The 57671-nt window shown below is 44.9% G+C and carries 54 protein-coding genes and 1 tRNA gene (1 of these 55 running past the window's edge); 38 read left to right on the top strand and 17 right to left on the bottom strand.

What is annotated here, in order from left to right:
- The first annotated feature begins 140 nt into the window (after positions 1 to 140).
- The 6 genes from JHD44_RS04200 to JHD44_RS04225 all read left to right on the top strand — a co-directional run bounded on the left by JHD44_RS04200 (position 141) and on the right by JHD44_RS04225 (position 3996).
- Positions 141 to 434 carry a TM2 domain-containing protein gene (locus tag JHD44_RS04200; RefSeq protein WP_199461375.1) on the top strand — a complete coding sequence of 98 codons (294 nt, stop codon included), beginning with the start codon at positions 141 to 143 and terminating at the stop codon, positions 432 to 434.
- 13 nt (positions 435 to 447) lie between these two features.
- Positions 448 to 675, top strand: coding sequence for a TM2 domain-containing protein (locus JHD44_RS04205; protein ID WP_199461377.1), 228 nt, complete (start codon positions 448 to 450; stop codon positions 673 to 675).
- Between the two features lie 428 nt (positions 676 to 1103).
- Entirely contained in the window at positions 1104 to 1682 is a 579-nt protein-coding gene (locus tag JHD44_RS04210; protein WP_199461379.1) for an anthranilate synthase component II, read from the top strand.
- 10 nt (positions 1683 to 1692) lie between these two features.
- Entirely contained in the window at positions 1693 to 2742 is a 1050-nt protein-coding gene (trpD, locus tag JHD44_RS04215) for an anthranilate phosphoribosyltransferase (RefSeq protein WP_199461381.1), read from the top strand.
- A 14-nt stretch (positions 2743 to 2756) separates the two neighbouring features.
- The gene (gene trpC / locus JHD44_RS04220; RefSeq protein ID WP_199461383.1) at positions 2757 to 3569 is read left to right on the top strand and encodes an indole-3-glycerol phosphate synthase TrpC; all 813 of its coding nucleotides are present in this window, start codon (positions 2757 to 2759) and stop codon (positions 3567 to 3569) included.
- 19 nt (positions 3570 to 3588) lie between these two features.
- Entirely contained in the window at positions 3589 to 3996 is a 408-nt protein-coding gene (locus tag JHD44_RS04225; protein WP_199461385.1) for an OsmC family protein, read from the top strand.
- Positions 3997 to 4063: 67 nt separating this feature from the next.
- On the opposite strand, the gene JHD44_RS04230 is transcribed toward JHD44_RS04225, so the two are convergent.
- Complete coding sequence (locus JHD44_RS04230) at positions 4064 to 5113, bottom strand: GlxA family transcriptional regulator (protein WP_199461387.1); 1050 nt, start codon at positions 5111 to 5113, stop codon at positions 4064 to 4066.
- Positions 5114 to 5352: 239 nt separating this feature from the next.
- Here JHD44_RS04230 and JHD44_RS04235 point away from each other — a divergent pair, with 239 nt between their 5' ends.
- The 7 genes from JHD44_RS04235 to JHD44_RS04265 all read left to right on the top strand — a co-directional run bounded on the left by JHD44_RS04235 (position 5353) and on the right by JHD44_RS04265 (position 13373).
- Positions 5353 to 5583 (top strand): hypothetical protein, encoded by a 231-nt coding sequence (locus JHD44_RS04235; protein WP_199461389.1) that lies wholly within the window; start codon positions 5353 to 5355, stop codon positions 5581 to 5583.
- 57 nt (positions 5584 to 5640) lie between these two features.
- Positions 5641 to 6894, top strand: a complete 1254-nt coding sequence (locus JHD44_RS04240) for a sarcosine oxidase subunit beta family protein (RefSeq protein ID WP_199461391.1) — start codon at positions 5641 to 5643, stop codon at positions 6892 to 6894.
- 15 nt (positions 6895 to 6909) lie between these two features.
- On the top strand, positions 6910 to 7191 hold the full coding sequence (locus tag JHD44_RS04245; RefSeq protein WP_199461393.1) for a sarcosine oxidase subunit delta: 282 nt from the start codon (positions 6910 to 6912) through the stop codon (positions 7189 to 7191).
- Between the two features lie 12 nt (positions 7192 to 7203).
- Complete coding sequence (locus JHD44_RS04250) at positions 7204 to 10221, top strand: sarcosine oxidase subunit alpha (protein WP_199461395.1); 3018 nt, start codon at positions 7204 to 7206, stop codon at positions 10219 to 10221.
- Positions 10214 to 10867, top strand: a complete 654-nt coding sequence (locus JHD44_RS04255) for a sarcosine oxidase subunit gamma (RefSeq protein WP_199461397.1) — start codon at positions 10214 to 10216, stop codon at positions 10865 to 10867. Before JHD44_RS04250 ends, JHD44_RS04255 begins: the two co-directional genes overlap by 8 nt.
- A 63-nt stretch (positions 10868 to 10930) precedes the next feature.
- Positions 10931 to 11797, top strand: a complete 867-nt coding sequence (gene purU / locus JHD44_RS04260) for a formyltetrahydrofolate deformylase (protein WP_199461399.1) — start codon at positions 10931 to 10933, stop codon at positions 11795 to 11797.
- A gap of 196 nt (positions 11798 to 11993) precedes the next feature.
- Complete coding sequence (locus JHD44_RS04265) at positions 11994 to 13373, top strand: L-serine ammonia-lyase (RefSeq protein WP_199461401.1); 1380 nt, start codon at positions 11994 to 11996, stop codon at positions 13371 to 13373.
- 83 nt (positions 13374 to 13456) lie between these two features.
- On the opposite strand, the gene JHD44_RS04270 is transcribed toward JHD44_RS04265, so the two are convergent.
- The 4 genes from JHD44_RS04270 to JHD44_RS04285 all read right to left on the bottom strand — a co-directional run bounded on the left by JHD44_RS04270 (position 13457) and on the right by JHD44_RS04285 (position 16960).
- Positions 13457 to 13924, bottom strand: coding sequence for a MarR family winged helix-turn-helix transcriptional regulator (locus JHD44_RS04270; RefSeq protein ID WP_199461403.1), 468 nt, complete (start codon positions 13922 to 13924; stop codon positions 13457 to 13459).
- Positions 13925 to 14089: 165 nt separating this feature from the next.
- Positions 14090 to 15409, bottom strand: coding sequence for a TRAP transporter large permease (locus JHD44_RS04275; protein ID WP_199461405.1), 1320 nt, complete (start codon positions 15407 to 15409; stop codon positions 14090 to 14092).
- Positions 15402 to 15905: a TRAP transporter small permease gene (locus tag JHD44_RS04280; protein WP_199461407.1), complete on the bottom strand. Its 504-nt coding sequence runs from the start codon at positions 15903 to 15905 to the stop codon at positions 15402 to 15404. The genes JHD44_RS04275 and JHD44_RS04280 overlap by 8 nt, the downstream gene beginning before the upstream one ends.
- Before the next feature lie 20 nt (positions 15906 to 15925).
- Positions 15926 to 16960, bottom strand: a complete 1035-nt coding sequence (locus tag JHD44_RS04285; protein WP_199461409.1) for a TRAP transporter substrate-binding protein — start codon at positions 16958 to 16960, stop codon at positions 15926 to 15928.
- Positions 16961 to 17262: 302 nt separating this feature from the next.
- Between JHD44_RS04285 and JHD44_RS04290 the strand changes: the two genes are divergently transcribed.
- The 9 genes from JHD44_RS04290 to JHD44_RS04330 all read left to right on the top strand — a co-directional run bounded on the left by JHD44_RS04290 (position 17263) and on the right by JHD44_RS04330 (position 28902).
- Entirely contained in the window at positions 17263 to 18828 is a 1566-nt protein-coding gene (locus JHD44_RS04290) for an acyl CoA:acetate/3-ketoacid CoA transferase (protein WP_199461411.1), read from the top strand.
- Positions 18829 to 18848: 20 nt separating this feature from the next.
- Positions 18849 to 20057, top strand: coding sequence for a thiolase family protein (locus JHD44_RS04295; RefSeq protein ID WP_199461413.1), 1209 nt, complete (start codon positions 18849 to 18851; stop codon positions 20055 to 20057).
- Between the two features lie 169 nt (positions 20058 to 20226).
- Positions 20227 to 20988, top strand: a complete 762-nt coding sequence (locus tag JHD44_RS04300; RefSeq protein WP_199461415.1) for a crotonase/enoyl-CoA hydratase family protein — start codon at positions 20227 to 20229, stop codon at positions 20986 to 20988.
- A 20-nt stretch (positions 20989 to 21008) separates the two neighbouring features.
- Positions 21009 to 21776, top strand: a complete 768-nt coding sequence (locus JHD44_RS04305) for a 3-hydroxyacyl-CoA dehydrogenase (RefSeq protein WP_199461416.1) — start codon at positions 21009 to 21011, stop codon at positions 21774 to 21776.
- Positions 21777 to 21783: 7 nt separating this feature from the next.
- Positions 21784 to 23535 (top strand): acyl-CoA dehydrogenase, encoded by a 1752-nt coding sequence (locus JHD44_RS04310; RefSeq protein WP_199461418.1) that lies wholly within the window; start codon positions 21784 to 21786, stop codon positions 23533 to 23535.
- A gap of 65 nt (positions 23536 to 23600) precedes the next feature.
- On the top strand, positions 23601 to 25454 hold the full coding sequence (locus JHD44_RS04315; RefSeq protein ID WP_199461420.1) for a feruloyl-CoA synthase: 1854 nt from the start codon (positions 23601 to 23603) through the stop codon (positions 25452 to 25454).
- A gap of 88 nt (positions 25455 to 25542) precedes the next feature.
- On the top strand, positions 25543 to 26292 hold the full coding sequence (locus JHD44_RS04320) for an electron transfer flavoprotein subunit beta/FixA family protein (RefSeq protein WP_199461422.1): 750 nt from the start codon (positions 25543 to 25545) through the stop codon (positions 26290 to 26292).
- The gene (locus JHD44_RS04325) at positions 26292 to 27221 is read left to right on the top strand and encodes an FAD-binding protein (protein WP_199461424.1); all 930 of its coding nucleotides are present in this window, start codon (positions 26292 to 26294) and stop codon (positions 27219 to 27221) included. The genes JHD44_RS04320 and JHD44_RS04325 overlap by 1 nt, the downstream gene beginning before the upstream one ends.
- Positions 27222 to 27276: 55 nt before the next feature.
- Complete coding sequence (locus JHD44_RS04330) at positions 27277 to 28902, top strand: electron transfer flavoprotein-ubiquinone oxidoreductase (protein WP_233401723.1); 1626 nt, start codon at positions 27277 to 27279, stop codon at positions 28900 to 28902.
- A gap of 68 nt (positions 28903 to 28970) precedes the next feature.
- Here the strand turns inward: JHD44_RS04330 and JHD44_RS04335 are convergent, their stop codons facing one another.
- Positions 28971 to 30158, bottom strand: a complete 1188-nt coding sequence (locus tag JHD44_RS04335; RefSeq protein WP_199461426.1) for an AGE family epimerase/isomerase — start codon at positions 30156 to 30158, stop codon at positions 28971 to 28973.
- A gap of 231 nt (positions 30159 to 30389) precedes the next feature.
- Between JHD44_RS04335 and JHD44_RS04340 the strand changes: the two genes are divergently transcribed.
- Together JHD44_RS04340 and JHD44_RS04345 are read left to right on the top strand one after the other, a co-directional pair.
- Positions 30390 to 33686, top strand: coding sequence for an MHYT domain-containing protein (locus JHD44_RS04340; protein ID WP_199461428.1), 3297 nt, complete (start codon positions 30390 to 30392; stop codon positions 33684 to 33686).
- Between the two features lie 10 nt (positions 33687 to 33696).
- Positions 33697 to 34716, top strand: a complete 1020-nt coding sequence (locus tag JHD44_RS04345; RefSeq protein WP_199461430.1) for an HD domain-containing phosphohydrolase — start codon at positions 33697 to 33699, stop codon at positions 34714 to 34716.
- 5 nt (positions 34717 to 34721) lie between these two features.
- On the opposite strand, the gene JHD44_RS04350 is transcribed toward JHD44_RS04345, so the two are convergent.
- Entirely contained in the window at positions 34722 to 37001 is a 2280-nt protein-coding gene (locus tag JHD44_RS04350) for a diguanylate cyclase (protein WP_199461432.1), read from the bottom strand.
- A 199-nt stretch (positions 37002 to 37200) separates the two neighbouring features.
- Here JHD44_RS04350 and JHD44_RS04355 point away from each other — a divergent pair, with 199 nt between their 5' ends.
- Together JHD44_RS04355 and JHD44_RS04360 are read left to right on the top strand one after the other, a co-directional pair.
- On the top strand, positions 37201 to 37518 hold the full coding sequence (locus JHD44_RS04355) for a c-type cytochrome (RefSeq protein ID WP_199461434.1): 318 nt from the start codon (positions 37201 to 37203) through the stop codon (positions 37516 to 37518).
- Between the two features lie 121 nt (positions 37519 to 37639).
- On the top strand, positions 37640 to 38020 hold the full coding sequence (locus tag JHD44_RS04360; protein WP_199461436.1) for a hypothetical protein: 381 nt from the start codon (positions 37640 to 37642) through the stop codon (positions 38018 to 38020).
- Positions 38021 to 38057: 37 nt separating this feature from the next.
- Here JHD44_RS04360 and JHD44_RS04365 read toward each other — a convergent pair.
- Positions 38058 to 38134, bottom strand: a tRNA-Arg gene (locus tag JHD44_RS04365).
- A gap of 183 nt (positions 38135 to 38317) precedes the next feature.
- On the opposite strand from JHD44_RS04365, the gene JHD44_RS04370 reads away from it, so the two are divergent.
- From JHD44_RS04370 to aroQ, 6 genes are all read left to right on the top strand, one after another.
- Positions 38318 to 39208 carry a DUF4394 domain-containing protein gene (locus JHD44_RS04370; protein ID WP_199461438.1) on the top strand — a complete coding sequence of 297 codons (891 nt, stop codon included), beginning with the start codon at positions 38318 to 38320 and terminating at the stop codon, positions 39206 to 39208.
- Between the two features lie 22 nt (positions 39209 to 39230).
- Positions 39231 to 39842 (top strand): methylamine utilization protein, encoded by a 612-nt coding sequence (locus JHD44_RS04375; protein WP_199461440.1) that lies wholly within the window; start codon positions 39231 to 39233, stop codon positions 39840 to 39842.
- Complete coding sequence (locus JHD44_RS04380) at positions 39842 to 42214, top strand: EAL domain-containing protein (protein WP_199461442.1); 2373 nt, start codon at positions 39842 to 39844, stop codon at positions 42212 to 42214. The genes JHD44_RS04375 and JHD44_RS04380 overlap by 1 nt, the downstream gene beginning before the upstream one ends.
- 166 nt (positions 42215 to 42380) lie before the next feature.
- Complete coding sequence (locus tag JHD44_RS04385; protein WP_199461444.1) at positions 42381 to 43043, top strand: glutathione S-transferase; 663 nt, start codon at positions 42381 to 42383, stop codon at positions 43041 to 43043.
- Positions 43044 to 43135: 92 nt separating this feature from the next.
- Positions 43136 to 44356 (top strand): MFS transporter, encoded by a 1221-nt coding sequence (locus tag JHD44_RS04390; RefSeq protein ID WP_199461446.1) that lies wholly within the window; start codon positions 43136 to 43138, stop codon positions 44354 to 44356.
- Between the two features lie 137 nt (positions 44357 to 44493).
- A complete protein-coding gene (aroQ, locus tag JHD44_RS04395) occupies positions 44494 to 44943 on the top strand; it encodes a type II 3-dehydroquinate dehydratase (RefSeq protein WP_199461448.1) in 450 nt (149 codons plus the stop codon).
- 50 nt (positions 44944 to 44993) lie between these two features.
- On the opposite strand, the gene JHD44_RS18695 is transcribed toward aroQ, so the two are convergent.
- The 8 genes from JHD44_RS18695 to JHD44_RS04430 all read right to left on the bottom strand — a co-directional run bounded on the left by JHD44_RS18695 (position 44994) and on the right by JHD44_RS04430 (position 53063).
- Positions 44994 to 45542 (bottom strand): methyl-accepting chemotaxis protein, encoded by a 549-nt coding sequence (locus tag JHD44_RS18695; protein ID WP_325097044.1) that lies wholly within the window; start codon positions 45540 to 45542, stop codon positions 44994 to 44996.
- A gap of 156 nt (positions 45543 to 45698) precedes the next feature.
- On the bottom strand, positions 45699 to 46307 hold the full coding sequence (locus tag JHD44_RS18700) for a PAS domain-containing protein (protein WP_233401724.1): 609 nt from the start codon (positions 46305 to 46307) through the stop codon (positions 45699 to 45701).
- 127 nt (positions 46308 to 46434) lie between these two features.
- Positions 46435 to 47367, bottom strand: a complete 933-nt coding sequence (locus JHD44_RS04405; protein ID WP_233401726.1) for an AEC family transporter — start codon at positions 47365 to 47367, stop codon at positions 46435 to 46437.
- Between the two features lie 19 nt (positions 47368 to 47386).
- On the bottom strand, positions 47387 to 48328 hold the full coding sequence (pcaQ, locus tag JHD44_RS04410; protein WP_199461452.1) for a pca operon transcription factor PcaQ: 942 nt from the start codon (positions 48326 to 48328) through the stop codon (positions 47387 to 47389).
- A gap of 203 nt (positions 48329 to 48531) precedes the next feature.
- Positions 48532 to 49818, bottom strand: coding sequence for a Xaa-Pro dipeptidase (gene pepQ / locus JHD44_RS04415; RefSeq protein WP_199461454.1), 1287 nt, complete (start codon positions 49816 to 49818; stop codon positions 48532 to 48534).
- A 48-nt stretch (positions 49819 to 49866) separates the two neighbouring features.
- Positions 49867 to 51792: a putative bifunctional diguanylate cyclase/phosphodiesterase gene (locus JHD44_RS04420; RefSeq protein WP_199461456.1), complete on the bottom strand. Its 1926-nt coding sequence runs from the start codon at positions 51790 to 51792 to the stop codon at positions 49867 to 49869.
- Positions 51793 to 51800: 8 nt separating this feature from the next.
- The gene (locus JHD44_RS04425; RefSeq protein WP_199461458.1) at positions 51801 to 52019 is read right to left on the bottom strand and encodes a YgaP family membrane protein; all 219 of its coding nucleotides are present in this window, start codon (positions 52017 to 52019) and stop codon (positions 51801 to 51803) included.
- A gap of 36 nt (positions 52020 to 52055) precedes the next feature.
- Positions 52056 to 53063, bottom strand: coding sequence for a hypothetical protein (locus JHD44_RS04430; RefSeq protein ID WP_199461460.1), 1008 nt, complete (start codon positions 53061 to 53063; stop codon positions 52056 to 52058).
- A gap of 147 nt (positions 53064 to 53210) precedes the next feature.
- Here JHD44_RS04430 and JHD44_RS04435 point away from each other — a divergent pair, with 147 nt between their 5' ends.
- Positions 53211 to 53873, top strand: coding sequence for a cytochrome b/b6 domain-containing protein (locus JHD44_RS04435; protein ID WP_199461462.1), 663 nt, complete (start codon positions 53211 to 53213; stop codon positions 53871 to 53873).
- Positions 53874 to 53899: 26 nt separating this feature from the next.
- Here JHD44_RS04435 and JHD44_RS19200 read toward each other — a convergent pair whose 3' ends face one another.
- Positions 53900 to 54340 (bottom strand): YebG family protein, encoded by a 441-nt coding sequence (locus JHD44_RS19200; protein WP_199461464.1) that lies wholly within the window; start codon positions 54338 to 54340, stop codon positions 53900 to 53902.
- A 124-nt stretch (positions 54341 to 54464) separates the two neighbouring features.
- Here JHD44_RS19200 and JHD44_RS04445 point away from each other — a divergent pair, with 124 nt between their 5' ends.
- The 5 genes from JHD44_RS04445 to JHD44_RS04465 all read left to right on the top strand — a co-directional run.
- On the top strand, positions 54465 to 55319 hold the full coding sequence (locus JHD44_RS04445; RefSeq protein ID WP_199461466.1) for a mechanosensitive ion channel family protein: 855 nt from the start codon (positions 54465 to 54467) through the stop codon (positions 55317 to 55319).
- Positions 55320 to 55331: 12 nt separating this feature from the next.
- Positions 55332 to 55916 (top strand): DUF1439 domain-containing protein, encoded by a 585-nt coding sequence (locus JHD44_RS04450; protein WP_199461468.1) that lies wholly within the window; start codon positions 55332 to 55334, stop codon positions 55914 to 55916.
- A gap of 58 nt (positions 55917 to 55974) precedes the next feature.
- A complete protein-coding gene (locus JHD44_RS04455; RefSeq protein WP_199461470.1) occupies positions 55975 to 56454 on the top strand; it encodes an FKBP-type peptidyl-prolyl cis-trans isomerase in 480 nt (159 codons plus the stop codon).
- 271 nt (positions 56455 to 56725) lie between these two features.
- The gene (locus JHD44_RS04460; RefSeq protein WP_133563156.1) at positions 56726 to 57094 is read left to right on the top strand and encodes a hypothetical protein; all 369 of its coding nucleotides are present in this window, start codon (positions 56726 to 56728) and stop codon (positions 57092 to 57094) included.
- On the top strand, positions 57091 to 57671 hold the 5' end (the start) of the coding sequence (locus JHD44_RS04465; protein ID WP_199461472.1) for a class II fumarate hydratase. Its footprint extends 796 nt past the window's final position; only the first 581 of its 1377 coding nucleotides appear in the window; it begins with the start codon at positions 57091 to 57093; its stop codon lies off the right edge, out of view. The genes JHD44_RS04460 and JHD44_RS04465 overlap by 4 nt, the downstream gene beginning before the upstream one ends.

Below are 57671 nucleotides of genomic sequence, written 5' to 3' on the forward strand. Positions count from 1 at the left end.
TCTTATTAGAAATGGAATGGTTTTAACTTTAAAAATATAGCCTGATAAGGTATTAAATTTTGACTTTTATATTTAGGGTTATATAATCCAACCAAAATTACTTCGTCAAGCTTTCGCTAATGGAATAGAAAGGGAACAGTATGGAAGGGCTTGTTTCGTCAAAAAGCTACGCTATCGCCGTATCATTGTCTGGGGTTTTTGGTGTTATAGGTATTCATCAATTTTACCTTGGGCGTTACGTTGAAGGTGTTATCGACCTCTCTCTTTTTTGCTTCACCTTATATTTCTATTTCACAGACCAGCTTCTTCTTGCGTTGCTGTTTTTTGCTGTCGATGCAATACATACTTTAATTGTAACTATTATGCTTATGACTGGCTCCATCAAGGATGGAAGTGGCAAATATGTCTACTATCCAGGACAAGAGCTGAACTAGAAAGGACTAGAATATGAATGATTTTTCCATAGAGAGAAGTAAAAAAGGCTTCGTACCAACACTATTACTTTGCTTCTTTTTGGGAAGCCTTGGTGCTCACCGTTTTTATGCGGGAAAAATTGTAACAGGTATTTTAATGTTGTTTACCCTTGGTGGGTTAGGTATTTGGACAATTGTTGATTTTGTGATGATTGCTACGGGGAACTTTAAAGATACTTTCGGACGTCAAATTAAGTCGTAAAACAATATTGGTGAGGTTAGTTAAATGAATTTACGTTGACTTATCCTCATTTTTTTAAAATAACCTACAAATTTTGGTATCCAATTGGATATCATTTTAATACGAAGTTGTTGTGCGATGGGTTACTGTATTATTGAGCCTAGATGTGCGCACAACAGCTTTCATCTGTAAAAAATTAAACCTACTAAATTGATTTTTCTCTTTCCACTAATTTAGCTATTAAAAATAGCTTTCCATCAAAGTAAGACTCTACTAGTAAGAGTGTGTCCCAGTCACTTCAATTTTCCATCAAAATAGCGCTCATTCTGACAATGATGTAGTATTGTCCGAGCTCAAATTCCCTCCATATAAGGTGTGCGTCATTTAGCACCGGAAACCATTGAGCCGATTTTTTCAAAAGCTTTACTTATCAGTGGTTTAAGTGATTTATGGTTCTGATGATAGACAACTACGATTCTTTCACCTACAACTTGGTGCAGTATATTCGTGAGTTGGGTTATGAGGTGGATGTTCGTCGTAACGATGCCTTAACGATTGCAGATATTGAGGCGCTTGCGCCGAGTCATATTGTCATTTCTCCAGGGCCATGTACGCCAAATGAAGCGGGCATTTCCTTGCAAGCAATTGAGCACTTTGCTGGCAGCATTCCTGTGTTGGGTATCTGCTTGGGGCATCAGAGTATTGCCCAAGTATTTGGTGGCGATGTGATTCGGGCCAAAACAGTAATGCACGGCAAAACCTCAAAGGTGTACCATAAGGGGATTGGTGTGTTCCGTGATTTGCCGAATCCCTATAATGCGACCCGTTACCATTCCTTGGTGGTGAAGCAAGAAACCTTACCTGACTGTTTAGAGGTAACGGCGTGGACGCAAAACGATCAAGGTGAGCTGGATGAGATCATGGGCTTACGACATACAAGCATGAACATTGAAGGGGTGCAGTTTCACCCCGAGTCTATTTTGACAGAGCATGGTCATGCTCTGTTAGACAACTTTTTCAAACATTAGGAGTTGGCTGGTGGAAATTAAACAAGCGATTGCCAAGGTGGTTAACAAGCAAGACCTCACTGGTGATGAAATGCGTGATGTGATGAATGACATCATGACGGGTCAAGCAACCCCAGCACAGATCGGTGGTTTTTTAATTGGCTTGCGCATGAAAGGTGAGACCGTAGAAGAGATCACTGCGGCGGCTCAAGTTATGCGTGAATTGTCGACCAAAGTTGATTTAGGCGATGAAGCTTTGGTTGATACCTGTGGTACAGGTGGTGATGGCGGTAATTTGTTTAACGTTTCCACTGCATCTGCTTTTGCAGTCGCAGCGGCGGGTGGTCGTGTGGCAAAACACGGTGGTCGTTCGGTTTCCTCTAAATCAGGCAGTGCTGATGTATTGGAGAAAGCAGGCGTTTACTTGGGCTTAGACAGCGAACAAGTTAAACGTTGTGTTCAGGAGTTAGGCTTAGGATTTATGTTTGCACCGAATCATCATTCAGCGATGAAGTATGCGGTTGGGCCTCGCAAAGAAATGGCAACACGAACCTTGTTTAACCTATTAGGACCACTGACAAATCCTGCCGGAGCAAAACGCCAAGTAATGGGCGTTTTTGGTAAAGAGTGGGTACGTCCTATCGCGGAAGTCTTAAAAGCGTTAGGTAGCGAACACGTGATGGTTGTCCATTCAGCAGATGGTTTAGATGAAATTAGCATTGCTGGACCAACCTATGTGGCAGAGCTTAAAGATGGTGACATTACGGAGTACGAAATAGCACCAGAGCAATTTGGTATTGAGCGTCAATCATTGTCATTAGTGCAAACGGTCGATGCGGATAGCAGTCTAGAAATGTTGAAGACGGCTTTAGAGGGTAAGGGTAAGGAAAACGCACCGCGTGACATTGTGTCATTAAATGCGGGGGCGGCAATCTACGTATCTGGCGTAGCGGATTCCTTAGCTGAAGGTGTGGCGATCGCTGAAGATGTGATCTGCGGTGGTTTGGCGAAGATCAAACTACAAGAGCTAGCGAGCTTTACTCGTTGCTATATGCCTGAAGCATCAGAAACAGCGAACTAAAATAGAGAGCCATTATGCAAGTCGAGACTCCAACAATTTTAAAAAAGATCGTGGCGCGTAAGTACGAGGAAATCAGTGAGCGTCAAGCGCGCACGCCGTTTGCTAATCTTGAGATCGCAGCAGCAGCGGCCAATGCTCATAATCCGACGCGTGGTTTTGCTGCCGCAATACGCAGTAAAATTGCTGTAGGTAAGGCAGGGGTGATTGCGGAAATTAAAAAAGCTTCCCCAAGCAAGGGAATCTTGCGAGATCCGTTCTCTCCAAAAGACATTGCTGTGTCCTATGAAAAAGGTGGCGCAGCGTGTTTGTCTGTGTTGACCGATCAGGATTATTTTCAAGGTCACGAAGATTACTTGGTAGAAGCACGTAATGCCTGCTCGCTACCAGTAATTCGTAAGGATTTTATTGTTGACCCTTACCAAGTGATGGAAGCTCGCTCGATTGGCGCTGACTGTATTTTGTTGATTGCTGCTTGTCTATCTGGCAAAGAGCTACGTGAGCTAGACAAGATGGCCCGAGACTTGTCGATGGATGTATTGGTAGAAGTGCATAATCGTGCTGAGCTTGAGTTGGCGCTAGAGTATACGGAAACGGAGTTGTTGGGGATCAATAATCGTGACTTGCATACGTTTGAACTGAGTTTGCAGCATACGTTCGAACTGATGAATGATGTGCCAAAAGATCGCTTAATTGTCACTGAGAGTGGTATTCATACTCGCGATGATGTGGCAGCTATGCGTGAAAATGATATCCATGCTTTCTTAGTGGGTGAAGCCTTTATGAAAGCGAGCAATCCGGGCGAGAAACTGGCGGAATTGTTTAAATAAGATTTGAGAGAAGAACGCTATGAAAACAAGTGTAGCTTGGCAAGAAGACGTACATTTTACTGCTGAAACGGGTTCTGGCTTTAAAGTAGAGATCGATGGCAATCAAACGGCAGGCCCACGCCCGATGGAACTTATCCTAGCTGGGTTAGGCGGATGTACTTCTTATGATGTGGTGAATATCCTGAAAAAAGCGCGCCAAGATGTTGTGTCTTGTGTGGCGCAGATAGATGCAGATCGTGCTGAGACTGTACCGTCTGTATTTACTGAGATTCGTGTGCACTTTGTTGTCACTGGTCGTAAGATCAAAGAAAGTCATGTGGCGCGTGCGGTAAAACTGTCTGCGGAAGAGTACTGTTCCGCGTCTTTGATGCTTGAGCGTGGTGGCGTGAATATTGTCCACAGTTATGAAGTGATTGAAGTAGAGTAAGTCATCACTTACTTTTGATATATTAAATGGCCTCATATTCGAGGCCATTTTTATTGGTAGATAATCGTTATGCCTGGCTGGTTTTCTTACGAAAGTTACTGGGTGCTACGCCAAAGTAGTCTTTGAAACAGTTACTAAAATGGCTGGAGCTAACAAAGCCGCTGGCAATGGCGACTTCAATAATTGGCTTGTTGGTCTGCTGTAGCAAACGACGTGCGTAAGTGATGCGCAGCTCAAGGTAATAACGCGATGGGCTGGTTTCTAAATGGTTCTGAAACAAGCGCTCAAGCTGACGACGTGAAACGCTAGCGTAATGTAACAGCTCTTCAAGGGTTAAAGGCTCTTCGATATTACTGCGCATCAGTTCTAGCACTTTCTTGAGTGCGTCTGGGTATTGAGCCTCATCGGTCGGTTGTGGGATCGGTGTAATAGGACTCTCTGCAAGCTGATCACAGGTCAAGATCTCTTTCACCGCTCGTGCAATACGATTTCCCTGCATGTCTTCGACCAAAGAAAGCATCATTCCTAGAGCGCTTACTGGTCCTGAACAGCTTAAAATCGACCCATCAATGATGGACGTTTCTTTGGCAATGGTGGTGTCTTGGAAATGTTCTTTCACGTATGGATGATTATCAGGGTGAACGGCGATTCGTCGTCCTTGCGTTAAACCTGCGTGAGCTAGGGCAATGGAACCATTCCACAATCCGCCCAAGTACGCGTCATTTTTTTGATGGCTTTTAAGGTACTCTGTTAACGCAGGTTGCTCTGCCAATTGGCAGCGGTAACCGCCACAAACGATTAGCACATCAAATAATGGGCTTGGTGTGTTAAGTCTTTCTTCAATACTGCTTCCTGTCGCAATCTCAATCCCCAAATCACTAGTAACAGACGAACCTGTTAGGCTTAAGGTCGCGTAGTCAAACAGCTTCTCCGTTTGTACTAAATTCGCCGTCACCAAGGCATCGACAGCACCTGTGAACGCCACCATAGAGAAATGCTCAAGCAGTACAAAGCCAATCATGATCGGTGCTTTATCCTGATCAGGCGTAATCACGTGAGCATGATTGTGGTCAGCATGAGAAGGGCTAAAGTGCTTTTTTTGAACAGATTGCGTCATGGTTAGCGAGGGTTCCTATGAGAATAGTATTGCAGCAATTGTGCAAGTGTATGTGAAAGCAGAAGCTAAGGTAAGGCTCAAATGCATATAGCGATAAAAAATAGCTGGCTCAAGGACGCTCAAATTCACCACATTTATGTCGTTTTACGACGTTTATTTTAGGTGTCGTAAATGACCATCTATTTGACGCAATCAAAAAAGTTACAGTTCAGGGGGTTTCATAGTATAGGTGATGTAGGTTGATTTTTCTGGTTTGGCAGGAGTGCTTCAATGTCTCCTTATTCACTACTGGTCTTCCGCTGGTTCTTTCTGTTGTAAGTCACTCAAGCATTGTGTCAATGCACGTGAGTTACGTTGAAGTGATGACTGCCTTCCGCTTTCCAGAATCAACTGAACATAAGTTTCATACGATCAACGCAGTGACAGAGCAAGTAAACGCGCTTTGCGCCGACTACCCAGTCTATCGCTAGTATTACCACTTTGTAATGCAGTCCCAAGTAGGTCTGCCATGATAAGGAGCTGACACAATGCAGCAGTATTCCGGATTTGGCTTGTTAAAGCACAGTCTAAGCCATCATGAAAATTGGCAACGGGTTTGGCGCAACCCGACACCGAAGAAAAAGTACGATGTCATCATCGTCGGCGGCGGTGGTCACGGTCTTGCCACAGCTTATTATCTTGCAAAAGAGCACAACATCACGAATGTTGCGGTGATCGAGAAAGGCTACTTAGGTGGCGGTAATACAGCACGTAATACGACGATCGTTCGTTCTAACTACCTTTGGGATGAAGCCGCTCACCTATACGAGCATGCGATGAAGTTGTGGGAAGGCCTATCTCAAGATTTGAACTACAACGTCATGTTTTCACAACGTGGCTGTTTGAACTTAGGTCACACTCTGCAAGACATGCGCGACATCGAACGTCGAGTTAATGCGAACCGTCTAAATGGTATCGACGGTGAAGTATTGGATGCGAAGCAAGTCAATGAGATCGTGCCGATCCTTGATTGCTCTTCAAATGCTCGTTACCCAGTGATGGGCGCCTCTTGGCAACCTCGCGCGGGTGTCGCTCGTCACGATGCTGTAGCTTGGGGCTTTGCTCGTGGTGCTGATATGCGCGGAGTAGATTTAATCCAGCAAACAGAAGTGGTCGATTTCATTATTGAAGATGGCACAGTTGTAGGGGTTAAAACAGACCGTTACGGTGATATCAAAGCCGATCGCGTAGGTTGTGTCACAGCAGGTCACTCAGGTGTGATGGCCGCTAAAGCGGGTTTCGAATTACCGCTGGAATCTCACCCACTACAAGCGTTGGTATCTGAGCCAATCAAACCAATCCTAGACACAGTTGTCATGTCTAACCACGTACATGGTTACGCATCTCAGTCTGACAAAGGGGACTTGGTAATCGGTGCGGGTATTGATGGTTACACAGGTTACGGTCAACGCGGATCTTACTCGACGATCGAACACACAATCCAAGCGATTGTTGAAATGTTCCCGATCTTTAGCCGTGTGCGCATGAACCGTCAATGGGGCGGTATCGTGGATACGTGTCCTGATGCTTGTCCGATTATTTCGGAAACCCCAGTGAAAAATCTTTTCTTCAACTGTGGTTGGGGTACCGGTGGTTTTAAAGCCACACCAGGGTCAGGCAACGTCTTTGCAGCGTCTCTTGCGAAAGGCGAAATGCACGAATTGGCGAAGCCATTCTCTATGTTCCGATTCCACAACGGCGCGCTTATCGATGAGCACGGCGCTGCTGGCGTAGCACACTAACGGGAGAGTTATTACATGTTTCTTATTTATTGCCCGCATTGTGGTGAGCACCGTGAAGAAGAAGAGTTTCACAATCATGGTCAGGCGCACATCGCCCGTCCACTAGACCCTGATTCTTGTACTGATGAAGAATGGGGTAACTACATGTTCTTCCGTAAGAACCCGAAAGGCCTGCATCATGAACTGTGGGTTCATGCGGCTGGCTGCCGTAAGTTTTTCAACGTTACTCGTCACACAGCAACGTATGAAATTAAAGAAGTCTACAAAATCGGCGAGCAGCCAAAAGTGGTTGAGTAAAGGGAGCGGATCATGTCTCAAAAAAATCGTCTACAAAGCGGTGGCCGAATTGACCGTTCTAAGCCACTTACTTTTACCTATAACGGTAAGCAGTTCGAAGGTTTCGCTGGTGACACACTAGCGTCTGCATTGCTAGCAAACGGTGTAGATATTATCGGTCGTAGTTTCAAATACAGCCGTCCACGCGGTATCGTTGCAGCCGGCGCAGAAGAGCCTAACGCAATTATGCAACTGGGCGCGACGGAAGCCACTCAAGTACCGAACGTACGTGCGACTCAACAAGAATTGTTCTCAGGTCTAGTATCTGGTTCAACCAACGGTTGGCCGAACGTTGAAATGGATTTGATGGGTCTTGTCGGTAAGATCGGTGGCAAGATGATGCCTCCAGGTTTCTACTACAAAACCTTCATGTACCCACAATCTATGTGGGAAACCTATGAAAAAGTGATTCGTCAGGCGGCGGGTCTCGGTCGTTCTCCTAAAGAATACGATCCAGACATCTACGATAAGATGAACCAGCACTGTGATGTGATGGTTGTCGGTGCAGGTCCTGCCGGTCTAATGGCTGCCTTGGCGGCGGCACGTGGTGGCGCTCGCGTTATCATCGCTGATGAGCAAAACGAGTTCGGAGGCAGTCTACTAAGCAGCAAAGAAACGGTTGACGGTAAAGCGGGCTCAGCATGGGTGGCGAGTGTCACGAAAGAGCTAGAAGCAAACGAAAACGTTTTGGTTCTTCCACGTTCTACTGTGAACGGTTACCACGACCACAACTTCCTAACAATCCACCAGCGTATGACGGAACACCTAGCGGACCGTGCGCCGAATGGTCAAGTACGCGCTCGTTACCACCGTGTGCGTGCGAAATGGGTGGTTCTAGCAACCGGTGCTCATGAACGTCCATTGGTGTTTGCAAACAACGACGTACCAGGTGTCATGGTTGCAAATGCGGTATCTACTTACATTAACCGTTACGGCGTTGTGCCAGGTAATGAGTTGGTGCTGATGACAACCAATGACAATGCTTACCATACGGCATTGGACTGGCATGATGCGGGTCGCAAGGTGCAAGCCATTGTGGATACTCGTAAGAACCCAACTGGTCCTCTAGTGGATGCAGCGCGTGAACGTGGTATTACTGTGATGGCAGGCTCTGCTGTGATTGATGTTCAAGGCAGCAAACGTGTATCAGGTGTATCGGTTGCCTCCATCAGTGAAGACGGTTCAAAAGTGACTAGCTCTGCTAAGAAGCTAAGCGCAGACACTGTTGCTTCTTCAGGTGGTTGGAGCCCAGTTGTGCACCTATCTTGTCACACGGGTTCTCGCCCAGTTTGGGATGACTCTGCGATAGGTTTTGTGCCAGGCAAAACCGTGCAGCAGCAATTGACTGCTGGTGCCATCAACGGACATTACACAACAGCTGACGCCTTGTCTGAAGGTCTGCAAGCTGGTCAAGACGCGTTAGAAAAGCTTGGCCTAGCAAAAGCTGAAGTGGCATTGCCTGAGTCTGCACAAGTGTCTGAATCAAAAGCCATGGCGCTTTACCATATTCCACACACTAAACCGACATCACAAGCGCCTAAGCAGTTTGTTGATTACCAAAACGATGTGACTGCAGCGGGCATCGAGCTTGCGTGTCGCGAAGGCTTTGAGTCGATCGAGCACGTGAAACGTTACACGGCGATGGGCTTTGGTACTGACCAAGGTAAGTTGGGTAACATCAACGGTATGGCAATCGCAGCCAGTGCATTGAAGCAAACTATTCCAGATACCGGAACAACTATCTTCCGCCCTAACTACACGCCGATCACATTCGGTGCGATCGTTGGTCGTGACTGCAAAGAGTTGTTCGATCCTGAGCGTTACAGCGCGATGCATAAGTGGCACTTAGAGCATGGCGCTAAGTTCGAGGATGTGGGTCAATGGAAACGTCCTTGGTACTTCCCGAAAGCGGGTGAGTCAATGCAAGAAGCCTTGAACCGTGAGTGTCTAGCGACACGCGAATCGGTTGGTATTTTGGACGCTTCTACACTGGGTAAAATCGACATCCAAGGTAAAGACGCACGTGAATTCCTAGGTCGTGTTTACTCAAATGCATGGGCGAAATTGCCAGTCGGTAAATGTCGTTACGGCTTAATGCTGAAAGAAGACGGCATGGTATTCGACGATGGTGTGACATCTTGTCTTGGTGAAAACCACTTCTTGATGACGACGACTACCGGCGGTGCAGCAGGCGTTCTAACTTGGTTAGAGCTTTACCATCAAACAGAGTGGCCGGAGCTAGAGGTGTACTTCACTTCTGTTACGGATCATTGGGCGACAATGACGATTTCTGGTCCGAACAGCCGTAAGCTTCTAGAAGAGCTAACGGATGCGGATGTTTCTAAAGAAAGCTTTGGCTTTATGGATTGGAAACCGATGACAGTAGCAGGCGTTCCTGCTCGCGTGTTCCGAATCTCGTTCACAGGTGAGTTGTCTTTCGAGATCAACGTCCAAGCGAACTACGGTCTACATGTTTGGGAAAAACTGTTTGAACATGGCGCGAAATACGATTTAACACCTTACGGTACTGAAACCATGCACATCCTTCGTGCGGAGAAAGGTTTCATCATCGCAGGTCAAGATACTGACGGCTCTGTTCACCCTTACGATTTAGGTATGGGGTGGGCGGTTTCCATGAACAAACCATTCAGCTTCATCGGTAAGCGTGGCATGAAGCGTGAAGACTGTGTCCGTGCTGATCGTAAGCAATTGGTTGGTCTGAAAACAGTGGATCCGAACATCGTCTTGCCAGAAGGTGCACAGGGTGTATTCGATCCGACCGCTCCAATTCCAATGCCGATGGTGGGTCACGTAACGTCTAGCTACTGGTCTGCTAACTTAGGCCGCTCGATTGCGATGGGCTTTGTAAAAGGCGGTTTAGAAAAAATGGGCGAAAAAGTGTACTACCCATTAGTTGATGGCCGTGTGGTCGAAGCCGAAATTTGTAGCCCAATTTTCCTAGATCCAAAAGGGGAGCGTCAAAATGTCTGATGTAAAAAATGAAACAGCAACGGTATCAGTCATGAACCAGCTACCTGATGCATCCATTGTGGGTCAATCACCGTTGTTTCACGCTGATTTAGCAACCGTCGCTAAGAAAGGCCCAAACACTGGTGGTGTTAGCTTCAAAGAAGAAGCGCTGCTTGGACACATTACACTGCGTATGAATGCTGACAACGCAGAGCAAATGTCTGTGGTTGAGAAAGTGTTGGGTGTGGCTTTGCCAACCCAACCGCTGACGTCCGTTAGCCAAGGTGATGTGGTAGTACGTTGGATTTCTCCAGACGAATGGTTGATCACAGTGCCAGGTCTGCAGGCTTTTGACATCGAAACCGCGTTCCAGCAGAACATGTCTGGCCACTACCAGGTGGTTAACGTGAGTGGTGGTCAGACACTGGTGACTTTGTCTGGTAAGCATGCAAAAGATGTCATCAAAAAATCTTCGCCGATCGATCTTCACCCAAGTGAATTTCCAGTAGGTAAGGTTGTCACGTCTGTTTTTGCGAAAAGTTCTGCTGTGATTCGCCGTTCAGGTGAGGAGACGTTTGAGTTAGTGATTCGTCGTAGCTTCTCTGACTACCTATGGTTATGGATTCAAGATGCTAGCCGTGAATACGGTTTAGTGGTTGAAGCGTAATTCCTTCCCTTCCATGCCAGCCGATTCGACATGCGGGTCGGCTGCTTCTAAAGAGAACATCCTATGAAAGCAACAACAAAACCATGGATCTTTACTGCAAACTGCCCAAGTGTGATTGGTACCGTTGATGTGGTCACTCGTTTCATGGCGGAAGCTGGGAACTATGTGGAAGAGATTCACTCGTTCGATGATCGCGAAGCGAATCGCTTTTTCATTCGAGTAGAGTTTTTCCCGCAATCAGCGGATTTTGCTCCAGAAGAGTTTACCGCGGAGTTTTCTGCACGTGCTAAGCAGTTCGAAATGGAATGGGAGTTGACGGCACCGAATCATCGTCCACGCGTAGCGATTATGGTGTCTAAATACGACCACTGTCTGAATGACTTATTGTACCGTTACCGTACAGGGCAACTAAACATCGAAGTCCCCGTGATCATTTCCAATCACCCAGATCTAGAGTCGTTGGCGCAGTGGCACAACATTCCTTACTACCATTTACCCATTACGGCCGATACCAAGCCTGAACAAGAGGCTAAGGTGCGTGAGCTAATCGAAGAATATGATGCTGAGCTAGTGGTGTTAGCTCGTTATATGCAGGTACTTTCATCGGAGATGTGTCAGTACCTAGACGGTCGCGCGATCAATATTCACCACTCATTGTTGCCTGGTTTCAAAGGCGCTCGCCCTTATCACCAAGCATGGGAGAAAGGCGTGAAGATGGTGGGTGCTACGGCTCACTATGTAAACGATGACCTTGATGAAGGTCCAATCATCGCCCAAGGGATCCAAACAGTGGATCATGCGCATTATCCAGAAGATTTGGTCGCAAAAGGGCAAGATATCGAACGTATAACATTGTTTAATGCGATCAAATGCCACGTTGAAAAACGTGTCTTCTTGAATGGCAAGCGAACGGTTGTTTTTGGGCGATAGATACAAACTTGGATAGCGCTTTGGCGCTATCCAACTTCTAATTTCCACTCTGCAAACCCTTCCCGTGCTCGCTCATACCAGTTTTGCGACTTGCGAAACTGAATAAGGCGTACAAATACTTGTAATTACATCAAAAAATCTGTATTTGTTTCTTATTGTTAATCTTGTTTCCAATTGGAAACTTTCTGGAGGCGTTATGTCTATCAGCGTATTTGATCTTTTTAAAATTGGCATTGGTCCTTCTAGCTCGCATACCGTGGGCCCTATGGCCGCTGCTGCCGATTTTGCCCAAACGTTGTTAGAGCGAAAACTCACGGAAGGCACCGCTCGCGTATTGGTAGAGCTATATGGCTCATTAAGCGCGACTGGAAAAGGGCATGGCACAGACCATGCCGTCATCATGGGATTGATGGGCGAGCGACCACACAGCATTAACCCTGACTGTGTGACAGCGCGCATAGAAGCATTAATGAGTAGCCAGCGTTTAGTGTTGGCATCTGAACACAATATTGAGTTCATTTGGGAGCGTGACATGCTCCTTTTAGAAGAATCATTACCATATCATCCCAATGCCATGCGTCTAACGGCGTTTGACAGTGCTGGGACTAACCTCTATCAAAATACCTATTACTCAATTGGTGGTGGTTTTGTCATTGATGAGTCAGAAGCTACCGCCGATGCGACCTTGGTGCCACAGGTCGATGTGCCTTATGACTTCAATACAGCCGTTGAATTGTTGCAAATGTGTCGGGACAACAAGCTTCGAATCAGTGAACTGATGATGGAGAACGAAAAGGTTTTTCGTTCTGAGCAAGAAGTGCGTGACGGCCTGATGGATATTTGGGGGGCGATGAAAGACTGCATTGCGAACGGCCTGCATAAAGAAGGCATATTGCCTGGCGGCTTGAATGTCCGCCGCCGTGCCATGAGCTTGCATAAATCCCTGATCCGTGCCACTCGTCCTAATATTATCAGCTCTACCTTAAGTGCTATGGATTGGGTCAACTTGTACGCTCTAGCCGTGAACGAAGAGAATGCCGGTGGTGGTCGAATGGTCACAGCGCCAACTAACGGAGCGGCGGGTATCATCCCTGCGGTACTCATGTACTACATGGAGTTTGTACCAAATCCAACGGAAGAGAATGTGGTTGACTTCTTACTGGCTGCGGCAGCCATTGGTGTACTTTGTAAGAAAAATGCCTCCATCTCAGGGGCAGAAGTAGGTTGCCAAGGGGAAGTAGGCTCTGCTTGCTCTATGGCAGCGGCAGGGCTTTGCGAAGTCATGGGCGGTACACCGCAACAAGTTGAGAATGCTGCTGAAATCGGCCTTGAGCATAACCTTGGATTAACCTGTGACCCAGTCGGCGGCTTAGTTCAAGTACCGTGTATCGAGCGTAATGCGATTGCTGCGATGAAAGCAATCAATGCGACGCAGATGGCGTTGCGTGGCGATGGCGAACACTTTATTTCCCTAGATAAAGTGATTCGTACCATGCGTGATACGGGCAAGGATATGCAAGATAAATACAAAGAAACCTCACGAGGAGGTTTGGCGGTGAACGCCATCGAGTGCTAATCCTCTGACAGGGATTAAAAAGCCTTGTAGCACGGTGTGCTACAAGGCTTTTCTGATTGGGTGCCAGTATAAATTGGTCTGCGTTACAAAGACTTATTTGCCAAACGCTCAAGGGCGTCCAACAACCACTCCTTTTCAGAGTCGTCTTTTAGACACTTGGCCATTTCATTTTCGTAGCAGCTCACGCGTTCAACAGCGTTAGCAAAGAAGCGATTGCCTTCTTCGGTCATAAACAGCGCATAAGATCGACGATCGTTTACTGCAGGTCGGCGCTCTAGTAGGTTTTTATTTTCCAGCTTATCTACCGCGGCAACCATAGCAGATCGGTCATTGCCTAATGCTTGAGCAACAGCTGTTTGGGTCAAACCGGGATTACGATCCACAATCGCGAGTACTGCAAACAGTCCAGGGCTGATGCCTAGATCCTCACAAACCTCACCAAATTTAGCGAAAAAGTTCATTTGGGCACGACGTAAACGGTAACCTAGAAATTCGCCTAGTACACCAAAATCGATTTCTTGTTCAGACTTTTTGGAGCGGTCGTCTTGCATGTGTTGATTTCCTAGCATGAAAAATTTAAGCGCGACATTGTATAACAATCTCTCAGGTTGGTGAAACTTATAACAATTGTTGATCTTATCAATTTTTGAAAAATCGGGGTCTCATAGACCCCTTAATAAACGCGTTACATAAAGACTCTTAGACTTTCGTTATGGTTAGCCGATGGCGTGGACTAGCCATAATGTGATACTTGGGAACATAACTAACAAAGCAACACGTACGAAGTCCGATAGTAAAAATGGCACGACCCCTTTGAAACACTCTTTTAGCGGCAGCGACTGGTCAAAGGACTTAATAATGAAAATGTTCATGCCCACTGGTGGTGTAATCAGACCGACTTCCACTACCACTAGAGCAATGATTCCGAACCAAATCCCCAAGTCCGCTGTCGGAATGCCAAAATCCATCGCCATAATGATCGGAAAATAAATCGGAATGGTCAGCAGGATCATGGCCAAACTGTCCAAGAAACATCCCATAATGAGATAAGTAATCAGCATGATCACCAAAATGGTATAGGCTGAAAGACCAGAGTTGGTCAGTACTTCGACACCGATTTCTGGCAGCTTGGAAAGGGCGATAAACACGCTGAATAAGTCGGCCCCTAAGACAATGAAGAAAATCATTGCAGAGGATACGGCAGTACGAATCAAGCTGGCCAGTAACCCTTCCATTCTCATTTTGCCATGAGTAATGGCTAAGATGGCTGTTAGCACAACACCGACAGAGGCGGCTTCAGTAGGCGTGAAGATACCGAAGTAAATTCCCCCTAATACGATTAAGAAGATCAAAGTGATGTGCCATACATCACGAGTGGATTGAAGCTTTTGTAGCCAAGTTGTTGCCTCACCACGGGGGCCAGAGTTCGGGTAAAGGCGAACATAAATGGCAATGGTGATCATGTAGCCAGCTGCAGCCAGAAAGCCTGGAATAAACGCTGCAATAAACATTTTTGAAATGTTTTGCTCTGTGAGTACGGCAAAAATGATGAGAACCATCGAAGGCGGGATCAAGATCCCTAAGGTTCCCCCAGCGGCCAGCGCCCCAGCAGCCAGACTGCCAGAGTAATTAAGGCGGCGCATCTCAGGTAACGCCACTTTGCCCATGGTGGAAGCCGTCGCAAGAGAAGACCCACAAATAGCGCCAAACGCGGCACAGCCAGCGACAGCAGCCATAGCAATACCGCCCTTTTGGCGACCCACCCAAGTATTACAGGTGCGGAACAACTCGGTGGTAATACCGGATCGAGTAGCGAGTTCCCCCATTAATAAGAAGAGTGGTACAACGGATAAATCATAAGTCGAGAACTTGGCGACGGGAGCTGTGCCGAGGTATTCCAGCAAAGCTGGCAACCCACCAATGACGACATAACCGATGGAGCCACACACCATCATAGCAAGAGCGATGGGAATTCGAATGCTCATCAGGATTAATAGAATCCCCATCATTAGAAACGCGAGTTGTACATTACTCATTCTGTTCTCCTACAGGGCTGCACATAAGTCGCTGGAGACCACATAAGGTGCAGACACTAAAACAGATCACTCCGACTACATAGACCCACCACATTGGGAGTTCTAGGATCATGGTTTGCTCATAGTAGTCTTTGGATTCAAGGCCGCTTAATACCATGCGGTAGGCAAAAGCTGCGCTTACGAACGTAAAAATGAGATGACCTAATTGATCTAATAGATGCAGTGTTTTCGGGCGGCAGTGTGCCGTGAACAAATCTACGATGATATGGCCCTTACGCAAATAACATTCAGGTAAGAAAAGGAACACGGCCATAGCGAGCCCCACTTCAGTTAGCTCGTAGTCACCTTCTACTGATTGGCCAAAAAAAGTCCTGCCGATGATGCTGGCGACCGTAATGATCGCCAAGCACAGCATGATAAGACCCCCGAGTAGGGCAAAGCTCATCGAGACACGCTTTAACCCAACTTCAACAACATTCACAATGGATAGCTTCATGCTAAATCACCGACCAATGGTTACATTGACTCGTATTTCTTAATCAAGCTTTCCGCTTTTTTAAGTAAACGTTCCGCTTCATAATCGTCGTCGTTCATGTCTTCAAGCCATTCTTCACGAACGGGAGCTAGTTTCGCTTTCCAAGAGTCATATTCCGCTCCTTCGATGTAATCGAAGCTATTGCCTTGTTTCACGGCGTAGGAGCGAGCGTGCTGTTCATAGTTGTCAAACAGGGTTCCAATATGGCCGGCTAGAGCGACACCAGAATTATCGTCGATGACTTTTTGTAGATCCGCAGGCAGGTCGGCATACACGTCTTTATTCATAGCAAAAATAAAGAACTGAGTATAAAGACCACGATCGCCTTTAATTTCAGTATGGTGTTTAACCAGTTCATAGATCTTAGTGGGTAAGACTACTTCGTATGGAAGTACGGCGACATCAAGCACGCCTTTTGAAATAGCACTGGCCATTTCTGTTACAGGCATAAAGATGGTGTTGGCTCCGAATTCTTTGAAGCCTTCGGACATGATTTTATTTGGCGCACGTACTTTTAAGCCATCTAGGTCAGCGCCAGTTTTGATCGCCTTTTCGCGTGAGTGGAAAGACCCTGGTGCGTGGGTATGCATAGCGAGTAGATGAACATCTTTCATTTCATCTTGCATCTCAGTTTCAGCGTACTCTTGCAGTGCCATTGAAGTTGCTTTCGCATTGCTAGGCATGAAAGGTAGCTCAAATACGGTGGCTTTTGGAAATCTACCTGGTGTGTAACCGCCTACAGTCCAAGTGATGTCTGAAATGCCTTTACGAACTTGATCAAACAATTGAGGTGGCTTACCGCCGAGTTGCATAGCTGGGTACAGCTCGATATCAATACGCCCATTTGATTCCGCTTCCACTTTTTCGGCCCAAGGCTCTAAAAACTTGGAATGCGCCATCGACATAGGCGGCAGCATATGGTGCAGTTTCAGAGTGAACTCAGCTTCTGCCATGGCATTGACAGATAACACTGCACCCGCAACCAACGCTAGCCCTTTGCGTCCAAGATATTTCATTTTCCACCTCACATTGTTTTTTTTATACGTGTTTTTATGGTTTTTTAAGTCGATTCGATCGCTGCGTCGAAGTCGATTTATACATTGTTTGCATAAACTGTTTAGTATTTCAACAATGTTTTAATCAAATTTTTCTTACGCCCATCGGAAAAAAAGATAATGCGTCCTCTATTTTTAGAATACATAACAATATAAATCAAAACTATTTGTAAAAATAATTGTTGTGTAGTACAACAAAAATAAATTCAAACAAACATTTCAACATCGGTCCACCGTAACAACGCTAAAATAGAAGGTGAATTATGAGTAAGGTGATCTCTCTAGAGCAGGCTGCTGGCCTAATTAAAGATGGTGACTCAGTTGCTTGGTCAACCATTGGTATGTCTTATTTTGCAGAGGCGGTAGCGAGTCATTTGGAGCAACGTTTTCTTAAAACGGGTCAACCAAAGGACCTTACTTTGATTCATGATTGTGGTTGTGGTGATGGCAGAGATGCCGGCATGTCTCATCTTGCCCATGACGGTTTGGTAAAGCGTTTGATATCTGGTCATACCGGTCAGGCCCCGAAAATGGCAGGCATGATCGTTGAAGATAAAATTGAAGGCTACTTATTACCACAAGGTGTGCTCACCACCATGTGGCGTCAGATCGCGGGTAACAAGCCTGGTGTGATTACTAAGGTCGGTATGGGAACCTATGTGGATCCATTACTAAGTGGCGGCAAGGTTACCTCTAAAGCGACCGGTGACTTAGTGAAGCGCATCGAGATCGAAGGTGAAGAGTGGTTGCTGTACAAAAAATTCCCGCTCAATGTTGTCGTGATTCGTGCGACGACGGCTGACGAGCATGGCAATCTATCTGTTGAAGAAGAAGCTCAGTTGGCGGAAATTCTACCGATGGCGCAAGCGGCTCGTAACCAAGGCGGTATCGTCATCGCTCAGGTGAAATACCTTGTCGAAGCAAAAACCATCAAACCAAAAGATGTCAAAGTGCCAGGTGTGCTAGTTGACTACGTGACTGTAGCGCCAGCAGAGCAGCACATGCAAACCATTACCACTGAGTACAACCCAAGCCTTGCGGGTAATGCCCGTATTCCTCTAAACGTTATCCCTCCTGTGCCATTTGGCGAGCGTAAAATCATTGCTCGTCGTGCGGCGATGGAGCTGTATGACAATGCCATTGTAAACCTTGGGATTGGCATGCCAGATGGTGTGGCCTCGGTCGCAGCAGAAGAAAACGTAGCGAGCCGTTTTATGTTGACGACTGAATTGGGGACTTACGGTGGTATTCCTGCATCAGGTGGTGACTTTGGGGCGGCGTGGAATGCAGAAGCGATTATTGAGCATGAAGCGCAATTTGATTTCTACGACGGCGGTGGTTTGGACATTGCCTTCTTAGGTTTGGCGCAGGCGGATCAGAACGGCAACCTGAATGTCAGTAAGTTTGGCCCCAAAGTCGTTGGTCCCGGTGGTTTTATCAATATCTCGCAAACCGCTAAGAAAGTGGTGTTCTGTGGCACCTTGGTAAATGGCGCTAAGTTGTCTTTTGAAGGTGGCAAAGTGTCCGTCTTAGAAGAAGGCCGAACCCGTAAGTTTGTTGAGCAGGTGGATCATGTGACCTTTAGTGGTGAGTTTGCTCAAGCGAATAATAAGCCAGTGTTCTTTATTACCGAGCGATGCGTGCTGGAGTTACGTAAAGAAGGCATGGTGCTGACGGAGATTGCGCCTGGTCTTGATCTTGAGAAAGACGTGTTAAGCATGATGGATTTCACTCCCGTCATTGCTGAAGACTTAAAAACCATGCCAGAGCAGATCTTCCAGCAGTCTTGGGGAGGTTTAGGCGAATTCATGGCAGGTTCTGCAAAATAACAACAATAAGGGTGACCTAAATGACAATGCAAAATGTAGAGATTCCATACGGCGCGTACTGGAGTACACCGTTTACAAAGTGGCAGGGTTCCTTGCAGTACCTGCATTCAATGAAATTCGCGGCTCACGTTGCAAAGCAAGAACTGGCTAAACGCTCAATAGATCCAAAAGTGTTCGACTCCGGCGTACTGGGCATGACCATCAACCAGTATCAATCATTCAATGGTGCGCCTTGGCCACTATTTGATATTGGTGCCGTGCATACGCCAGGGCATGTGGTAAACCAAGTGTGTGCCACCAGTGCTCGTGGTCTATTTGCGGCAGCGTCTGAAGTGATGTGTGGTATGGCCAGTGTGTCGCTGTTGATGGCGGCTGATCGTTGTTCCAATGGCCCGCATATTTTCTATCCGAATCCGCAAGGTATTGGCGGTGCTGGTCAGTCAGAAGATCAAGTGTTTTACAACATGATGAATGATCCAATGGGTGGCCATTCTATGATGCAAACTGGCGAGAATGTCGCCAAACGTTTTGATATCACTCGTGAAGAATTGGATGCTGTTACTCTGCGTAGATATGAACAGTATCAAGAAGCTCTAAAAGATGAGCAAGCATTCCAAAAGCGTTACATGACGCTGCCACTTTCTGTGCCAACACCTAACTTTAAAAAGGAAGCTTGTGTTATCACGGGGGATGAGGGAGTTTTTCCAACCACCGCAGAGGGCCTAGCAAAGCTAAAACCGGTAATGGAAGGCGGTGTGATTACTTTTGGTAATCAGACACACCCAGCCGATGGTAATGCGGCCATCATTGTTTGTCACAGTGACAAGGCGCAGGAGTTATCTGCTAATAGTTCTATCAAAGTGGAGGTGTTGGGCTTTGGGCAAGCGCGAGACGACTTAGCTTATATGCCAGCGGCACCGATAGAAGCGGCTAAGCGTGCTTTACACATGGCGGACATCAGTATTGAGCAAGTCGATGCTATTAAAACCCATAACCCCTTTGCTGTGAACGATGTGGCGTTAGCGAAAGCTTTGAATATCGATGTGATGCAAATGAACAATTTTGGTTGCTCACTAATTTGGGGGCATCCACAAGGGCCAACGGGTTTACGCGCCATGATAGAAATGATTGAAGAGCTTGCCTTGCGAGGCGGTGGTTATGGCTTGTTTACCGGCTGTGCAGCGGGGGATACAGGCATGGCAACCGTGATCCGAGTAACGGATCGATAGTACTTAGTACGCTCCATATTTAGCCACACACGTGTGTGGCTTTTTTTTGAGGAAAATATAAATAGTTGTATTTGACATTTGTTTAGCAATACAACTATTATGAATTTAACAAGTAGTTCACGCTACATAAGGCGCCTCAGCCATAAGCATAAAAACAAGAGGTAAGCGAATGACAACGTATCAATTTATCGAATTCTCAGTGGAGAATGGCATCGGTCACCTGCGATTGAATCGACCTGAGAAAAAGAACGCGATCAATGACTCACTTTGTTTAGAAATTGAACATGCGTTTATTAATCTTCCTGATGACGTCAACGTTATCGTCTTCTCTGGCGCTGGCCCTGAATTTTGTGCTGGTCTAGATCTTGCTGAACATAAAGCGCGCGAACCATTCGAAGTCGTTAAGCACTCCAATATGTGGCATCGCGTGTTTGGTCATATTCAAAACTCTGGCATTCCTGTGATTGCGGCCATGCAAGGTGCAGTCATCGGAGGTGGTTTGGAACTGGCGATCTGTGCACACATTCGTGTCACTGAAAAGGGGACTTTTTACCGTCTACCAGAAGGACGTCATGGCATCTTCGTTGGTGGTGGTGCATCGGTAAACGTGGCTCGTGTGATCGGTACCAGCCGTATGACTGAGATGATGTTGACGGGGCGTGATGTGGACGCAGAAGAGGGTTACCGCATTGGCTTAGGACATTACGTGGTGGAAAACGGTGCATCGTTGGATAAAGCCATGGAGCTTGCGGCGAGCATCGCGAAAAACTCGAAGTACTCAAACTGGGCAATGACCACGGGTTTAGCACACATCAGCAGCATGGCTTCTGATGATGGTTTGTACACTGAATCGCTCATTTGCGGCATCACACAAACCAGTGATGAAGTCAAAGCGCGTATCGAGTCCTTTCTAAACCGTAAAAAGAAATAAGTCAGTACAGGAGTTTAATCATGCAAGTTCAAGGTCGTCACTTTGTTGTTACAGGTTCAGCTTCCGGTATTGGTGAAGCCGTTGCACGTCGTCTACATGGCTTAGGTGCAAGCGTTTCGTTAGCGGACCTAAACGAAGAAGGTCTAAAGCGCGTGTCTGAAAGCTTAGGTAAGCGAGTACAGTACGCGGTGACGGATATTTCTGATGAAGCATCGGTGCAAGCGTCTTTGGATCAAGCGGTTGCCACGTTTGGTGAGATCAACGGTTTGGTGAACTGTGCTGGCATTCCCGGTGCAGAACGCGTTGTTGGTCGTGAAGGCCCTCATTCGCTAGCGGGGTTTGAGCGTGCGCTGCGCGTGAACCTACTGGGAACGTTTAACATGATTCGCTTAGTCGCCGATAAAATGCAGCATAACGAGCCGCAATCGACTTCAGAGCGAGGTGTGATCATTAATACTGCTTCCGTTGCAGCCTTTGACGGCCAAATCGGCCAAGCGGCTTATTCTGCATCAAAAGGCGGCGTAACGGCGATGACACTACCGATCGCCCGTGAACTAGCGCGCTTTGGTATTCGTGTGATGACCATTGCTCCAGGTATCTTCAAAACACCAATGATGGATGTATTACCAGAAGAAGTGCAGCAATCCCTTGGTGCAGCGGTACCATTCCCACCACGTTTGGGCGATCCAGATGAGTTCGCTATGTTGGCACAACAAATCATTGAGAACTGCATGCTGAACGGTGAAGTCATTCGTCTGGATGGCGCGATCCGTATGGCGGCGAAATAGGAGATCAATGATGAGCTACCAAGCCCCTTATAAAGACATGCAATGGTTGGTTGAGCAAGCCTACCAAACTCAACAACTTGGTAACCTTGAGTCCCTACAAGACTTCGACCTTGATCTTGCAAACGCCATCATTGATGAGGCGAGCAAGTTTGCTAGTGGCGTACTTGCTCCTCTCAACATGGTGGGTGACGAAGAAGGTTGTACATTCTCTGATGGCCAAGTGACTACACCAACGGGTTGGAAAGATGCGTATGCTCAATTCCGTGATTCTGGCTGGATCGGTTTGGCATTACCCGAAGAATATGGCGGTCAAGGCTTGCCTAAGTACATTGCTCAGCCAGTGAACGAAATGTGGTTATCAAGCAACCTAGCATTTGTCATGTTTGCGGCATTGGCGCAGGGTGGCTCTGAAATCCTATTGAAGTTTGGCTCTGATGAACTGAAAGCTCGCTATCTAACGCAAATTGTCACGGGCGAATGGACGGTGGCAATGGCGTTAACTGAGCCGAATGCAGGTTCTGACCTAGGCGCGTTGACAACCAAAGCTATCCCACAAGCGGATGGTACGTATCAAATCAAAGGCCAAAAAATCTACATCACCTACGGTGAGCACGATATGGCCGAGAACATCGTCCATTTAGTATTAGCTCGCACACCGGATGCCCCTGCAGGGAGCCGAGGCCTTTCTTTATTTGCAGTACCTAAATACCGCGTTAATGAAGACGGTTCCTGCGGTGAATTTAACGATATCCGTTGTACGGGGATTGAGCATAAAACAGGCCTTCACGGTAGCCCAACCTGTTCGATCAGCTACGGCGATAACGATAATTGTGTCGGTGAATTAATTGGCAACCTAAACCAAGGTCTGATGGCGATGTTCGTGTTGATGAACGAAGCTCGCTTAAGCTGTGGTATGCAAGGTGTCGGTCTAAGTGAGTTGGCCTTTCAAAAAGCCCTGCAATACTCAAAAGAGCGCGTGCAGGGGGCGAGAGCCGATGGGCAACGTGTAGCGATTCTTGAACACCCAGATGTGAAGCGCATGCTTCTTAACCTTCGCTCGGAAAGTTTTGCGCTGCGTTCATTGGGTTACCAAATTGCAGCCTTGATCGATGTGAGTGAGCAATCTGATGATGCTGAGGCAGTAAAAGCGGCTGAAAAACGTATTGCTTTGTTAACCCCTATTTTTAAAGGCTTCGCAACGGAGCAGGCCAATGAACTAGCAGGGGATGCGGTTCAGGTGTTTGGTGGAATGGGGTTTGTAGAAGAAACGGGGATTGCTCAAGTGATGCGTGATGCGCGCATCACAACCATCTACGAAGGTACGACAGGGATCCAAGCGAAAGATTTATTACACCGCAAGATTCGTGTGGACCAAGGTCGCTGTATTAGTGAACTGATGGCAGACATTCGAGACGTTGTTGAAAAAAGTCCAGATAGTGTTGTTAACCAGCGCTTAGGGCAAGCATTGAATCAACTGGCTCATGTATTGGATAGCACGATACTCAATCCAAGTGCTGAATTAGCCCAATTGGATGCTGTAGCGGTGCCATTTTTAAATGCTTTAGGGGGAATCTGCTGTGCTTGGCAATTGGTTGAATTGGCGCAGCGGGCACAAGTAAGCAAAGCTGAAGATGAGGTTTTCTTTGGTAATGTCGTAGCGCTGGCGGAGTTTTACAGCGCTTATAAACTACCTCAGGCTCAAGCGGCTTTGACGACTGTGATAGATGAGCAAAATGGCGTCGGAAACTATGAATTCTAGTTCCTAAAAAATGGGGACATAACCTTCTTTGAACGAATAAAAATAACAAGTTTCAGGAGAATAAAATGACCAGCGAATTCCATCCAATTAAGGTGGTGAGTCACTCGGTTGCGATCGAGAAACGAGATAACGGGGAGCAGATAATTCAATGCCAAACGCCCCTTGCCGAGTACGCTCGTTGCTTAACGGATCGTCTAGTTCACTGGGCTCAGGAGACACCTGACACAGTATTTATTGCGCAACGTGATGACACAGGAGAGTGGGAGCGCTATACCTACGCTGAAGCGCTTGTCAAAGTTCGCCAACTCGCATCATGGCTATTAGAGCAGCCGGTTTCCCCAGAGCGTCCAATCGCTTTTTTATCGGGTAACAGTTTAGAGCATTTGATGTTAGCCATGGCGGGGTATTACATTGGTGTGCCTCATGCACCGATTTCACCGGCCTACTCGTTGGTTGCTACTGATTACGCCAAGTTAAAGCACGTTGTTGAGCTGCTGACGCCTGGTCTGATAGTAGTAGATAAACTGGCACCTTACGAAAAAGCAATTAGTGCGGTCGCCGACCAGAATGTACCGGTCGCAGTGATGTACGGCTCGACTAAAGCTGAGCTTATTAATAATCCAGTGGTGTCTTTTTCTGAATTTTGGAATCATCCTGAAAACACCGCAATTGAGCTCCGTAATGCTGAAGTTACAGGGGATACTGTCGCAAAAATACTGTTTACATCCGGTACAACCGGTATGCCAAAAGGCGTAATGAACACTCATAGGATGCTGTGTGCGAATGCGGTGATGATTCGCGACACCATGGCTTTTTTGGCGGAGGAGCCGCCAGTGATGGTGGACTGGTTACCTTGGAACCATACCTTTGGTGGCAATCATAATGTCAGCATTGCTTTATACAACGGTGGTTCTTTCTACCTTGATGACGGTAAGCCTACCGAAGCCCACTTTCATAAAACATTGAACAATCTCGCTGAGATAGCCCCGACAGTGTATTTCAATGTACCTAAAGGCTTTGAACTGTTAGTGAAAAAACTCAAGCAAGACGATGAATTAGCACGGAAGTTCTTTTCACGGTTGCAGTTTATGTTTTTTGCTGCCGCAGGTATGGCGCAGCATATTTGGGACGACATTGATGCGTTAGCTATTCAGTACACTGGCAAGAAAATCCCTATGCTGACTGGGCTTGGTGCGACTGAGACAGCGCCATCGGTGACCTTTGCCTCCATTGAAGAAAGTGCATCAGGCGTGATTGGAAAACCAGCGCCTGGCGTAACCCTGAAGTTAGTACCGAATGAAGGCAAATTAGAAGCCCGTGTTAAAGCGGTGACGGTGATGCCAGGTTATTGGCGACAACCCGAATTGACTGCTAAGTCGTTTGATGAAGAAGGGTTTTATTGCCTAGGCGATGCCTTTGCTTATTTGGATGAGAGCAATCCAAATCGAGGCTTCAGGTTTGATGGACGTGTTTCAGAAGACTTCAAGTTAGACAGTGGTACTTGGGTCAGTGCAGGAACGCTTCGTGCCAAGTTTATCAGTGCATTTGCCCCATGGGTTCAGGACATTGTGTTGTGTGGAACCAATCGTGCTGACATAACCGGTTTAGTCTTTCCTGATTTGATCCAGTGCCGTGCTCTGATCGGTGAGGAAGGCGCGCATTTATCTGATGAAAAAGTTGTCCAGCACCCGAAGGTTCGAACTATATTTCAAGAAAAGCTTAGAGCTTTTGCGGCTCAGGGAACAGGCAGTTCAACCGTAGTATCACGAATTCTTTTGCAGCATGAAGCGCCTTGTTTGGACGCACATGAAGTAACGGATAAAGGCTCGTTGAATCAAAGAAATGTTCAGGAACATCGTGCGGACCAAGTGGCTGAACTTTATCAAGAGCCTCATTCTGTCAGTGTAATTAGCGTTTAATGTTATTGAAGAATGCCAGTATAGAAGCGACTCTTAAACGGTAGTTGGCGTTTATTGTTATAAGAAAAAGTATATCTAGGTGACAATTATGAAAGTATTAGTCGGTGTCAAACGCGTCATTGATTACAACGTGAAAGTGCGCGTCAAATCAGATAACACAGACGTGGATTTAAGTAATACCAAAATGGCGATCAATCCATTTTGTGAGATCGCAGTAGAAGAAGCCATCCGTCTAAAAGAGGCGGGTATCGCAACCGAAGTCATCGCGGTTAGTGTAGGCTCCAGTGCGAGTCAAGAACAGCTGCGTACTGCCATGGCATTAGGTGCGGATCGCGCTATTTTAGTTGAAACAGAAGACACAGCAGAGCCGCTGACGGTTGCTAAAACTTTTGCTAAATTGATGGCTGACGAAGGGGCTGAATTGGTCATTTTAGGCAAGCAGTCCATTGATTCAGACAACAACCAAGTCGGCCAAATGTTAGCCGCTCTGACAAAACGCCCACAGGGTACGTTTGCTTCAAACGTATCGGTTGAAGCTGGGCATGTGGCAGTCACACGAGAAATTGATGGGGGGCTGCGTACGGTTAAGTTAGCGCTACCGGCCATCGTCACGACCGATTTACGTCTGAATGAACCTCGTTTTGCTAAGTTGCCAGACATTATGAAGGCAAAACGCAAGCCGCTAGAAACGAAAACATTTGCGGATTTGGGTGTGGAAGTGAAACAACACATTCAGCTCGATAAGGTGGAAGCACCGGCTGCACGCCAAGGTGGTGTGAAAGTGGGTTCCGTGGATGAGCTTATCCAGAAACTGAAAGACGAAGCGAAGGTGATCTAATGGCGACTTTACTTATTGCAGAACATAACGGTACAGAATTAGCTCCTGCAACGCTAAGTGCTTTGACGGCTGCGCAGCAGATCGGTTCGGATATTACAGTATTAGTGGCTGGCGCGAATGTTAAAGCGGTTGCGGATGCCGCAGCTCAGTGTTCGGGTGTGGGCAAAGTACTGCTCGCTGAAGGCGACAGCCTTGCTTACGATTTAGCTGAGAACTTGAGCGAATTGATTCTATCTGTGGCAGGTGAGTACTCACATATCATGGCGCCGTCTAACTCTGTTAGCAAAGATGCGATGCCACGGGTTGCAGCCTTGTTAGATGTTGGACAGCTATCGGACATCACCGCGATATTAAGCGACGCACAATTTCAGCGCCCAATCTATGCTGGTAATGCCATTGCCACCGTTACTTCTAACGATGCTGTGAAAGTCATCACAGTACGTGCGGCAGCATTTGATAAAGCCGCAGCGACAGGTGGTTCTGCTGCAGTGGAAACATTAGCTGCGCCTGCTGACAGCGGACTATCAAGCTGGGTAAACGACGAGCTAACGCAATCTGAACGTCCTGAATTGACCGCTGCAGAGCGTATTGTATCCGGTGGTCGAGGTGTGGGAAGTGGCGAGAACTTTGCGCTGCTTGAGGCCTTGGCAGATAAGTTAGGCGCGGCCGTGGGGGCTTCCCGTGCGGCAGTGGACTCTGGCTTTGTACCAAACGATATGCAGGTGGGACAAACTGGTAAGATTGTCGCACCAAGCCTTTACATGGCCTTCGGTATTTCTGGTGCAATCCAGCATTTGGCCGGTATGAAAGACTCGAAAGTCATCGTAGCTGTCAACAAAGATGAAGAAGCGCCGATTTTCCAAGTGGCTGATTACGGTTTAGTGGGTGACCTGTTTGATGTGTTGCCTGAATTAACTGAAAAACTGTAAGTCTTTGTCATAAGAAACTTAAGCGCTAAATAAAAAGAATAAGAGGAGTGCAATTATGCGTGAATCGATGGAGTTTGATGTTGTCATCGTGGGCGCAGGTCCTTCTGGTCTGTCGACCGCCATTCGTTTGAAGCAACTTAATGCTGACCTAAATGTGTGTGTGCTTGAAAAAGGGTCAGAGGTCGGTGCGCACATATTATCCGGTGCCGTGCTAGAGCCTCGTGCCTTGAACGAGCTATTCGACAACTGGCAGGAGTTGGGTGCTCCTCTTAACACCCCTGTGACCAAAGACGAAGTTTACTTATTAAAAGATGGTGAACTGAGTAAAGAGTTGCCCCATGCTTTGGTGCCTAACACCATGAAGAATGATGGTAACTACATCGTCAGTGTCGGCAATTTATGTCGTTGGTTAGCGGAGCAGGCTGAAGGTTTGGGCGTGGAAATATTCCCAGGCTTTGCGGCAGCAGAGATTTTGTATCATGACGATGGTCGCGTGAAAGGGGTTGCCACAGGTGACATGGGGGTATCAGCTTCCGGTGAGCAACTCGCAACCTATATGGAAGGTATGGAGCTGCATGCCCAGTACACGGTCTTTTCGGAAGGCTGTCGAGGACACTTAGGCAAGCAGTTAATCAGCAAATTTAATCTTGATACCGCGGCAGACCCACAGCACTATGCCCTAGGTATCAAAGAGCTGTGGCAAATTGATCCTGCTAAACATCAACCTGGACTTGTGCTGCATGGTGCTGGCTGGCCCCTTGAGGAAGCCAGTGGTGGTTTCTTCTTATACCACACGGATAATCACCAGGTAGTGGTGGGGTTGATTGTTGATCTGAATTACAGCAACCCTTGGATGAGCCCTTATGAAGAATTCCAGCGTTTAAAACATCATCCAGTGCTTAAGCAGTATCTAGAAGGTGGCGAGCGAGTGTCTTATGGGGCTCGTGCGATTGCTAAAGGTGGTTGGAATGCCTTACCGACCATGACTATGCCGGGGGCTTTGTTGGTAGGTTGTGATGCAGGTACCTTAAATGTAGCCAAAATCAAAGGTACGCATACTGCCATGAAGTCAGGCATGATTGCCGCAGAAGCTATTAATAAGGTGTTAGCTGATACTAGTTTATCGATTGGCGACACATTTAACGCTCTCTTTAACGACTCATGGTTAAAGCAAGAGCTATACAGCACGCGCAATTTTGCGCCGGCTATGCATAAGTTTGGTACTTTCTGGGGTGGAGCGTTTAACTTCGTTGATCAGAATTTATTGGGCGGCAATATGCCGATCACGCTTCATGATACATCTCTTGATCACGCCCAATTACAAAATATCGCCAGTGCTAAAAAGATCGATTACCCAAAACCTGATGGCAAACTGAGCTTTGACCGTCTGTCATCGGTGTTTTTATCGAATACCAACCATGAAGAAGATCAGCCTTGTCATTTAACGCTTGCGGACGACAGCATCCCAACAGGCAGTAACCTGAGTCAGTTTGCTGAGCCTGCCCAACGTTATTGTCCTGCTGGCGTGTATGAGATCGTAGAGAAAGAAGCTGGTCCATCGTTACAAATCAATGCGCAAAACTGTCTGCATTGTAAGACCTGTGACATTAAAGACCCAGCGCAGAATATAACTTGGGTAACACCCGAGGGAACAGGGGGGCCTAATTACCCCAATATGTAACTTAAATCCTTAAGTGTAGTGTGATCCCGCTTGATACAGCCAGCTTTCGCTGGCTGCTTTTTTTGTACTTAGTTAGATACCGCTGTCATATTGTCCATAACATCCCAACAAGCCCCTAACGTGTGGTAGTCCACTTTCCCCATTGGCGATTTCTCGTTGGTAATTTTATCGCTATTACGCGCGACAATGCGGAACCATGCCCCGTGAGTGTGATCAATCAGATGATCCCAACTGTATTGCCAAAGTGCTTGATACCAGTCGAGATAGGTTTGCTCACCAGTCACTTTATATAGACGGTAAGCAGCGGCAATCGCCTCAGCTTGCACCCAGAAGTATTTCTGAGCATCGGCAAATTCGTAGGTTTTCGGTGCGAAGCCATAGACTAAACCTCCGTGCTCTTTGTCCCAGCCGTATTTAACCGCTTGATCAAATAGACTCTTAGCGCGTTCCACATACCAAGCTTCAGGGCTCAATTGGTGTAATTGCAATAGCAGTTTGGTCCACTCCACTTGATGGCCAGGTTGAAACCCCCATGGCTTAAACAAGTCGTCCGGTTTATCAATGTTATATTGCCAATCCGGTTGCCAATCTTGATGGTAATGCTCCCAAATCATGCCACCGGCTAAGTCACATAATTCTCCAGCAAACTTTTCTGCAAGGCGCTTAGCGCGTTCTAAGAAACGCTGATCGCCAATGGCTTTGTAGGCCGCGATAAAAGCCTCGCACATATGCATATTGGCATTTTGACCGCGGTACGGGTCAAGAGTCGTAAGATCCCCCGAGCGCTCATCTGCGTAGGCGTTGTAGTCGGGCTGATAAAAGTTTTTATCTAGCCATAAATACAGACTCGAAAGCTTATCAGTTGCATCGACAATGCCCGCCATGTGGGCGTGTGCATAAGCCAACACCACAAACGCATGACCATAGGCCATAGCGGTTTTATCGATGGTATCGCCTAGCATCCAAGCATAGTGATTTGAATTCGCTAGATAATGCTCTCGTTCAATAAAGGCTAACCCATCACGTGCCCAATCAGCGTAATGGTCTCCATAGCCACGGCGGTAAGCTTCAGAATAATTGAATACAAAGCGTGTGGACGACACCAAGTGGCGGGTTTTAGAGTCAAATACCTGACCATCATCGAGAAAATTTTGAAAGAAGCCACCCGCAGGGTCTTTCACGACAGGCTCATAAAACGCCAAGATGCTTTGTGTATGACACAATAAAAATTCATTTGAGAAGAAATTAGGCGCCATGAAAAACTTCCTATTACTAAGTTGGATTATTTTTGTAAGGAATTAGTATGGAAACCTTCCATATCTACTGTCATATAATGATTCGGGACTGTTAAAGTTAATCTGTAAGCGATTAGATATGCTAAACGCTCTAAGAATGTTGAGAACACAGCCTTGATAAACTGGCTACACCAAATATTTACCACAAGTGTCCCCCCAGCCCTTCTTGTCGAAGGGCAGTATGAACCTCTGTTGGTAATTCTGTCCATACTGCTTGCTTCGAGTGCTTCGTTTTTTGCACTGAGGTTAGCTGAAACCGCGCGTCATATCGTATTAGCCCGATACCGTCATATTGCCACGGCAACCGGCGCTCTGATTTTAGCGGGTGGTATATGGAGTATGCACTTTGTCGGCATGCTCGCTTTTAAACTGCCTCATGTTATGACCTATGATTGGTTCTTGACGGTTCTATCAGTCATTCCTGCTTTTGTTGCCAGTCTGATCGTGCTCAAGTCCTTGATTTATGTTCAGGAAAAAGATGCGTTATCGATCTCCCTTACTGCGCGCAATGGTGTAATTGTTGGTGCTGGCATTGGTGCCATGCACTATACGGGCATGGCTGCTATGGATATGCACCTTACCGTGAAATACAACCCGAACTTATTCGTGTTATCAATTGTGGTAGCGGTTGGTCTTGCTTGCGTCGCTTTGTTAGCACGACGTGCAATGAAGCTAACTTTTCCAAATATGCCAACGATTCGGATTAAGCTGATCATTGCCACCATCATGGGGTTGGCGATTTCAGGAATGCATTATACGGGGATGGCTGCGACCTACTTTATTGCATCAACTTCTGAGGCTTTACTACCCCCGTCTCAGACCGATAGCTCTGAGCTAGCTTACGCTGTTTCCATTTTCTCTTTTTTGATTTTTTTATTGGCGATGAATGTCAGTTCTCAACTGCGCTATCGTCAATTGTTGATTGAACAAACGGCTAATGAAGCACGTACTCAAGCCATTTTAGATACTGCGACCGATGCAGTATTCACGATTAATGATCAAGGTCGCATACAGGAGTTTAATGCTGCTGCGCAATCGATGTTTGGTTGGACCGAGTGTGAAGCACATGAACAATCAATCGAGATTCTGTTTCCAGAGAAAAGCGATCAGCAGTATGACGGTTTTTTGGTAGATTATTTTCTATCTGCTAAAAGCCAAGTCGTGGGAACTAATCGTGAACTGGTGGCGCGAAATAAAAAGGGCGAATTGTTCCCAATACAATTAGGCGTTGGACGAATCAACTTGCCAAACGGTGAGCTGTTGTATGTTGGTTTTGCATCGGATATCTCACATCGCAAAGAGATGGAGGAAAGGGTCACCAAAAGTGAGGACCGCTTAAGTTCATTAATTCGTAATATTCCAGGCGTGTCATTTCGCTGTTTATTAGACGAGGACTGGACGCCACTATTTTTATCAGAAGCCATATATGACCTCAACGGTCATACCGCCAGCGAGTATTTAGAAGGGAAGCTAAGTTTTGGTTCATGGCTTCATCCGGAAGACCATAAGAAAGTGACTCGTTTTTTTGAACAGGCGATTGGTGTAAAAGATCGATATGAGTTGGAATATCGTGTTACCCACAAAAATGGTAATACTTTATGGGTCCTGGAAACAGGGACGATTGTTTACGATGAAGCTAAGGAAGCGAAGTGGATTGATGGGGTTATGCTAGACATAACTTCGCGTAAAGCCATGGAGCAAGAGCTACGCGAATCAAAATTTAGAGCAGAAGAAGCGGCGGAAGCTAAGGCGTCATTTTTAGCAAACATGAGCCATGAAATCCGTACGCCAATGAATGCCATTATTGGGTTTAGTAGCATTTTGCTTGACTCATCTTTACCAACAGAAACTCGTAAACACCTTCAGACTATTAACCATTCCGCTCAATCCCTCTTACATTTGTTAAATGATATTTTGGACAGTGCGAAGTTGGATAAGAATAAGCTTGAGCTTGATATGAAACCATTTAGGTTATCAAGTTGTGTTGATACTGTTATTTCAACTCTCTGGCTTCAGGCTAAGAACAAAGGGTTGACTCTAGATTTAGAAGTGAATGCTGACTTACCGCAGGTGGTTGAGGGAGCTGAAGATCGTATCCGCCAAGTATTAATTAACCTGGTAGGGAATGGTATTAAGTTTACCGAGTCAGGTTCCGTATCGCTAAAAGTTTGTCCCGTACCTGAACGACACGAGTGGATTCGATTTGCTGTCCGTGATACCGGAATTGGTATTTCACAAGAGCGTGTGGACTCGATTTTTGACGCATTTACTCAAGCTGATTCTTCTATGAGCCGTCGATTTGGTGGCACTGGATTAGGAACGACCATCTCAAAACAACTTGTTGAGCTAATGGGAGGGACGATTCATTTAGACAGCCGCCTTGGCGAGGGCAGTTGCTTTTATTTTGATATTCCATTGCCCATCGCGGATAAAAACGATTTAGCGCCAACCCACCAGCTTTTGCAGCTACCTGCTTTACGTGTATTAGTTGCGGATGATATTGAAGAAAACCTTACCCTGTTAAACATTATGCTATCGAAGCAGGGCCATGCTGTTTATCTTGCAAAGGATGGTTTGGAAGCTGTTGAGGTATTCAAAGATGTGCGTCCCGATATTGTTTTAATGGATATTCAGATGCCAAATATGGATGGCTTGGAAGCAACCCATATTATTCGTACCTTTGAACAGAAAGCAGGCCTTGAAAAGACACCAATCATTGCATTAACGGCCAGTGTTCTCTTGGAAGATAGAGTGGAGGCTCAAGAAGCTGGGATGAGTGGGTTTGCGAATAAACCTGTGGATTTGCTGCAACTAATGCAAGAAATGGCAAAAGTACTTGAGCTGGATGCAAACGATTTAGCAACAGTGATGAAAAGTGAGGCTTTTGTTGGATCACCTAAATATCGTGTTGTTCATTTGGGTAAAGGCATGGAGCTTTGGGGCGAATATAATGTTTATGTCTCTGAAATCATAAAGTTTTATAAAAAGAATCAGGGGCTTTTAATCAAGCTGCAAACCTATATTGCTCAGAAAGACTGGGTTAGTCTTTCGGAAAGAGCGCACGCTCTGAAAGGGCTTACTGGCAACTTAGCGCTGTTGCCGCTATACCATCACTTCACAATGCTCGAAAAGGCTGCAAATAATCATCAAATTAGCGACATTGCTGCGTCAATTACTCAAATTTCGATAGCTTGGCAGGAGTTGGCAGAAGACATACAAAGTCTTGAAGTCACGCTTACTCCTATTACAAATGAGATTAATGACGAGGAAGGTGACTTCAGTATACAGGAGCAGATTGAACTACTCACTGAATGGCTATACATCACTGAGTCCGGTGAGATTGATGATGAGCTGACACAGAAATTACTCTCCAGTGTACGTTCAGATATTGAGCCTTTAGTACGTCAAGCGGCCCATCATGTTGATGAGTTTGAGTTTAAAGAAGCTGTGAAGCAAATTTATCAGGCGCGAACGCTGCTTCGTCAGTAAAGGAGTTTTTATGTCCCTATTAGAAAAAACTCAACCAAGAGTTCTCATCGTTGATGATGAGCCTGCAAACTTAAAAGTTTTACGGCAGGTCTTACAAGACAGTTATCGGTTGTCGTTTGCTCGCTCTGGTGAAGCGGCTTTAGAGCTACTTTTTAAAGAAGATATTGACCTTATTTTGCTCGATATCATGATGCCTGATCTGACGGGCTTTGAAGTCTGCGAAAGAGTAAAGAGTAATCCTAAAACGGCTCGAACGCCGATTATCTTTGTGACCGCGTTAAAGGATACCATTGATGAAGAAACAGGATTCAAGCTCGGAGCCGTCGATTACATCACCAAACCTATTGTGCCAGCTATTGTGCGTGCTCGTGTGAAAACACATTTGTCTTTGGTTCAGGCAGATGCTTTGAAAGAAACTCAAATTGATTTGATTCAACGCTTGGGACGCGCAGCTGAATACAAAGATAACGAAACAGGGATGCATGTTCAGCGAATGAGTCGGTATGCCTACGTGCTTGCGGTTGCGGCGGGCATTGACGAGCAAACGGCTAATGAACTGCTTTTAGCGGCTCAAATGCACGATCTAGGTAAAATTGCGATCCCTGATAACATTCTTCTAAAGCCTGGTCGTTTGGATGAAACTGAGTTTAAACAGATGAAAGCCCACGCCCAAATCGGTGCTGATATCCTGTCTAACCCGCAGTCTCAACTGGTGGCTCTGGCTCGTTCGATTGCCATTACGCACCATGAAAAATGGGATGGTAGTGGTTACCCTAAAGGGCTGAGGCAAAAAGAAATTCCACTAGAGGGTCGTATCGCCGCTATTGCAGATGTATTTGATGCATTAACCAGCGAACGCCCTTACAAGAAAGCATGGTCGGTCGAGGATGCGGTTCAGCTATTACAAGAAGAGTCTGGTAAACACTTTGATCCTGATCTCGTTGAATTGTTCATCCTTGAGCTTCCTAAGATACTTGAAATAAAAACGAAGTTTGCTGAGCAAATACAACTTAAAAGAATAGACAGTTAGATGGCTTATGAGATGTCTGCAAAACTAACTAAGCGATCTCGACCAAGCTCTTTTGCTTCGTACAAAGCCTTATCAGCATTTGAAAGAGCTGTACTGCTGTTATCCTCATAAAATTTTGCAAGTCCGACACTGACAGTCACTGAAGAATTATCTGGTAAAGGAAACTCAGATAGCCGAATCGATTCTATTAAATCGTTTAAGAAGGACGCCGCTTGTATACTCTCCAAATCATGTAGAACAATGGCAAACTCCTCACCTCCAATACGTGCAATAAAGTGAGGAGGCATAATTTTTTCTTTAAGTATCGCTCCAATTTGGCGAATCACTTCGTCGCCCACCTCATGGCCAAATTGATCGTTTATTCGTTTGAAGTGATCAATATCTATAATGGCAAAATATGTTTTATCTGATGAGGTGACTGCACCAAGATACTCTCTAAAAGCCCTGCGATTACTCAGTCCTGATAATGTATCTGTCATGGCCATTTTTAGTAGCTGATCTTCTGCCTTCAAGCGTGCTTTTTCCAGTTCAACGGCATGAAATAAGCCTGCTAATGCATCTCGTAACGGTTGTAAGAACTCAGCATCCTCGTTTGTGTAATTATTGAACTTGTTTGCTAAACCAATCATGCCCGTTACTTCGCCTTGCAGCTGAATTGGAAGACCCATGAAGCGGTAAATGGGAGGGTGTCCTTTTGGTGTGCCAACAGATGCTGGGTGGCTGCCGAGCTGATTGCTAATCACTGTTTGTTCACTTTTGATTGTTTCACCAAAGAGATTATCAAACGAATCGAAGTAAAGCTTTCTACCTTTATAGAGCTCAACTAATGCCTCGCTGGCACTGTTCCAACTTAATTCAGAGATAGCATGAATGAATAATCGGCGTTTGTTTTCTTCGAACACAATTTGACCAATAAAGGCAAATTGACTATCAGCGATATCGATCAACTCAGGTAAGATCGCTTGGCAAGCGCTCGATAAGTCGTGATTTTCTAGGTATGCCGCACGCGCTTTATTGATAAAGCCTAATAATTGGCTTTGTTTCATCTGGTGGATTTCAGCCAGTTTCCGCTCTGTAATGTCTCTATGGGTTCCTGCTAAGCGGATGGCTTTGCCCATTTCGTCCCGTTCAACCACGCGGCCATATGTTTCTATCCAAACCCAACTATTGTTTTCATGGCGCATTCGATATATCGCCGAATAGATATTAGTTTCACCTTTTAGATGGGCTTCAATTTTATTGCTAACACTACTAAGATCAGCTGGGTGTATACGCTGTCGCCAAAAACGGCTGCTACCGTCATAGAATTCATAATCTACACCAATAATATCACACCACCTCTTGTTCACTTGAGTGTGGTCTGTATCAAGTCGGTAGTCCCAAGTGCCGAGTTCTGAAGCTTCTAATAATAATCGCATTTGTCGATTGGTATCATTGAGACGCTTTTCAAAGTGTTGCTGCTCTGTGTGATCTGTTGCGATTGCATGTATGGTTTGTAAACGGCCGGTTTGATCGAAAAAGGCTTTTGATAGCAATCTAACCCAGATACTGTTCGATGCTTGGTTTAGCTCAAGTTTCGTCTCTGTGGTTTCAACGCCACTGAGGTGATTCTGGATCATGAAATGAAACTCTTCTTGGCTAGGTTGAGACAAGAAAGATTCAAAACTCTGCTGATGAGTTGTGATGTACTCGTAGTCTAACCCTAATACCTCTTTAACATTGCGCGTCACAGTTTGTAAATTCAACCCATTATCATAGCGCCAGCAGATCATGACGGCAGGAGATTGGTCTAATAAACTGTGTTCATTTTGCAGTTGATAATGCTCTTTTTTGAGAGCTAAGTGGTCGCTTATCACCGAGCTTAATTGCGTGAGGCTACTGCATTGCTCAGGCGTAAAGTGTCGAGGTCGAGTATCTACTAGGCATAAGCTTCCTATAACCGTACCTTCAATAACTAGAGGGGTGCCAGCATAGAACCTTAAATCTGGGTGCTTATCTAATAACTTTGTTTGAGTGTATCGTTTATCCATCAATAAGTCGGGGATGATGACTTGTTGCTCTTCTTTTAGAACCAAACCGCAAAGAGCATCTTCAATAGGTGATTGCTCTACCTCTAACCCAAATCGAGATTGAAATACAAAATGGCCTTTATGGGCAATGGCCGTCATCGTGACAGGTACGTCAAAAAGTTGCGCAATCGAGCTGACTAATTGCTTGATGGTTGAGTCTTCAGAACGAGCCAGACTGTATTTATTAATGAGCTCTTGACGTTTTTGATGAGGCATCTAAATCCCTGAAAAGTTTATTAACCGATTAATATTAGACTCTTTTAATGGAAAAGCTGAAGGCAAATTAACCAATTGCTACAAATCACTTTAAACCCTTAACAAAGGGATAACAGAAGGCTTGCAGATTAAAACTAATTAGCGACTTATAGTAAGACTAGTCGGTAATTAATACTGATTAAAGGTAACTGGAGGCGTCATGAAAACACTTATCATGGTGCTAGGGATGGTGCTTTTGTCTGGATGCAGTGACCAAAACCTGGAAAAGACAGATCTTCAAAATGGGAAAGAACTGTTTGGCTTGTATTGTGCAAGCTGTCACAAAGAAACGGGTAACGGTCAGTTTTTATTGGGTATTCCACGAAATAATGACACTCACATGAGTATCAACGAAGTGGCATCTCTCATTAGAGTTGGTCACAAAGACCTTGATAATATGCCAACATTCCCTCAACTTTCGTCACCTCAAGCCTATGCCATTTCTTCCTACCTCAAACATAAGCTTGGTGCCCAGTAGTTGCAACTAGGTAAAGGCAAGCTTTGAATGAACTATATTGTTTAGTGTATAGCCACTAAACCATTGACCGTGCTCTTACTCACTTGAGATACAACGTATGCGTTTAGGTTAAGGAGACCTAATGAAAAAAAATAATAAAGCATTCAGGCATATGGACAGTATGATCGATGAACAGGTTGAGAATCTGAGGCGTAACGTCACAAAATTGGGCGGCACTTGTGTCGGCAAGAACGAAACCGATGAAAAGCAAGTTAGCGAACAGCTAAAGAACCTTGAGGTCGAAATGTGGAAGGTGATGGAGGTAACAAATTTCCCCCAAGAGTACTTAAAAAAAGAGTTAAATGTTGCTCAATGTCTTGAGCGTTATTGCCAACAGATTCGTCTGCAAGCGGTATCAGAAATGAACCTTTGCTGCATTGAAGAAGAGATACTGTTTAAGAAGAAACTGGATGAATATGAATGGTTGGTCTGGCAATACAAAACCCTACAAAGTAATCAATAAGGCACACTTGCTCGAGCCATTATTACTTTATTAGGAATGGTACACCCGAAAGGATTTGAACCTTCGACCTCGCCCTCCGGAGGGGCGCGCTCTATCCAGCTGAGCTACGGGTGCATCACTTAGGCGGCGCATTATAAGGGGTTGAGGAGTAAGTCACAAGATGGATCGTTTCAAGAAGTCTAAAACTTATAAAGTTGCGTATATTTACTGTGTATTTTTGTAGGATTTGAAGTTGATTTGCTGCAAATGAGTTACCTTTAGAGGTGCGTATTCAATAACTGGATTTAGGGGAATTGTATGGCCATGCCAGATCTCAAAAAAGTTGTTTACTCGAGCGTTGTTTCTGCCCTGTTAATGTCTTCAACCGCATATGCTGCACCGCAAATGTCAAAACTACCGACCTCTGCATGGGGACTGACTGATCAAAATGTGCTGTTTAATGTGAACCCTTATCAGCCTGATGTTGTCGTAAAGTCTGTGTCGTTAACTGGATTGCAAGGTGAAGATCAATTAATAGGTATCGATTATCGAGTAGCGAGAGGAGACCTTTATGGACTCGCAAACTCCGGTCGGATCTACGTGATTAATACCTCTACTGGTAAAGCTTCGCTGGTAAATGGTTCAGATGTTGTGCCTGAAATGGCCGTAGGGCCTTATGGTTTTGACTTCAACCCTGCTGCTGATAAGCTGCGAGTGGTTGGTAATAAAAACCGTAATTTGCGACTAGACCCTGATAGCGGTGCAAAAGTTGATTTTGATAAGAATATATCCGGTATTCAAACGGACCCTAACTTAGTATTTGACTCTCAGGACCCAATGGCTGGAGAGTTTCCTGATATTGTTGCGGCTGCGTACACTTATAATCCAAATGATAGTAAGCTCACAACAAACTACGCAATTGATAGACGTTCTGGAAAACTCTTAATGCAAGGAACGAAAGAAGGTGTATTGCCATCTGTATCTCCTAATCTTGGAGTGTTATACACCATTGGTGATTTAGGAACAGGGCCTTTAAAAGACGCATCGTTTGACATAAGTGACGTCAGCAACACTGCATTTGCGGCATTATTATCAGCGAATGAGCAAGAAACTGTCTTAGTGGAAGTGGATTTATTAACGGGTGCTGCATCAAAGGTCGGAACATTTGGTGATGGCTCTCATGTGGTTGGTTTTGCAATCGAACCTTAATGGAGTTGAGTTGGATTAAATTATGGCATTAAACCTAAAAAGAGATATTTGTTTTGCACTGTGCTTAATGCCAACCTTGGCTTGGTCTGATGTATCAATAAAAATTGTTGATGCATCAGGGCAACCATTAAGTACCGCTGTCGTTTTTTTGAAATCTCCAGATATTATCTCATCAAGTAGACCGTTAACTGGGGTTGAGATTGCTCAGAAGGACCGTCAGTTTATACCTGGTGTACAGGTGGTAACGGTAGGTACAGCCATAGAATTTCCTAACTTAGATGATGTCAGACATCATGTTTATTCTTTCTCGCCAGCTAAAATTTTTGAGTTAAAGCTTTATGCACAAAAGCCCGAAGCCCCTGTAACATTTGAAGAAACAGGTATTATCGAATTAGGCTGTAACATTCACGATAGTATGCTTGGTTGGGTTTTAGTGAACGATTCATCGATTTATGCAACGACGAATGATCAGGGGCTGGTAACGTTTCCTGGATATAAGGCAGGAGATTACTCTATTGATGTTTGGCATAAAAATTTCCCCTACGGCGCCCCTTTTGAAAGCTTCAAGGTGCAGGTCACAGATAATGATAGCGCTCATACACTGCAACTAGAAACGCAAGGAGTTTCTTTTTAATGACGGCCTTGCCACGCTGGATGCATATTCGTTTATCTGTCCGTTTCATTTTAATAACCTTGATACTGCTAATCTTTATTCAGACCATTGGGTTTTGGATTGTACAGACTGCTGTAGAACGTTATGTAAGAGATGATATTCAGCATTCGATCGCTGTATCTGAGAGAGTGTGGAATAAATTAATCATTCAAAACCATCAGCAGCTGGTCGAAGGTGCAGAACTATTGGCATCAGACTTCGGCTTTAGGTCGGCGGTTGCATCAAAAGATGAAAACACTATTTCTTCCGCTTTAGCTAACAGTGCTCAACGAATAGGCGCATCTGTCGCAATCTTGGTCGATCAGCAATGGCATCTAAAAGCGACTTCTAAAGATGACATGATGAAGTCGAGTAAATTAGTCTCCTTAATTGATGAGTTGGCAGCGACTCGCCAAGAAAAAGGAGAAGAGGCTTATATCACCGCTCTTTATAGTGGTGCGCCAACCCAGTTTGTTGTTGTACCTGTGAAAGCCCCGCGCTTAGTTGGTTATGTCATTATGGGCTTTGCTATCGAGCGGGATATGGTTGCAGAAGCGAGCGATTTATCTGGCATTGATGTCGTCCTGATGTCGAACAATGGGGCTTCATCTGTCAAAGTTATGGCCAGCTCTGATCGTTTGGAGGAGCACTTTTTACAAGATATTCCGGGACGTTTTTTTCTTGAAGATCTAGCGTTTGATATGCGTGTTGCGCAAGAGACTTTTGTGAGTGTGATTCATGGACAGGAAGTCATTGGTGGCTTTCTCAGTCTCGCTTTCATGAAATCCTTAGAGGAAGCAGGTACACAGTTTGATGAGTTGTTTCATCAATATTTGGTTATTACTCTTATAGGTTTAGTCATCTTTGCCGTAGCCGTGACTTGGTTATCCCGCCGCGTCACTCGTCCTCTGGAGCGTTTAACAGATGCGACAGGTGCTCTACAAGAAGGAAACTATGACGTAGAGGTGAGTGGTGTGGGGCGCATGGACGAGGTTGGTGCATTGGCTCGAAGCTTCGATGGCATGCGTAGCAGCATTAAAGATCAGCGAGAAACGATTTTTAAATTAGCCTATAACGATGCATTAACAGGCCTGCCAAACCGCTTGAGCTTCCGTCAAAAAGTTGCTGACTTGATTGAGTCGGGCGAAGTGAGTTCTCTCAGTGTAATCACTATTAACTTAGATCGTTTTAAACAAGTAAATGATGTTCTTGGTTATGAAATGGGTGATGAAATTCTCAAGGCCACTGCGACTAGGTTACTTGGCGAGGCTTGTTCTGCTCAAGATAAGTTAGCGCGGGTGAGTGGTGATGAATTCTCGGTGCTTGTGTTACCTTCTGAAGATACACCTATGAAAATTGCTCAATCTCTTTTAGCTCGCTTAAATGAACCAATGGAGATTGATCATAACCTGATTGACTTAAGTGCCAGTATTGGCATTGCATCGTGGCCGATTGATGCGCAGCAATGCGATGCATTAATCAATGCTTCGCAAGTTGCAATGTATGCTGCTAAGCGCCGTAGTGAAGATATTATTTCCTACAAAAGTGAGTTTGTAACATCGACTCCAGAAAGTTTGAGTCTTCTCTCTGAGCTTCGCCAAGCCGTGACGAATAACGAACTCAGAGTATACTTACAACCAAAAGTTTCAACTGTCGATCATCGTGTCATTGCGGCTGAGGCCTTAGTTCGTTGGCAGCACCCAGAGAAAGGGCTTGTACCGCCTTTTAAATTTGTCCCTTTTGCGGAGCAAACTGGTTTTATCAGGGAGTTAACAAAATGGATGATTCGCTCTTTGGCATCTCAGTGGCAAGGCCTTCAATTGGGGCATGAGGTTTTTCGAGTGTCAGTGAATTTATCAACTAGGGACCTATTGTCTCCCACTTTTCCGGACTTTGTTCAGCAAACCCTTCATGACTTCCAGGTTCCAACAACAGGGGTTTGTTTAGAAATAACGGAAAGTGCCATTATGGACGATCCAACTTTTGCTGAGCAGACATTAGCTAAGCTATCCAATATGGGATTCAGGCTCTCCATTGATGATTTTGGTACAGGCTATTCATCGCTCGGTTATTTAAAACGCTTGCCGGTGAACGAACTCAAGGTGGATCAATCATTCGTATTTGGCATGATTGAAGATAACAATGATCGTACGATAGTGCAGTCTACGATCGACTTAGCGCACAATTTAGGTCTTGAAGTCGTTGCAGAAGGTGTTGAGACAGAAGCAATGTACTTGGCCTTAAGAGAGCTCGGGTGTGAAGAAGCCCAAGGCTACTTCATTGGTAAGCCCATGCCGGTTGAAGAATTTATAGTGTGGCGCGATCAATGGCATAAAGAGCATGGTTTAGCATAATTTAATGAGAACTTAGTGCTGCTAACGGTCTTATTGGAAGATACCGCCTTATAGGTTTTATTGGGGTTTTGATGAAAGCGTTTCTAATTTCGTAGAAACGCTTTTTTCTTAAAATCCATTGTTCTCTGCTCAACGTATTCCTTATCAAAGGATAAGGAGACAGATTATGTTTGTGCTACATCATTTGGAGAACTCGCGCTCACAGCGAATTGCATGGGCATTGGAACACCTGTGTTTGCCCTATGAAGTTAAACTGTACCAACGTAAAGCCGATAATACCGCTCCAGACTCTTTAAAGCATGTTCACCCGCTCGGCCACGCTCCGATTTTGCAAATGGAAGAGGTGACTGTTGCTGAATCAGGTGCAATTTTAGAGTTTTTAGCAGATGAATATGATGCCGAGAATAAACTTAAACCTGATGGTAAAGTGGCGCTTAGGAAATATCGCTATTGGATGCACTTCGCCGAGGGGAGCTTTATGCCTTTGTTGGTCATGTTACTCCTGTTCAAGAAAATTCCGACCCAGCCTATGCCATTTTTTATTAAGCCCATTGCTAAGGCTATCTGTAATAAAGTGATTGACAGCTTTATTCTTCCGAGATTAAACGATGTTCTTGCTTTGATTGAAAAACACCTTGAAGTGAACCATTGGTTTGCCGGTGAAAAGGTGAGTGGTGCGGATATGCAAATGAGCTTTCCCATTCTTGCGGTTAACTCTGTACAGACATTGGAGCAGTTTCCAGCTATGGCGTCTTGGTTAGCCAGAGTTCGAGAGCAAGACTCATATCAAAGAGCGGTAGGGAAAGTAGGGGAGTTCTCACCCTTTTAGGACAAAATTGCACAATGCTTCACAGGCAGTTGTTCTAAGATAGAATTTAACGTAACGTCGAATTTTCCTTCTTATCACCTCAAGGACGAACTGTGTCTAAACCTGTTAAATTACTCAGTATTGCCGTTGCATTTGCCTGTATTTTGCTTGCCCTTAACTTTGGTTTGAGGTCCTCGATGGGCTTCTTTATGGCACCCATTTCCAGTGAGTTTGGCTATGGAAGAGAAGTATTTGCCATGTCCTTGGCATTACAGAATTTATGGTGGGGCCTAACACAACCAATCGCTGGCGCAATCTCGGACCGATTTGGCACCTTAAAAACCGTCTTGGCTGGTACGATTCTTTATGCTCTAGGGTTGTATGTTACAGCGAATGCCAGTGGTGCCGCTGAACTGCATTTAGGTTCCGGTTTCCTAATGGGAATGGGGATTGCCGCTACAGGTTTTGGTGTTGTGCTGCCTGCTATGGCGCGCATGGTTGCTCCAGAAAAACGGGCCTTTGCACTAGGGTTAGGTAGTGCTGCTGGCTCAGCAGGGCAGTTGTTGGTAGTTCCGGTTGCTCAGTCGTTCTTATCGGCATACGGTTGGAGTTCGGCATTATTATTACTGGCGGCCTGTGCCCTGTTAATGGTGGTGTGTGCATTACCTCTAGCCCGTGATGGGGCGAACAGCAGCAATGCTGAAAGTAATTCTGGGCAAACCGCTAAACAAGCGTTACAAGAAGCGGGCGCTTACTCACATTACTGGCTATTGGTGGCAGGCTTTTTTGTCTGCGGCTTCCAATTGGCTTTCATTACCGTACACATGCCAGCCTTTTTATCCGATAAAGGGTTCGAGCCGGATGTTGCAGTGATGAGCTTGGCACTCATTGGTCTGTTTAATATCTTCGGTTGCTTACTCTCTGGTTCATGGTCGGGTAAGTACTCTAAAAAAACACTGTTAGCCTACATCTATGGTATACGCGCCATTGTGATTGCCATCTTTATGCTTTATCCGATGACAGCTGGCAGTGTATATGTGTTTGCTATCGCGACCGGTTTGCTGTGGTTGGCGACAGTGCCACCAACATCTGGCCTTGTGGGACAAATGTTTGGTCTAAAGCATATGGGGATGCTGTATGGAATCGTCTTCTTAAGCCACCAAGTGGGATCCTTCTGTGGCGTGTGGTTAGGTGGTTATCTTTACGATACAACGGGCTCCTATGATGTGGTGTGGTGGGCCGCTTCAATCATCGCGATGATAACAGCCATCATCCATTTATTTATTGATGAGCGACCTGTTGCGCGCTTGCGTTCTGAGACGTCATTGGCTTGATACTTAATTATTGAGCTAATTTTTAAGTGAAAAAATCATATTAAAAGTGAACGGCATTGTTTAGGTAAGTGATATATTTACCGCTTATTTTACAATCGATGCACTGCGTCAGGGTGCAATGTTATTTGGGAGTAAGTATGTCTACCATCATGGTACTAAATGGGCCAAACCTAAACTTGCTAGGTCAGCGGGAACCGCAAACCTACGGACATGAGACATTAGCCGATGTTGAGGCAATGTGTCAGGAAGAAGCGGCTAAGCACGGCTTAAAAGTGGATTTTCGCCAATCTAACCATGAAGGCGCTTTAGTTGATGCTATCCATGAAGCCGGTCAATTAATCAAAGCGGGTAAAATGCTCGGTGTTGTGTTTAATCCAGGTGCCTACACGCATACTTCAATTGCGTTGCATGATGCGATTAAAGGCGCCGAAGTACCTGTGGTTGAAGTGCATATTTCCAATGTTCATGCGCGAGAGGCTTTCCGTCATCACTCTTTTATCTCGCCTTGTGCCGTTGGAATTGTCATCGGCATGGGTGTTCAGGGTTATGTATTGGGCATGCAAGGCCTGATTAAAAAGCTTTCTTAAATGATTGGCCTGTGGCATTAGGCTTTTCTAAGGCCACAGGCGCATATTGATTAATGCCTTTCTGCTTGAGCGACTAATTCACCGATGCTCTGATAGGCTTCGTTTGCATCTTTCAGAATATTATCAATAATCGTTGATGCTTCATTAATAAGTTGCTCATTTCTAGCGACCTGATCGGTCACCTGTACCATACTGCTACGTGCATCGCTCACTAGCAGGTTGTTCTTGCTAACCATATGACTTATTTCATCTGTAGATGCACTGGTGCGAGCAGCCAATGTACGTACTTCATCTGCCACCACTGCAAACCCACGACCGTTTTCTCCGGCTCGTGCTGCTTCGATCGCTGCGTTTAAAGCGAGTAGGTTTGTTTGTTCTGCTATGGCTCCAATAGTGATAACGATTTTACTAATTTCCTCTGATTGGTGATTTAAATCTTCTACCAATCGTTCAGAACGGTTCACTTGCTCAATGATATTATTTGAGCTTTCAACGGATTTTCGTAATAGCTTGGACCCTTGAGCTGAACTCTCTGCCGTTTTTTGAGTGGATTGATGAGCAAGTCCTGCAGCGTTTTGAACCGAAAGTTGACACTCCATTCTCTCGGTAACATTGGATGCTACTTTTACAATACGAATAACATTACCTTCTAAATCGTAAACTGGGTTATAGGTTGCCTCGATCCATACGTTTTTTCCATCTCGGTGTTTGCGTAGGAACAGCCCAGATTTCGTTTGACCAGAAGCAAGGTCTTGTCAAAAATTGGGGTGCTTTTGATAGAAATCATCATGGCAAAACATTCTATGATGCTTACCTTGTATATCACGCACGGAGTTGTAACCAAGGGTATCGATAAAGTTTTTATTGGCGGTAATGATAGTGCCATCTGGTTGGAACTCAATGGTCGCATTAGAGCGATCAATGGCTGTGAGCAAGGCGTCTTGAGCTTGAGAGCGAACCCTCTCTGCGGTGATGTCAGTGGCAATTTTGAAGACTTTAACAACTTGACCGTTTTGTTTCACCGGAAAGTAGGTAGCTTCGAGCCACACGTTGCCGCCATCTTTTCGTCGTCTTAGGAACTGTCCTTTGTGACTTTCACCTTGAGCCAGTTTGCTCCAGAAAGACGCGTATTCAATAGAATCAACCTCTTGTTGATGGCAAAATATACGGTGGTGTTGCCCTGTGATTTCGTCAAGAGAGTAACCAACAGTATTCAAAAAAAGATCGTTCGCATCCATGATAACCCCATCAGGCGAAAAGGTTATGGTGGCGCAAAATTCCTTTAGCGAATTGATTAAATCGGCATTGTCATCCTGTACAAAGCTTGCGGTGGTTTCCTTTTTAGAAGGGTTAAATCCGAACATTTCAGATCTCCTCAAGCGTTTGGTTATGTCTAATATTAGACTACTCCTTAGCAAGTGAGGTGACAGTAATGAATTGTTCTTAATCTGATAGTTTTATGTATAAAGCTATATGGCTGTCCGAAGATGACTAACTTGATGTCACAAAAGCCAATAATAAAGATAACGTTACAAAAGATAGAATAGTGGTGATGAGCAGGGTGCTAGCACAAAATGTTCGATAGCCGTATTGGCTGCCAATAATAGGATAGATGCTCATCATAGGAACGGCTGCTAAGATAATTGCTCCCATTTGTAGCTGTGGATCAATGCCGGGTATCAGCCACATGAAAACCGCCATGCAAAGTGGGTGAATTAAAAGTTTACCTAGTGCGATGGCACTAATATCTAAGGTATTTCCTTTTATATTAGTACCTACAAGTGACCCGCCAAGCACCATCAAAGCTAATGTGGCGGATGCTCCTGAAAGCATAATCAGTACACGGTCAGCTACGGCTGGTAAAGCTAAGTGAAATTGCGAAAAAAACATGCCCCCAATGACGGCTAGAACCAGAGGGTTCTTAGTTAGCCTTTTAAACGTATCCAATAATGTTCGGCCTAAACTCATCCCTTGATCTTTTGCTGAGAAGTAGCTGAGTAAAGCAAAGACAACAGGAAGTACCACCGCATTTTCCCCCATGAGAGTCATGGCGAACGCTGTGGTTGGAGGATCATCAAACACCAACAACATAACAGGGTAACCAAAGAACCCTGAGTTAGAGCAGGCCATTCCCGCTCCTTTAAGAGAGGCCGCTAGCGAGGAGTTTTTCAGTACGTAAAGGGCGAATAGCAGCCCGATGGCTAATGACATCAGTGACGCCAAACTAAAAGCGATCAAATATTCTGGTATGAATACTTCACTCGGATCCATCTTGGCAAGCGTACTGAAAATCAGGGCTGGTAGGGTAAAGTACATGACTAGCTTGGCCATCCCAGCAATACTTTCGTCGCTAACAAGCTTTGTTCGTACGGCTGTATAACCTAGCACCATCAAAATAAAGATAGGTGCTGTGGTAAGTAGCATTTGCAACATCAGAACGAGCTTACTCAGTCACGGGGTTGTAGTAACTATCAAGTTGAGCGGCAGTGTCTTTTACGGCTTTACTGAATAATTGAAGCGCCATAGAAGCATTTGTATCGGCTCGTACACTTAAACCGACGGCGCTTAAGGTTTCTTTGGTATTCACTGGTAATTCAGCGAGTTCGCCGTCAGTAATTTCACGTGCGACGACACCGCGAGAGATTATCCAAATTGCATCGGTGTTTCGGATAAACTCTTTACCAAAGGAATCTGAGACAGTGTCAATTCTGTCACGTATTTTACCGACTCCTTCAGCGAGTAAAAAACGGTCTACGGTTGGACCTGTAATGGATTCTTCTGGAGGGTATAGAACAGTGAATTGAGTGATTTGATTAAGTTGGAAGTCTTCTTTATCTAGCAAGGGGTGGCCTGGGCGCACTGCAAAAACAATTTGCTCTGAATACAAATGTTGAAATGAAATGCCTGCCATGGCTTCAGGAACCCCCATTCGGCCAACGACTAAGTCCAGTTCTCCTACTCGTAGTTGACTCATCAAAAGGGAGTTTGGGCCCGAAACAAGGTGTAAGCGAACGTCGACATTGTTGGATCGAAAACGTTTTACTGCTTCTGGCAAAACGCTGGTTGCAACGGTTGGTAATACACCAATACTGAGTTTCTGTTGTCCAGTCACCAGAGCCTGATTAACGCGCTCAGCACCTTCACGAAGGGCCGCAACGCTGGTACTGGCATGCTCTAAAAATAAGTTGCCATAGTGAGTCAGTTCGATGCCTTTCTTACTACGTTCTAACAGACGAACCCCTAGAATTTCTTCTAGTTCTTTCAGTTTTTTTGAGACAGCAGGTTGAGTCAGAGACAAGACATCCGCAGCACGCACAACGCTGCCTTGACGGATAACTTCTAAAAAGCATTCCAAGTGACGATACTTGATACGATTTTCCATCATACCTGACTTTCCTCTTAACTCATTTTTAGACGTTAAGTATTACAGCGTTGTTTGGCAGTATTGAAAAGTAAAATATACGATTTTTGATATGTTTTTTTGTTATGTATAGAAAAATGACAAAATAAAAGCTCTTTAATAGTAATTTTCTTCGTTTAAAAGAGCTTTTATAACTTTTTGTGTTTTCTAATATATTAATATTGATATTAATTGGATTGAGCGAAGGCTTCACGTGTTAAGTTTCTGGGTGTCTCTACGCCAACCACAACATTATCTTCAATTCTGATACCACCATAGGGTAAAAGCGCTTCAATCTTGCTCAGGCTACAGCCATGTTGAGGTTGTTCCGCTCGCATTTTATCCAACAGCATTGGTATGAAGTAAAGTCCCGGTTCGATTGTGATGACCATATTTTCCAATAATGGCCTAGTAAGACGAAGGTATGGACTATCTTTCGGTGAGGCAACGGTTTCACCCTTTCGTGAATGCTGTTTCCCCCCTAGATCGTGAACTTGTAGTCCAAGTAAATGACCCAAACCGTGAGGAAAGAAATATTGCGGAATGTGTTTAGCTAATTGTTCTTCGACGCTGAGTTTGCAGATGTCGTGTTTCTTGAGTAGTTTTGCGACCCCAGCAAGTGTCTGATAATGCAGTTCAACAAAGGAGTTGCCAGCCAATGATTGGCCAACAAGCTGTTGTTGTAGGGTATCCATATCTTTAACGAGTGCAGAAAAGTCATCATCTAGCACTGTTGTGGTCCGTGTGATATCGCTCGCATACCCTGTGTAAGAGGCACCCGCATCAACCAGCAAAGTAAGTGGGCGTATACAGCGTTCAACAGATTTTTTTTCATAATGCAAAACCGCCGCATGCTCGTTAATCCCAACAATATTGGGATAAGGAGTATCGCTTGCATCCTGTTTTGTTGCTGCCAAGTAGGCTAGATGAACATCCAGTTCACATGCACCTTGTTTAAATGCCTGCTCAGCAGCGTTATGCCCCAATACTGCTATCTGTGAAGCACGTTCCAAGCAGGAAATTTCATAAGAAGTTTTTACTGCCCGATCGTAAGTCAGCCAGGTGAAAAGTTCTTCATGGTGTTGAAAGCGCTCAGATACGACCGGGCCAATAAAGGCGCTCCGCTTAGGTAAACTTCTCTGCCAAGTGTCGTCATTTACCGGCGTGATTTGCCAATGATGTTGCCATTCACCCTCAGGTATGGCGTTTGCCATGTGCCAGAAGTCTTGCTTGCCAGGCCAAATAAGCTCTGGTTTGTCACGTTTGAAGACAATGAAGCAATTAGCTGGTAATTGAAAAGGCAACCATTGCTGTGCGAATGAGAAAGCTTTGAAAGGGTGGCTATTATCGTCTTGGAAGTAGTAGCTTAAGGAACCTGAAGCCACGACTATTGCATCAAGTTTAAATTCTTCAAGTGCTACTCTATATCGGTGTAGTAACGTTTCCAAATGACGCGCGTAAAGTGCGTTTTCCATATAGTCTCCACTCAGTACTCAATTGTTATATCTTTTAAGACATAGTGTTTAGGTTGATGCGACGGGAAGTGTAGGGGAGAATTGCAACATCGCTGTAAATTGTTCTTCTGGTATAGGGCGCGAATAATAGTATCCTTGTCCGTAATGACACCCTAATGCTGCCAAGAGGTTTGCTTGAGTGACATTTTCTACTCCCTCAGCAACCACTGTGCAATCGAAAGCTTTCGCAAGATTTAATGCTGTTTGTACAATGGATAAATGGCGTTCATTTTCATCCATATCTCGAACAAAAGCTCGGTCAATTTTAATCGTATCGACATGTAAACTGCTAATGTATGCCAACGAACTCATTCCTGTGCCAAAGTCGTCAATAGACAGTTGAACGCCTATTTCTTTAAACGCATTAAGGCTCTTTGAAATGGTCTGCAAATGTAAACTTGTTGCAGTTTCAGTTAGCTCAATTTCAAGCAGCTTCGGCTCTATATCATATTTCTTAAGTAGATCTTGTGTGAACGTGACAATATCAGGGTCAAGTAAATTGTAGGGTGATAGGTTTACCGCAATAGGGACAGCGATTCCTTTTGATTTCCAGAAACTCAGCTGGCGTATCGACGTTTTGATAACGTAGCGACCAAACTCTCTAATCTTTCCACTTTGTTCGATAATGGATATAAACATGATCGGGGGAACAACGCCATCTTCAGGATGATGCCATCTTGCTAGCGCTTCTGTCGAAATAATACGGCCCGTTTGAAGATCAACTTTAGGTTGATAATACAGTTTAAACTGATGCTCTCTTAGTGCATCAGTTAATTCACTGCGATAACGAAGGGTCTTTTGGCTGTTTTGCTCAATTTGCTGTGTTTCATCGAATACCGACCATGCACTTCGTTGTTTTCTTGCTTCATTCATCGCTATGTCTGCAAACATCATCAAGCTATCAATTTCATCAGAATGATTCGGAGAGAGAGCAATGCCAATGGTAATACTTAACTGAATCGGTAATTGATCGATTTGAAAAGCCGACGTTAGTGTCGCGATTAATTGATCGGCAAAGTGACAAGCATTTTCTGCATCGACTTCAGGTACCCACACAAGAAATTCATCTGCACTGGTTCGAATGACGACTTGATCCTTGCTTAAAAAATGCTCTATTCGGTGTGCAAATACGATCAATAATTTATCGCCATTACGATGTCCGAGTGTTTCATTGATATCTTTAAATTTGTCAATGTTGATGAGAAATAGTGCGCCTTTTTCAGGCGCGTTGTGTTTGCGCTGGTAGCGCTCAAATAGATCTGCTAAAAATAGTCGGTTTGGAAGACCTGTTAAGTTGTCATGTGTAGCAAGCTTTTTGAGGGCTTCGTTTTTATCTTCGACACGTTTTGCTATCCATGACGATAACGTCAGTGCGAGCCAGACGGCAATCCAAAACACAATCACTGAGCTTATGATCAAACGCTTAAATATATGTGCTCTAGCTTGATCAAGGCTATGAGAGGATATAACGAGCGTTAAGGTTTTATCGGGTTGATTCTGTACTGTCCAGATATGGTAGTGGCCATCCACTCTGTTAAAGCCAGACTTATTATCGGCCGAATAAGCAGTACCAATTTGCTGTAAAACATCCGAAACCGTCTTTTTAGGCATGAATTGGTTGAGCTCCCAACTTGTGCCTTCATTATCCTGAAAAATTAAATATAACTCTTCAGGTTGATGCTCGGTTGTTTGCATTAAAGAAATGAGTTCAGCAACGCGCTCTTCAGCGTCGTCACCTTCCTCTTCTATCTCAGCCATTAGGAATAGAGCTCGTTTTTCTAAGAAACGAATTTCAGTATCAACACCAAGTTCACTACTCAGTCGGTAGGCAATCACACTGTAAATTGCAGAGATGACAATAGCCACAAGCAAGCAAATAAAGATAAGCTTTCTTCTAAGACTTTTATCAAGTTGTAACTCAAACAGTGTTGTCATTGTTTCTACTAAGGTTTTTTGCTACGAGTATCGATATTGGCAAGTGAATAAACTGGGCACCAGCCTGTTGCAAGGGATACTAGGTTTAATACGCCAAAAATGATTATTAGGATTTCAATGATTGGTTCTTCAAGGAAATCGCCGTTGAATAATCCAAAGGCTATTACGACGACTCCGATAACACCGCGCAAAATGCGATCCCATGGGTGAAGATTTGGTTTCATCATTTTTGTATCCTCATAATGAATCTATATTTAATAAAGTTACATGATTGGTATGTATAAAACCGTAACAAATTGCAAACTGTCGTTGGTTTCTCTAGGCGATATTTCATAAACCTCGAGATTTAAGCGTTTATGGGTAGGATTTAATCGATGAGTGCGACAAAAAGTATACAAAACATGCCAGGCCAACCATAAATGTTGATAACTACCTTGGTAGATGAGACTCATATATTTGCCTTTAAAGGCAATTCGCTCAGGATTGGCCTCACAAGCACTATAGCATTGAATTGGAATACCCAGTTTGCCAGTGAAATAGTGCTGTCGAATATCGGCATGTTCATATAAGGCAAAACTCGGCCCTGCTGGACGATTCTCTGGCCCTAAGCTTATGGTTAAATCGCGAAAGCCTTGTTCCATCTGGACTGACATTGAATGATCGTTGACGATAAAGGGTTTGGTCACGGCATCAATGTTTGGCAGTTTGTGACAACCATTGTGAGTAAACCGAACATTTGCATCACTGCTTGGTTCTAGACGAGCTTTTAAACGAAGCAAAAGCAGGCGCATATCGGCGTTAATGCGTCTTTGATACATGAGCTGTCGAGCCCGTTGCCAGAAGCTTAAAGTACAGTAGGCTTTCAGCTGCATTAGGCTTTGGCCTTCTTCATTGTTTCCCCATTCGATCTGAAGCCCAAGAGCTGATGGATAGAAGGAGTCTGTTTCGATCGAACATGAAAGGCTGTTGCTACGATGTACTGTTTCAATCAAACAATTAATGACACCAATGTGCTTTCCTTTTAGGCGAATAGTGGCGCCACCAATTTGGCGATCATGAGCCGGTTTAGTTTCTATTGATAATTCATCATCATAAAGTGTCCAAGGTAACCAGCTTGGCCAAAACTCTATTTCTTCAAGTTTACTGAGTAGCGTGTCTGAAGAATTAGGTAGTAACAGTGAATGATGGATGTAAACGTATTTTTGTGTGAAAAATAGATATCCCACAATGAACAAAAGCAGAATTACACTGATAATTAGCCCAATGATCATGTTTGCGAGCTCCTTACTGTCATAACGTCGGACAGAAGTGACAGCCTTTTTATTCAAATAGCTGGAGAAAAAGGCAAAACGTATTGTCAGTATAGATATAAACAGAGCTCTAATTCAAAAGGTTAAATGCATACAAGGAGATTAAGGATGGCAAAGATCAGGATATGGGACTGGCCTGTGCGAATGCTCCATTGGCTGATGGCTCTCTTATTTACCGGATTGATCGTGACCGGGAAGGGGGATGGAGACAATATGGACCTGCATTTTTACATGGGCTATGCGCTCTCTGCGGTAATTATTGCACGCATTATTTATGGTGTAATCGGGTCAGAATTTGCGCGATTTTCGCAGTTTATTTATAGCCCGGTAACAATTTTGAGTCATGTAAAAGCGCTAGTAACTGGGAAAGGTAAAGAATATTTAGGCCATAATCCCGTTGGTGGGGTGATGGTTATAACTTTGCTGCTTGCTTTGACTTTACAGTGGGGAAGCGGTCTATTTATCAGCGATGAAATATTTTTATTTGGTCCTTTCTATGGGGCCATTTCTGATGGTAGTACTGAATTTCTCGGCTCTATTCATCATAGCTTGCCCGATATTTTGATAATACTAGTAGCACTTCATGTTCTCGCGGTGCTGTATCACGAAATACGTTTTAAAGAACGTTTGATTGCAGCCATGATTCATGGAAAGAAAGTTGCACACAACCCAGCCTCAGTGGAGCCTGTTAAGACACCAAGAATAGGCGTAATAGTATCTTTAACATGTGCCCTCGGATGGCTAACTTGGCTGTGGAGCATACCTGTTTAACTCAAAATACCACGCAAGTGATGCCATTACGCGGCATCACTTTCGTTGTAAATTTCATCCTTGTTGTAATCCACTTCATCATTCGAGCGATACTCATCGCTGTCTTCGATGTATGACTCCTCATCCGGCTCAATGACTAAATCGTCTACTTGCACCGTTTCAGTGTCGTTAGGTTCTTTAGACTCTTTTTTTGGGGAAGATGTCTCGGTTTTTGGTGGTGTTTTCTTAGTCGCTTTTTTGCGCTTATTCCCTAAGGCTTCAAGCACATCCTCTTTGTTTTCCGCTAAGTACATTGCTAACTGAGCAATGTCATTGGCATCGGATAAGGTCCCGCTTTCTTGTAATAGGTCCTCTAGGTTTTCAGCCGTCTCCAGCAGTTTGTCATAATGGTCTGCTTCTGCTTTTGAGGAGAAGGTCATCTTTTCAACACCGTTTCGTTCAACAACATACTTAATTACGACAGGCATAAATCGCACCTCTTTTAAAATACTGTATAAAAATACAGTATTTATTTTTGTCTTGTCCAGCTTTTTATTTGGCTAACCGCAGAGGGATTGGTAAAGTTGCGCCTCGTTAATAAGGTTAATAGTTATGTCTGATTTTAAATGGCCAGATGTCGATACGGCATTTTTGACAGAAAATTTTGAGTATTTAGCGACGCTGTTGTGGTTGGTCGCTATTTTTGTGATCCGCCATTTTGTAAAACGCGCGTTAAGAGCGAATGAAAAGCAGGACGTAGATCGTAAACGTCGACGTTTAAATACCGTTGATAATGTCTTTAATTTTGTGTCGTTTGTCGGTTTGATACTGATTTGGGCAACAGAGTTGCAGAACATTGCGATCTCCATTGCGGCTTTCATGGTGGCGTTAGTGATCGCCACGAAAGAGTTTATTTCCTGTATTGTGGGGGCCCTTTATAAAGCCAGTACGCGTCCTTATCAAGTGGGTGACTGGGTTCGAATAGGTAACTTTGAAGGGGAAGTAACAGACAGTGATTGGCTCTCTACAACGCTCTTTGAAGTCGACTTTAAAGGCGGAAGTTATGCCTACACTGGGCGAACGACTATTGTGCCTAATAGTGTGTTACTTACCAATTTTGTTCAGAACTTGAACTATATGCGTCGTTACGTAGAGCATAGTTTTTCGATTTCTAGACTCACTGATGACGTAAATCTGTTTGAAATTAAAGAGCCCATTCTGGCTAAAATACGTGAGTACAGTGAACACTTTCATGAAGTCGCTATTCGTTATAACAGTTTGATAGAGAAAAGGCTGGATATAAAAATTGCAGGCCCAGAGCCCTCGGTACGAGTACAAACGACGATAGAAGGTTACAACGTGTTTACGGTGTCGTTATTCTGCCCAACAGAAGAAGCGGCAGAAATTGAGCAAAAAGTCACGGAAGATTTTATGCGTATTTGGTATGAAAAGAAGCGTCAGCTGTAGGAGGCGCATACAATGTTAAAGCGTAACGTGTTTTGGCTATTGAGTTTGGTTTCGGCGCTGTTTCTAACCGGTTGTACAGACATGAGTGTGTCTGAGCAAGAGTTAAATCAAGAAGTAACTCAGCGATTGAAAACGACTCAACCTGATGTGATTCAACTAACACTTGAAGAGTCGACATTGAATCTGGATTTACTGATCAAAAATGCGGATATCGACTTAACACAACGCGATGGCGGATTGGTCATGGTGGACCTGAAAACAGATATTCGAGGCGTTCTTAATGTGTTTGGTCAGGATATGACAATGACGGCTCAGCTAGACCCATCTTTTGAGTCTGGTCTTCGTATAGAAGAAGATCGTGTGTATCTGGTAGGCGCTAAACTCACACAAGTATCTGTGCAAGGCTCAAGTATAAGTGACCAAATGTTGCGTAATACACTGGGATCACTGCATGATGAGTTCGAAAGTGCTTTGGCTCGTTATTTTGATACTCACCCTGTTTATGTTTTAAACCATTCTGCAATGGAAAAAGCCGCCGCAAAAATGGTGAAAGATATTGTCATTACCGATGATAGTATTGAGTTCATGATCTTTTAATTTATTTAAGTTTGCTAACCAAAAGTCTTAGCAAACTCTGTTTACACGAGGAAAACCTATGTCTATTTCAGACAACACAGTTGTGCAGTTTCACTACACTCTACGTGAAGGCGACACGTTAATCGAAACGTCTGCAGGAAGTGAGCCTTTGGCTTACTTACACGGCCACGGCAACATTATCCCTGGTTTGGAAAAGGCGATGGTTGGCAAAGCGGCGGGTGATGAGTTTGATGTAACAGTACCTTGTTCAGAAGGCTACGGTGAGCGTCAAGACGACAAAACTCAGCAGATCCCAGTAAAGCATTTGCAAGGCGCTAAAAAGTGGAAGCCTGGCATGGTGGCAACGGTTCGCACCGATCAAGGTCTACGCCAAGTAACGATCGTAAAAGCAGGCCTGAAGCATGCGACAGTGGACTTAAACCATCCTCTTGCTGGCAAAGAGCTAACCTTCTCAGTGCAAATTCTTGAGACGCGTGACGCAACAGAAGAAGAAGTTGCACACGGTCATGCGCACGGTGTTGGTGGTCATCACCACTAAGATTTTTCCAGCTGCCGTTGCTAGACGGCAGCTGTCTCTTTCCGCTCTCTTATTTCTCTTTGTTTTCCCCAATTTTTTCTGTTCTTTTATTCCAAACAAAAGCTACTTTATCTTTACTAAAACTTTATCCGTTTCGCTATCGCGTGCCAGTACAGTGTTTCAGTATTGCCGACGATCAAGACTTGAAATTAAATGAGAATCATTACTTGACAATGTTGGTGTCTGGTGTTTAATTGATAACTGTTATCATTTGCATCAAGGGGCTTGAGCTATGACGAATCACATTGTTCCGTTTTCGGTAATTGAGCAGACTATAAAACGTGGTGTGGCGTCAGATTCACCAAATGTTTTGTATCATTATTTAGACACCAGTGAGGCTTATGCTGAGCAGCTGGGTATCTCTGAATCTTACAATCTATACAAGCGTGTCTATCAAGTTCTGCTTGAGACAGTGTGCGATGCAGCAGTACCAATGCACTGGCGCGAGCTTTGTCTAAATGCGATCAATCGCCCTTTGTTGCAGTTGAAGCGTTTTGTGATTACCGACCAAGACGCCGTTGAATACTTTCGGTTAGAACATGAATTGCGAGCATTGAGCCATTATTTCATGGCGGGGATGCCGTTTGGAGTGAAGCAATGAAAACTCGAATTGAAGCCGACAGCATGGGCCAACTAGAGGTCCCTGAAGACGCTTTATACGGTGCGCAGACACAGCGTGCGATCAATAATTTTCCTATCAGTGGCCAGCCTCTGCCTGAGTCTTTTATTCGCGCCTTGATTCAGTTGAAACAAGCCGCAGCGAGAGCCAATCAATCATTGGATTGTATTAGTTCAGACATGGCATCAGCCATTGATGGCGCTTGTTCAGAGTTACTAGAGTCATCCGATTTGATGACACATTTTCCTGTCGATGTTTTTCAGACAGGCTCGGGCACCAGTTCAAATATGAATGCCAATGAGGTGATTGCCACATTAGCGACGGCGAAATTGAATGACAAGGTCGGCGCGAACGACCATGTGAACTTTGGCCAAAGCAGTAACGACATTATCCCAAGCGCGATCCATGTCAGCGCAGCCATTGAGGTGACTAAGCGATTGATCCCTGCGCTTGAGCACCTGACGCAAACCGTGCGCGAGAAAGGGCAGTCACTTCAGGGCTATACCAAAACGGGACGTACCCACTTGATGGATGCCATGCCTGTGCGTTTGGATCAAAC

Source organism: Marinomonas ostreistagni (assembly GCF_016461785.1).
Lineage (GTDB): Bacteria > Pseudomonadota > Gammaproteobacteria > Pseudomonadales > Marinomonadaceae > Marinomonas > Marinomonas ostreistagni_A.

What these genes read in the sequence shown, in the direction of transcription:
- JHD44_RS04200 (WP_199461375.1), top strand. Translation starts at nt 141, where the DNA reads ATGGAAGGGCTTGTTTCGTCAAAAAGCTACGCTATCGCCGTATCATTG.
- JHD44_RS04205 (WP_199461377.1), top strand. Translation starts at nt 448, where the DNA reads ATGAATGATTTTTCCATAGAGAGAAGTAAAAAAGGCTTCGTACCAACA.
- JHD44_RS04210 (WP_199461379.1), top strand. Translation starts at nt 1,104, where the DNA reads ATGGTTCTGATGATAGACAACTACGATTCTTTCACCTACAACTTGGTG.
- trpC (WP_199461383.1), top strand. Translation starts at nt 2,757, where the DNA reads ATGCAAGTCGAGACTCCAACAATTTTAAAAAAGATCGTGGCGCGTAAG.
- JHD44_RS04225 (WP_199461385.1), top strand. Translation starts at nt 3,589, where the DNA reads ATGAAAACAAGTGTAGCTTGGCAAGAAGACGTACATTTTACTGCTGAA.
- JHD44_RS04230 (WP_199461387.1), bottom strand. Translation starts at nt 5,113, where the DNA reads ATGACGCAATCTGTTCAAAAAAAGCACTTTAGCCCTTCTCATGCTGAC.
- JHD44_RS04240 (WP_199461391.1), top strand. Translation starts at nt 5,641, where the DNA reads ATGCAGCAGTATTCCGGATTTGGCTTGTTAAAGCACAGTCTAAGCCAT.
- JHD44_RS04245 (WP_199461393.1), top strand. Translation starts at nt 6,910, where the DNA reads ATGTTTCTTATTTATTGCCCGCATTGTGGTGAGCACCGTGAAGAAGAA.
- JHD44_RS04250 (WP_199461395.1), top strand. Translation starts at nt 7,204, where the DNA reads ATGTCTCAAAAAAATCGTCTACAAAGCGGTGGCCGAATTGACCGTTCT.
- JHD44_RS04255 (WP_199461397.1), top strand. Translation starts at nt 10,214, where the DNA reads ATGTCTGATGTAAAAAATGAAACAGCAACGGTATCAGTCATGAACCAG.
- purU (WP_199461399.1), top strand. Translation starts at nt 10,931, where the DNA reads ATGAAAGCAACAACAAAACCATGGATCTTTACTGCAAACTGCCCAAGT.
- JHD44_RS04265 (WP_199461401.1), top strand. Translation starts at nt 11,994, where the DNA reads ATGTCTATCAGCGTATTTGATCTTTTTAAAATTGGCATTGGTCCTTCT.
- JHD44_RS04270 (WP_199461403.1), bottom strand. Translation starts at nt 13,924, where the DNA reads ATGCAAGACGACCGCTCCAAAAAGTCTGAACAAGAAATCGATTTTGGT.
- JHD44_RS04275 (WP_199461405.1), bottom strand. Translation starts at nt 15,409, where the DNA reads ATGAGTAATGTACAACTCGCGTTTCTAATGATGGGGATTCTATTAATC.
- JHD44_RS04280 (WP_199461407.1), bottom strand. Translation starts at nt 15,905, where the DNA reads ATGAAGCTATCCATTGTGAATGTTGTTGAAGTTGGGTTAAAGCGTGTC.
- JHD44_RS04285 (WP_199461409.1), bottom strand. Translation starts at nt 16,960, where the DNA reads ATGAAATATCTTGGACGCAAAGGGCTAGCGTTGGTTGCGGGTGCAGTG.
- JHD44_RS04290 (WP_199461411.1), top strand. Translation starts at nt 17,263, where the DNA reads ATGAGTAAGGTGATCTCTCTAGAGCAGGCTGCTGGCCTAATTAAAGAT.
- JHD44_RS04295 (WP_199461413.1), top strand. Translation starts at nt 18,849, where the DNA reads ATGACAATGCAAAATGTAGAGATTCCATACGGCGCGTACTGGAGTACA.
- JHD44_RS04300 (WP_199461415.1), top strand. Translation starts at nt 20,227, where the DNA reads ATGACAACGTATCAATTTATCGAATTCTCAGTGGAGAATGGCATCGGT.
- JHD44_RS04305 (WP_199461416.1), top strand. Translation starts at nt 21,009, where the DNA reads ATGCAAGTTCAAGGTCGTCACTTTGTTGTTACAGGTTCAGCTTCCGGT.
- JHD44_RS04310 (WP_199461418.1), top strand. Translation starts at nt 21,784, where the DNA reads ATGATGAGCTACCAAGCCCCTTATAAAGACATGCAATGGTTGGTTGAG.
- JHD44_RS04315 (WP_199461420.1), top strand. Translation starts at nt 23,601, where the DNA reads ATGACCAGCGAATTCCATCCAATTAAGGTGGTGAGTCACTCGGTTGCG.
- JHD44_RS04320 (WP_199461422.1), top strand. Translation starts at nt 25,543, where the DNA reads ATGAAAGTATTAGTCGGTGTCAAACGCGTCATTGATTACAACGTGAAA.
- JHD44_RS04325 (WP_199461424.1), top strand. Translation starts at nt 26,292, where the DNA reads ATGGCGACTTTACTTATTGCAGAACATAACGGTACAGAATTAGCTCCT.
- JHD44_RS04330 (WP_233401723.1), top strand. Translation starts at nt 27,277, where the DNA reads ATGCGTGAATCGATGGAGTTTGATGTTGTCATCGTGGGCGCAGGTCCT.
- JHD44_RS04335 (WP_199461426.1), bottom strand. Translation starts at nt 30,158, where the DNA reads ATGGCGCCTAATTTCTTCTCAAATGAATTTTTATTGTGTCATACACAA.
- JHD44_RS04345 (WP_199461430.1), top strand. Translation starts at nt 33,697, where the DNA reads ATGTCCCTATTAGAAAAAACTCAACCAAGAGTTCTCATCGTTGATGAT.
- JHD44_RS04350 (WP_199461432.1), bottom strand. Translation starts at nt 37,001, where the DNA reads ATGCCTCATCAAAAACGTCAAGAGCTCATTAATAAATACAGTCTGGCT.
- JHD44_RS04355 (WP_199461434.1), top strand. Translation starts at nt 37,201, where the DNA reads ATGAAAACACTTATCATGGTGCTAGGGATGGTGCTTTTGTCTGGATGC.
- JHD44_RS04360 (WP_199461436.1), top strand. Translation starts at nt 37,640, where the DNA reads ATGAAAAAAAATAATAAAGCATTCAGGCATATGGACAGTATGATCGAT.
- JHD44_RS04370 (WP_199461438.1), top strand. Translation starts at nt 38,318, where the DNA reads ATGGCCATGCCAGATCTCAAAAAAGTTGTTTACTCGAGCGTTGTTTCT.
- JHD44_RS04375 (WP_199461440.1), top strand. Translation starts at nt 39,231, where the DNA reads ATGGCATTAAACCTAAAAAGAGATATTTGTTTTGCACTGTGCTTAATG.
- JHD44_RS04380 (WP_199461442.1), top strand. Translation starts at nt 39,842, where the DNA reads ATGACGGCCTTGCCACGCTGGATGCATATTCGTTTATCTGTCCGTTTC.
- JHD44_RS04385 (WP_199461444.1), top strand. Translation starts at nt 42,381, where the DNA reads ATGTTTGTGCTACATCATTTGGAGAACTCGCGCTCACAGCGAATTGCA.
- aroQ (WP_199461448.1), top strand. Translation starts at nt 44,494, where the DNA reads ATGTCTACCATCATGGTACTAAATGGGCCAAACCTAAACTTGCTAGGT.
- JHD44_RS18695 (WP_325097044.1), bottom strand. Translation starts at nt 45,542, where the DNA reads ATGGAGTGTCAACTTTCGGTTCAAAACGCTGCAGGACTTGCTCATCAA.
- JHD44_RS18700 (WP_233401724.1), bottom strand. Translation starts at nt 46,307, where the DNA reads ATGTTCGGATTTAACCCTTCTAAAAAGGAAACCACCGCAAGCTTTGTA.
- JHD44_RS04405 (WP_233401726.1), bottom strand. Translation starts at nt 47,367, where the DNA reads ATGCTACTTACCACAGCACCTATCTTTATTTTGATGGTGCTAGGTTAT.
- pcaQ (WP_199461452.1), bottom strand. Translation starts at nt 48,328, where the DNA reads ATGATGGAAAATCGTATCAAGTATCGTCACTTGGAATGCTTTTTAGAA.
- pepQ (WP_199461454.1), bottom strand. Translation starts at nt 49,818, where the DNA reads ATGGAAAACGCACTTTACGCGCGTCATTTGGAAACGTTACTACACCGA.
- JHD44_RS04420 (WP_199461456.1), bottom strand. Translation starts at nt 51,792, where the DNA reads ATGACAACACTGTTTGAGTTACAACTTGATAAAAGTCTTAGAAGAAAG.
- JHD44_RS04425 (WP_199461458.1), bottom strand. Translation starts at nt 52,019, where the DNA reads ATGATGAAACCAAATCTTCACCCATGGGATCGCATTTTGCGCGGTGTT.
- JHD44_RS04430 (WP_199461460.1), bottom strand. Translation starts at nt 53,063, where the DNA reads ATGATCATTGGGCTAATTATCAGTGTAATTCTGCTTTTGTTCATTGTG.
- JHD44_RS04435 (WP_199461462.1), top strand. Translation starts at nt 53,211, where the DNA reads ATGGCAAAGATCAGGATATGGGACTGGCCTGTGCGAATGCTCCATTGG.
- JHD44_RS19200 (WP_199461464.1), bottom strand. Translation starts at nt 54,340, where the DNA reads ATGCCTGTCGTAATTAAGTATGTTGTTGAACGAAACGGTGTTGAAAAG.
- JHD44_RS04445 (WP_199461466.1), top strand. Translation starts at nt 54,465, where the DNA reads ATGTCTGATTTTAAATGGCCAGATGTCGATACGGCATTTTTGACAGAA.
- JHD44_RS04450 (WP_199461468.1), top strand. Translation starts at nt 55,332, where the DNA reads ATGTTAAAGCGTAACGTGTTTTGGCTATTGAGTTTGGTTTCGGCGCTG.
- JHD44_RS04455 (WP_199461470.1), top strand. Translation starts at nt 55,975, where the DNA reads ATGTCTATTTCAGACAACACAGTTGTGCAGTTTCACTACACTCTACGT.
- JHD44_RS04460 (WP_133563156.1), top strand. Translation starts at nt 56,726, where the DNA reads ATGACGAATCACATTGTTCCGTTTTCGGTAATTGAGCAGACTATAAAA.